We start from the raw sequence: 57,671 nt of genomic DNA, 5'->3' as shown, positions 1-57,671 counted from the left end.
TTTATATTTTCAATGCAATCATTACCTATGATGGCTTATATAACTATGTCATCTTATATTTATATGAATGGTTTCCACTTAAGCGATCAAGTATATAGTTATTTCTATGCATGTACTGCTATATTCTTAGTTTTAGGACCTATGGTTTACATGAGATTAGCTAAAAAATTCCATAGTAATTCTATAATAAAAGCTGATTTTGCAATACTAGTTATAAGTGGTATATTACTTATCTTTATAGGTAAGGAATCACCTTATCTATTTGCCCTATGTATTATACCTGCCATGATGTTTGGTAACATGACTAGACCACCAGGAACAAACCTTATGTTAGCCCAACAAGATGACAATATAGGTTCAGCATCATCTTTAATAAGCTTTGCTAACACAATCATGGGAAGTATCGGTATGGTTCTTATAACCCTTAACTTTGGAAACAAAATTGTAGATATAGGAGTTATGTACTTAATAGTTTCTATATTAGCATTAATACTTTGGGTTATATTCCATAAGAAACCTTTTATAAGACAAGTGGAAGAACATCATTAAAAAATAACTATATTAGAATAGAAAAAATAGGATGTATCTATAATTTGATACGTCCTATTTGCCTTTTAGCTAGCTATATAGGTATCTCGGCAAGTATAAAATAAATCAAGGTGCTGATTTGATTCAGCACCTTTCTTGCATATATATTTTAAAAATCTACTTTCTCTCCATAAAAAGCAGCTTTATATATTTTTTCTATATCAATAGAATTAACATCCCTTGGATTTGTTAACGTACAAGCATCTTCTACAGCATTGTCTGACATATATTTAATATTTGCTAAGAACGCTTCTTCTTCTACACCATATTCTTTAAAGGTTTTAGGTATATTTAATTCATCATTTAAATCTCTTATTAACTTAACTAATGCTTCTACAAGTTCTTTTTCATCATTTCCCTTAAGACCTAGCATCACAGCTATTTTAGCAAATCTAGCTCCTGCTTTTTTAGCATTAAATTCAATTACAGATGGAAGTAAAATAGCATTAGCGCATCCATGAGGTACATGGAATACTCCTCCTATTTTATGTGCCATTGAATGAACTATACCTAAAGAAACATTACTAAAGGCCATTCCAGCTAAACATTGTGCATCATGCATTTCTTTTCTTGCTTCCATATCTCCATCATAGGATTTCTTTACATAATCTCTCACCATTTCTATTGCCTTTAGAGCAAGAGGATCTGAGAAATTATCTGCTGATGTTGACACATAAGCTTCTATAGCATGAGTCATTGCATCCATACCTGTATGAGCTACTAATTTTGGTGGCATTGTTTCAGCTAAGTCTGGATCAACTATGGCTATATCTGGAGTTATTTCAAAATCAGCTAATGGATATTTAATTTTAGCCTTATAGTCTGTTATAACTGAGAAGGCTGTAACTTCTGTAGCTGTTCCACTAGTTGATGCAATAGCAACAAACTTAGCCTTATTTCTTAACTTAGGTAAGCCAAATGGTATTATAGCCTTTTCAAATGTAAATTCTGGATGCTCATAAAAAATCCACATAGCCTTTGCTGCATCAATAGGAGAGCCTCCACCAAGACCAATAATCCAGTCTGGATTAAATTCTTCCATTGCCTTAGCACCTTTCATTACAGTTTCCACTGATGGATCAGATTCAACTCCATCAAAAACAGTAACTTCCATTCCAGCTTCCTTTAAATTGTCCTCTATTTTTTGCAAAAAGCCAAATCTTTTCATTGAGCCTCCGCCCATTACTATCATTGCTTTTTTACCTTCTAAAGTTTTTAAAACATCAATTGATCCCTTTCCATGATAAATGTCCCTTGGTAATGTAAAACGAGCCATAAAACCCCTCCTAAACACTATTTGAAATTATTTACAATATAGTTATATTAAATCATAAAATCATTTTAATGTAAATAAATTAATTTACTTTATTTGGTAACTAATATCTGTAATGCTCCATTCTTCTACAAGTTAAAAATAAACAAACCACGTCCTTATCTAAATTTCACTAAAATTCAGATAAAAATTTAAAACTTCATCTAAATTAAATCTTATCTTATGGCTCTTCTACACTTACATTAAATATCCTTAATCTCTAGGATTTAATCGAGTAATTCTAACAATTCACTACTTGATATTTTATTTAAATTATTTTCTGCCACATAGTCATCATTGATTATATTACTTATTAAAGCTCTCTTTTCTTCTTGAAGTAATATAATTTTTTCCTCAATTGAACCTCTACTTATTAATTTAATTACTTCCACTCTATTCTTCTGTCCAATTCTATAAGCTCTATCTGTTGCTTGATCTTCAATTGCCGGATTCCACCATGGATCTAAATGTATTACCTCACTGGCTGATGTTAAATTAAGTCCTGTTCCACCAGCTTTTAAAGATATTAAGAATACAGTTGATAATTCCGTTGCATTAAAGTCATTAACAAGTTTTATTCTTTCTTTAGCTGGTGTGCCACCATCAAGATAAAAAACATTCATCTCTTCTTCTTCTAACTTTTTAGAAAGTTCTGTTAATAAGGATGTAAATTGAGAAAATACTAAAGTCTTTATTCCTAGCTCCTTATTAGTTTTCAATATATCCATAAGAGCTTTAATTTTTCCACTTCCCCCTTCATAATCATCAATAACTAGAGAAGGGTCCAAGCATAGCTGTCTAAGTCTTGTAATATAAGAAAATAAAGTTATATTATTATTCTTAGCTAACTTTATTTTTTCTTTTACTTCTTTAACATAGGATTTATAAACCCTACTTTGACTTGGAGTCATTTCAACTATAAATTTCTTATCTATTTTTTCAGGTAATTCCTTAAGTACATCCTTTTTCATTCTTCTCAATATAAAAGGACTTATGAGCAACTTTAAATCCTCCATATTGTCTTTATTATTTATAAATCTATCTTTAAATTTCTCTTCTGTAGATAAATACCCTGGCATTATAAAATCAAATATAGACCATAATTCCATTAAATTATTTTCAATAGGTGTCCCTGTTAAAGCAACCTTAAAATCAGCATTTATGCTCTTTATATACTTAGCACTTTGAGATTTATGATTCTTTATATTTTGTCCTTCATCAATAATCATTGCATCAAAATATATTTCCTTATAAAGCTCTATATCATTCTTTATAGTTCCATAGGTAGTAAGAATCACATTATAATCTGAAAGATTTTCAAAGATTTTATGCCTTTTATCTTTACTTCCATGAATAATTCCAACTTTTAAGGATGGTGCAAAGGTCTTTATTTCTTCCTCCCAGTTATAAATAAGAGTAGTTGGTGTTACAATTAAAGCTTTTTTATATTCTTTTTCAAGTAGAAAGCTTATACTTTGGATTGTTTTACCAAGCCCCATATCATCTGCTAATATTCCACCAAGACCTAAATTACTTAATTCAACTAACCAATTATATCCCACTAACTGATAATTTCTTAGTTTCCCATTAAGTTTTTTTGGTTGTTCTTTTTTCTCATTTACGATGTTTTTATTTAAAAGTAATAATTTCTCTCTACCATCAATAAAATCTAAATTATTTTTACTTATTTTCCCTTCTATATATAATGACTTATTTTCTGGAATCTCAACAACCTTTGATATATTATCTCCATCATGCAATAAATCTACTAAGTTTAAAAATCCAATAACCTCTTCATCTTGTAAATCTAAATAGGAATTCTTAGATGTTCTATAAAAACTTTCTCCTCTTTTAAGAGCCTCTATAGCATTTCCTATATCGTTCTCTGATATATTTCCTATGGAATATTCAAGGCTTAAATGCCCTCTATCTTCATATATAGATGAATATATATGATTTTTCCCAAATAACTTTATCTCATTAAATTCATTAGAATAACTTATCTCTCCAAATTCCTTCAGAGAAGTAAGCCCATCCTTTAGTAATGCATAAACATCTTCATCCTCTCCAATAAAAGAAAATACATCATCTTTTTTTACAAATTTAAGCTTCTCTAAAAACATATCTATTTTTTTAGCTTTTAAAGATCCTTTAAACACATCATTTTTAAATTCTTTAAAATCAATATTTTCACCCAATGCACTTATATCATAGGTACAAAATATTTCTCTTCCCTTCCTGTTAAAATTAAACTTAGTTTTACTTTCTTCTAATATAAAATTCCTCATAGAATTACTAAAAGTAATTTTATTAGACAATCTAGATATAACTTTAAAAGCATCTATGAAGTTATCTTTCTTTAAAATTAATTTATTATTTGAACCTAATATATTGAAAAGTTCTACATATATCTTACTCTGTTCCTTGGTTAATAAATATATCTTTCCATCATATAAAATTGTATCTTTTGATAAATTAAGATTAATAGCCTTAGCTTTTCTATGACTTATTATAATTTCTCCATTATTAAATTCTCCATATAAATCTAAAGGTACCTTTTCTTCTAAAATCTCTATGACTCCATTTATATGCTCATAACTTAATTCAACTTTTTTCCCTCTAAAAAGTTCTAAAAATCTTCTAATTGAACTTTTTAAAATTCTTATATCTTTTCCTTTTATTAAAGCATTAATATCATTAGTTATTAACTTGTTTATATCAATATACTCCTTAAAAAAATCAAAGACCCTTTCATCATTATTTGAAAAGTAATGATTATTTTCACTATAGATGAATTTCGAATTAAAACTATAGCCTCTACCCTCTTCCTTCTCTCTAATGAAATCATAAATAGAGTTTATTAATGCTGTATTAATTCCATCCGTAACCTTTAACTGACAATGATAATAGCCATCATCATTAATATTTATATATTTAAGTTTAGGTATAAGAGAAAGCTTAATCTTAGATTCATCTTTAAAATTATTGAAAAAAGCTTCCTTTTTCTTTATAAGCTTTTCTTTCTTATCTGAACCCCCACTCTTTTTTAAAGCTAAGCTATAAAACTTAAGTACAGTACCAACCATATGTTCACATAAATATCTACTATTATATTTTGAATTTTCCTCATAATCTAAACAACTGCAACTACAACTAATTAACTTACTAGTTTTCACATCTATATTTAAATGAGAATTTAATATAGCCGCACCCACAGTGTTAGTTATACTTCCGTATATATGATACCCTTCTCCTATTCTTTTTCCTTTTACCGAATTAACTAAACCTTTATTAAATAATTCTTCTCCCTTATTTCTTGAAAATGTAGAGCTACTATAAATAATATTATCTCTTAAAGTCTTTAAATTCACTTCCTCCACCTCTTTTCTAAATAATATGTATCTTTTCATATTATACTACAAATATATTACTTAGGAACCTAGGTCTGTTCATCTCTAGCTAGAGTATTACAGGCACACCTCTCTAGATAAATAAAAATAATATAAATTAAGGGCTATACCAAACCTTAATTTGATATAAGCCCTTAATTTAAAATTTATCCAAATCTCTACCGATTACTATACCATCAGTACCATCAATATGAACGAAACTTTTATTATTTTTCTTATCTTCTATTTCAGCAACCCAAGCTATTCTACTTTTATAGTTCTCATACTCTTTATTAGCTGGAACTACTCCTAAATATATATTCTCACAATATTCATCTCCATTAACTAGAACAAATTTTCTTACGATTTTTTCTGCTTCCTCTTTAGATATATTTATCTCATTCATATTATTGCTTATGTCATTATTTATAAAATCTATTCCAATAATACTTTTTAATTTTTTATCAATAGTAACTTTCAATGAATTATATGAAGAAATTATACTTTCTTTCAGCTTAAGATTTAATGAGAAAATTATGAAATCTTCCTCTTCTCTTATACTTTCACTCACTTTATAATTACTTTTATTTATTAATATATTATAATACCTATTTATTCTTTCTTTAATATCTTCTTTATTTAAATTACTATTATATTGCTTTTCCAAAAAACTATCCTTTGTTTTAAAAAACCTAACTTCCCCAGTTAAGTAATCCAATCCAATAATAGCATGTTCAAAATTATATTCATATACATTTTCAATTGCCGAAAAACTTTCTCCTTGCAACTTACCTACATTTAGTTTTAAATTTTCATTTAATTCTTTTATTGTATTACTTAAATTCTTATAACTAATTTTAGAATATTCCTTTTTTATTTCCTCTCCCTTCTTTAAATTACTTTTACTCATAGCATACTCTACACATCCTAAAGTTCTAATAACTAAAACACAACTTAAAATAATAAGAATTCTTTTACCCTTCAAGGAAAAGCCCCCTTTTATGACAACTATTACCTTCTATATATATGCCTTAGGCTTTTCCTCTAAGCAAAGTATTTTAACTTTTAAATTTACAATTTTATTACAATATACTATTAACCTGTTTTTTGATTTTATCAAAATCTATTTCTAATATCTTTTTAGATAATTTGTCCTCTATAATCTCTTCTGACCTACTACTTAAATAATAAAATAGTATTCCTAACTTTCTTTTTAATATTAACTTCTCTCCCTCTTTTATGTCTTCATAGCCAACCTCTATGGCATTTATTAAATCAGAAGCTTCTTCAAAACTTACCATTGATGAATTAATTAAATAATCAAAAATTAAAATTAAAACAAGTTCTTCACTACTGTACTTTTCTTTAATTCCCCTTGTCTCCTCAAATTTTTCTAAGACCATCAATGGAACAATGTTTCGCTCTATTATATACTTTCTTAGTATTTCTGCACTTTTTACATTATTAGAAAATATATTAGCAAGTTCATCTAAAGAGCTCTCATCTTTTAAAGATAAAATTTCTCTTATTCGTACAAGTATTTTTTCCATAGGAAAGAAGGTTTCTTGTCCAGTACTAACACTCTTTTTTATAAACCATTCTTCTGGAATGATTTTTTTTCTCTTCCATCTGTATAATTGTCCATAAGATATACCAGTAAGTTCTAACAGATCTTTTTTTGAAATTAATTTTTCCTCCATAGTTTCTCCTCCACTTCACTATTACTATTTATTTGTAAATTATCTCTATATTCAACTCTTCCTATTTTACATCCTGAATTTATTACAATATTATTTCCTCTAACTATTTTACAGGTAGTATTGGTTAATTCTATATTATCACCTTCTATAATATCACTACATAACCTTCCCTTACTTCCTCTAAACATAAAGAAACTTTTTCCCTTTGTAACCTTTATATTTTCTCCACCAATTTCTTTTATATAAGAGCGATTAAAAAGCTTTAGGTCTATATAGTCTGCTGTCATTAATCCCTCTACATTTGCTTCTCCTCTACCTATAATTCTTTCACTTTCACAATCACCAGAAATATCACATTTACCTAGTATTCTCATTTTCCTACTATTTAGTCCATTTTTAAATTCTGCTTCTCCACTAATTTTAATATTTTCTGAAGTAACATTATCATTAAAAGTTGCATTTCCAGAGATCTTTAAGAAATCCTTTATCTTTACAAAACTTTTAGTACGAAAAGTTCCAGATACCTTCAAAGCATTAGTTTCTATTCCTTTTTCTGACCTTCCATTTCCTAAAATAGATATTCCATTGGCATTTACTTTTCCTAATATATCCCCTTCACCCATAATACTTATTTTATTATAATTACCAGCTCCTACAGTTCCTTCACCCATTATTCTTATATTATTCATTTTACTCTTTCCTTTACTTTAATAAATTTAATTTTCCTGTATAAGTTTTTTTAGCTACATTACTTCCTAAATCAACTTCTATAGTTTCCTTATAATTTACTTCATCAATTGTACATCCTCTTCCAATAATTATATTATTACCTGAAACCTTTTTAGCAACAGTGTTCTCTAAGTATATACTATCTCCTTCTATAGTTTCACAAACTAATTGATTACTAAAGAATTTTCCCACTAGAGGAAGTTTAACAATTTTCTCATCTGTTCTAACTCTTATATTTTCTCCACCTATCTCTTTAACATTAGCTGTTTTATAAAGATAAATATCCACATTATCAGCACTTAAAAGCCCATCTATATTTAATGCTCCATTACAAGTAAAATTATTTCCCTCACAATTTCCTTCAACATTAAAAGCACCTGTTATGGTAGCTCTATCATAGGCACATGAGCCTTCTACTTTTAAATTACCAGAAACCTTAATATCACTAGCAAATAAATCCTTTGTAACTCTCATAGTCCCATTTACTATTAAAGATTCCTTAGTAATAACTCGTCCCTCATATTTCATATGTCCATTGACTTTTAATTCTTCACACTCTAACATTCCATCCCCTGAAGAACTTCCTGATATATCTATTGTATTTGCTTTTAAATTTCCCTTTAATTTTCCCATTCCGTTGATGGATACAGCATTATATTCTCCATCAGTTATAGTTCCAACACCATTAATATTCATATTACTTTTCAAATTAATCACTCCTTGTAACATTGTTTCATTGAATTATAAAAAATTTTAATATATATTTTTTTCTTTTGTACTTACCTCTTATAATATTCATAAACCTTTACTAAGATTCTTCTTAAAGATTATTTTATTTTAATCAATTAACCTTTAAAACATAGTGTATTTCTATATCTAAATACTTTCCTAAACACTACATTAATTATTTATAAAAAATTCGACTTAATTTATATAGAGTTTAAACTCTAGAATAACGAAACATTGTTACGCTATTTACTTTAGTATATTATTAAAGATTTAAAATTGCAATAGTTTTTTGTAAAAAAAATGCCATACTCAATGAGCATAGCATTCTTTTGTAATATATTTAAACTAAATTTAAATTCTATTATCTTCTATTTTGTTGTTGTTTTCTAGCTTTTCTACAAGCTGGGCATCTTGTTGGTTCGTTATCGAATCCTTTTTCTTTGTAGAATTGTTGTTCTCCTTCAGTAAATACGAATTCGCTTCCACAATCTCTACAAGTTAAATTTTTATCCATTTTACATTCCTCCAATTTAAAAATTTAATTAGGTAAGCAGTTCCTCAAATTTAATTGGAGAAAAGATATCTAAACTAAATTTTATTTTATATTTATTTATATTATATCATTCTTTATTTATAAAGTCAATGTTTTTTTCTTTTCTTATCTTCCAATTAATATTCTATTCAATTAATATACAGGTATCCTTTGGAACGTTCATCCAAATCCATTTAGCATTAGGAGTGGCTAATCTTATACATCCATCTGAAATTGCCATTCCTAATCTTCCATCCCTTACTGTTCCATTTAAATTATATATAATTGAGTGAAATAAATAATTTCTTTCTATTTGTGTATAATAAAGACACTTATATCCATTTTTAACTCCAAAATATTCTCCCTTTAACTTCACTTTATAGCTTCCTGTAGGTGTTGGTGTTGAAGGTTTTCCAATAGAGCAAAGATATGACTGTACTATGTTCCAGTTATTATTATTTTTTTTATATACATATGTCATAAACTTATCTCGATTTACATAAACAAAATAATCAGTTTCACTTTTTATTTCTCCATTATTTAACAATTTCAATATTTTAATTTTATCTTTACAAAACATATTTTTATACTTTTTGCACGCATTCATTGCTATATTACATTCATTCTTAACCAATCTTTTTAAATCCATCATAAAACCTTTTATAATTATTAATACTTTATTATTATGCAATTATACTTATTTTTGCTATTAAGTTGTGAACCTCTTAACACTTTAGTAACCTGCTTCTTTAATTCTTGCTTTCAATTTTTACTACTAAATAAAGCCTATTATTGTTTTTCTTTTCTTATTAGTTTATACTAACTTTATTGGGAATAAAAGAGAAATTTATTTCAATTTTAATGGAGGATTTTTAGAATGATAAAATTAATTGCAAGTGATATGGATGGAACACTATTAGATGAAAATGGTAAATTACCAAAAAATTTCTTTAAAACTTTAGATATTCTTATAGCTAATAAAATTAAATTTGCAGTTGCTAGTGGAAGACCTTATTATACTCTACAAGAAAACTTTAAACCTTACTCCGATAAAATTTATTACATTTGTGATAATGGTGCTTATATAGCAGATGGGAATAAAGAAATTTCAGTAAGTATTATTGAAAATCACGCAGTCCAAGCTATTGTAAAAAAATCTTTAGGATTAGAAAATACTGAGATTATACTTTGTGGTAAAAAAGGCGCTTACCATAGACCTTGTAGTGCTAACTTCACTAAAGAAATTAATAAATATTATTTAAAAAAGAAAATAGTAACTGATTTTAATAATATTGATGATGAAATCTTTAAAATAACATTCTGCGATTTAAGTGGTTCTAAAGAAAATTCCTTTAAGCATTTATCACCACTTTTTGGAAAAGACTTTAAAGTAGTAGTTTCTGGTGATATTTGGCTTGATATTACAAATAAGAATATAAATAAAGGCTTAGCTCTTGAAAAAATTCAACAATCTCAAAATATATCATATGATGAAACAATGGCCTTTGGAGATTTCTATAATGACATAGAAATGTTTGAAAAAGCTCACTATAGTTTTGTAATGGCAAATGCTAATGAAGATATGAAAAAATACGGTAATTTCACAGCTGAAAGTAATAAAGATAATGGAGTTATTAAAGCCATAGAAACTTATGCTCTGAATGATTTATTAAAAATTTGATAAATTATTAATAAAACTATATGATAAAATAAGATTAAATTAACCTAAGAATTAATTAATTCTTTAAAATAAAATTAAATTAGCTACTGATCAAATAAATATAGAAATATTTAATTGAGGTGATTATGATGCAATACATAATCTTTGATTTAGAATTTAATCAAAGCAAAGAAACAAAAGAAGAAAGAAAAGATAAAGAAATAAAACTAATGTTTGAAATAATTCAAATTGGTGCTGTTAAAGTAGATAAAAATTTTAATATAATTTCTAAATTCAATACCTTAATAAAACCAATTTTACATACCGAATTGCATCCTTATGTTGAAAATTTAACAAATATAAATATATCTGACCTAAATAAAGCTAAGACCTTTCCTGAGGTTTTTAAAGAATTTATAAAGTTTATAGGAGATGATAATCCTATTCTTTGTGTCTGGGGAACATCAGACATAAAAGAACTTATAAAAAATGCTTCTTTTCATAAACTTCCTTTTAATGTAGTGCCAAAAAAATACATAGATATCCAAAGGTATGCATCTAAAGATTTAAGTTGCGAAAAGGGATATAAAATAGGCTTAAAGACTGCTGTTGAAGCCTTAAAGATTAATACAGATTTAAATTTTCATGATGCTTACTTTGATGCTATTTATACCTATGAAGTATTTAAAAGAATATTTACCCATAAAATTGTAGCTGAATCATATAATTTTGAAACCATCAGAAGAGAAAAAAAGAAAAGAGAAATCATTAATTTTCCTGCACTCTTCAAACAATTTGAGAAAAAATACAAAAGAAACTTAAGTAAAAAAGATATGGAAATGATAAAAATTGCCTATATGATGGGAAGAACTAAGCAATTTTTAAAAGAGAAATAGCTTTCTAAAGCCTTTAGTTATATTTCATAATAAACTTTCACTAAAATTTACTCAATCATAGAAAACTCTATATAGAAATGTTTTATCTGAATTAAGTCTCAGTTTATAAAAATCTATATAGAGTCTCAATTTTTACAATCTCTTATTACTTAAAGCTCGTACATAATTTTATGAAATATTTCATAAAACTCAAATCTTCTGTAAGCTCTGGATGGAAGGCTGTTGCTATTATATTTCCTTCCCTTACAGCAACTATTTTATCTTCAACCTTCCCCAAAATCTCCACATCTCCCATAACCTCTTCCACATAGGGTGCTCTTATAAAGACTAGTTCAATACTTTTATCTATATATTTTATAGTACTAAAAGTTCTAAAACTAGCACTTTGTCTACCAAAAGCATTTCTCTTGATCTTTATATTCATAAGTGCTAAATGAGATAATTCACCATCTATGTCCTTAGCTAATAATATCATACCTGCACAGGTTCCAAAGGTAGGTAATCCATTCTTAATTTTATTTTTAAGAGGTTCCATCAATCCTGTAACCTTAAGAAGTTTTGCTATGGTTGTGCTTTCTCCACCAGGCAATATTATTCCACTTAAGTCCTCCAAATCACATTGATTTCTTATAGCTATAGCTTCATGTCCAAGACTTTCAATTTGCCTCATATGCTCAGCAAATCCTCCTTGTAGGGATAAGACTCCAATTTTCATTTTACCAGCCTCTTTCTTCATATCTAGTTTGAAGCTCTGCTGAATTTATACCAGTCATAGGTTCTCCTAAATCAGCTGAAATTTCAGCTAACTTCTTTGAATCATCATAATAAGTAGTTGCTAAAACTATTGCCCTTGCTCTTTTTTCTGGATTTGTAGATTTAAATATTCCAGAGCCAACAAAAACTCCCTCACTTCCTAATTGCATCATAAGTGCAGCATCAGCTGGTGTTGCAATTCCTCCAGCAGCAAAATTAACAACTGGTAACTTCCCTCTTTTATGAACTTTTCTAACTAAATCATAAGGAGCATTTAAATTTTTTGCTATAGTCATTAACTCTTCTTCACTAGCACTTTGAATTTCTCTTATTTCTTTATTCATTGTTCTCATATGTCTTACTGCTTGTACTATATCCCCTGTTCCAGCTTCGCCTTTAGTTCTTATCATAGATGCTCCTTCTCCTATCCTTCTTAAAGCTTCACCTACATTTGTAGCTCCACAAACAAAAGGGACCTTAAATTCACTTTTTTTAATATGAAACTTGTCATCAGCTGGAGTTAATACTTCACTTTCATCTATAAAATCAATATCTAAAGCTTCTAGAATTTGTGCTTCAACAAAATGTCCTATTCTAACTTTAGCCATAACAGGTATTGATACAGCCTCTTGAATTTCTTTTATCATTTTAGCATCTGACATTCTTGCAACTCCACCTTGTTTTCTTATATCTGATGGAACTCTTTCTAATGCCATAACTGCACAAGCTCCTGCTTTTTCTGCAACAATTGCCTCCTCTTTATTAGTTACATCCATTATAACTCCGCCCTTAAGCATTTGTGCCAAATTCTTATTTACTAGTTCTCTTCCCATTTCAACACCCACTTTTTACCATTTTTTTATTATAATATATCATCTTCTAATTGATATTGCAAATGTATGGGTATATTTCTCCTAATTTTGATAAATTTAAAAACATAAGTTGAAACTTAATTTAGAATGTAAATCAATCTTCATTTAAATTCAAAAATAAATTGCCTATAAATATGGGTTTATTTTAAGCTTATAGGAAATTAAGAATTATAGTCATTAATTGTAAAATAAAAAAGAGATATAAAAATTAACCAAAGACTATTTTTACATCTCATAATTCAACTATATGTATATTATAATTTTTTAACAAATTCAGATTTTAAGCACATTGCTCCAAATCCATCTATTTTACAATCTATGTTATGATCGCCATCAACTAAACGTATGTTTTTAACTTTAGTTCCTATTTTTATAGCCGAAGAAAATCCTTTTACTTTTAAATCTTTTATTACAGTTACAGAATCTCCATCTTTCAATATATTTCCATTAGCATCTTTTACAACTAATTCATCTTCATTACTTTCTACTACAGTTTCTAAGCCCCATTCATTACCACACTCTGGACAAATATAAAGATTTCCATCTTCATAAGTATATTCTGAATTACATTTAGGACAATTTGGTAAATTAAACATCTACATCCCTCCACTTTTAATAATTTACGTTTATATATATTATCATAATAATTATATTTTTACAAATTATATGAATATTAATAATTTTTTTCTACATCTTAATACTTATATAAAATTAATTTCTGTTTATTTTCAAATTTTATATACTTTTTTTATAACTCTCTGATTATTTTAGATATTTATATTTTAAAATTATTGATATTATATTTTTTCGCTTATATTTATACAAAAAATAAACCTATTTATTTTTTTATATAGCTACTTTTTATGCAATCTTTAATTATTTTAAATGGTTCTTAATTTATATTTATTCATTGTAAATTTTAGTTCATTTTTAATTAACATTTTATTAAAATTTATGATAAAATAAAAATATACCAATTTTCTATAGATATATTTTTTATAATATTCACTTTTAAATCATAGGGAAACATACAAAAAAGTATTAATTAAAACTTATTCTGCTCTACATAAAAAATATATTTAATCTATAGTTGATTACATCCTCAAAATTTCATGACATATTATATTTTTTCGATTTACCAATTTTATAGTATGTAAATATACCTATCCTCTCCCAATCAAAGCACTATTTATATACTATAAATTATGATAATATTCGAAGCACATATTATAAAGAAGTTCCTTTGAACTTCTTTTTTACTTTAAAGAAAAAAATCAGAGGTAGCTTAAAACTTCCTCTGAATAAACTTTACTATATAATTAGATAAATGAATGACTAAATGCATATCCAGCATATATAAAAACAAAGTTCCATATAGCTATCCCTGGAATGGAATATAATAAAAACTTTATTGGATTATATCTTAAAATCCCTGATGTTAGAGATACAAGAGTTCGTGCCATTGGTATTAACCTTGCAATAAAATTATATTTACTTCCATATTTATCATTTATTCTATTTATTTTTTCAATGGCTTTTCCCATTTTTTTATATTTTGATGAAAGCTTATCTAAAATTGGATTTCCTCCATAATAACCAATTAAATATAACATAAAACTTCCTATAGTTCCTGCAATTACTGAAATTACTAAAGCCAAAAGAAAATTATGCTCCCCTCTTGCTATTATTATTCCTGTAGCTGGCATTATTACCCCAGCAGGAAGTCCTGGCAAATTTAAATATTCTAACATCACCACTATAAACATTATGGTTAAGCCATAACTTTCTAAATAGTTCAAAAATTGATTTATTTCCACCGAAACCTCCTACACTTTTAAAAATATAAATTTTCTCTTAACTTAATTATCTCTAAAAATCCTTTAAATATACATTTATTATTATGTTCTACATATAAAAAGTAGCATTTTCAGATTGTCCTAAAGACATTACTCCATTGCTCTCCTTTTTTACTTCTCCAAAATTTGTATATTGTCCAGTAAGAGTATTATTCATATAAGCCAGACCATACATATATTCTTGAGAATTATTATTAGATTGAACAGCTATGGATATACTAGGTGGTATTTCATTTTCTGAATTTATTGTTATTGCATTTTCACTTTCGCTTAAATATATTTTACTTTTAACCCCATTAATTATTTGAACTCCAGAAAGGTTATTTCCTCCATTATAGTTAGAATTCGAAAAATCAAGTATAGCAGGATTTCCACCTACGGTTCCATGAAGTATTTTAAGCTTATATATCTTTTCTAATAACGGATTTATCTTTCCTGGAGTATTATTTAGTTCATATTGAAGTTCTAAATTCATTCCAGCATAGCCTTCCTTACTATTATTTACTTGTCTTTGACTTTTATAAGTTCTTGATTCTGTATTAGCTACCAAATTACTTACCTCTTCATAATTTTTACTAGCTATTAAATCTTCTTGAATTCCACTTAATTTATCTTTAAACTGTTGTGGTGTTATAGTATAAGTTAATACTCTCTTTAATTCATTATTGTTATATAAACTTGTAATTGTACCTAAAGCTTCACTATTTAATTGTTTTTTAACGTTTTTTTCTAAAGCTAACATATCATTAATACTAACAACATTATTATATTTAAAACCATTGGCTTCACTAAAGATAGATTTTGTATTATTTGCAAGTTCACAATAATAATAACTATATGTAGCAAAATTCTCATATAGCTTTTCTTCAGCTAATAATGATGTATTATTAGCTGTTTTCTTTTCATCATCAATTAAATTTTCTTTTATTAATAATAATTGATTCATATATGTGTTTAAATTATCAGATGAAACCTTAGGAAAACTTACCATATCATTATTTATATTTGTTGATATAGTGTTAAGTTCATAAATTTCCTTATTAACTTCACTAGGAATACTTTCCTTTCTATGACAAAAATCATAATAAGCTATAGAACCTATTATAATTATAGCTACTATAATAGAGCCTATTATTTTATATTGCCCACTTTTTTTCTCTTTTGTTGTTTTGTTCTCTCCCATTGTTTTTCTCCTTTGTCTTAGTTACTAATAAATTATATACCTTAACAACCAAGAAATAACTACGATTACAAAACAATCTAATATTATTTTTGTAACACTTTTTTTAAATACAGGAAAATCTTTCTCACAAGAAAGTCTATAATTTTCTACCAACAGTCCCTATTTCATCACAATTAAATACACTAATTAACCTATTAATTCATACAATAATCAATTTCATCTTTTGTTAAATTCCCCAAATATATATTATCTAACTTTTCACTTAAAACCTTATAAGCATTCCTCATTTCTTGCAGAGAAGTTGCCTTTTTCTCCATCTTATATCTTGGAAAATATCTAGATATATGTAAAGGTATAGTCCTATCAAGTTTATTTAAAAAGTCTCCTATATCAGCTAAAGTAAAGTTATCTGTATTTTCATCTGGTATCAATAATGTTGTTACCTCTACATGTTTTCCCATTTCCACTGCTATTTTTATAGTTCTTTTTACCTCTTCTAAAGAACCAAAACATAATTTTTTATAATACTCATTATTTCCTTTTAAATCTATATTTAAAGCATCCACATAAGGTAATAAAGCTTTTAATGGTTCCTCACTTATATAGCCATTAGTAACTATAACTATTTTATGATTACTATCTATTTCTTTAATTTTTTTTGCTGTATAATAAACATACTCATACCATATAGATGGCTCATTATAAGTAAAGGCTAATCCTATACTTTCTTTCATATCTAAAGATATTTTTGCCATGTCCTCTGGTGAAACAAATTTACTTTCTGGTCTATACTGAGAAATATCATAATTTTGACAAAAAGAACATTTAAAATTACATCCAAAGGAACCTATAGATAAAATCATACTCTCCGGATAAAAATTATATAGTGGCTTTTTAATTATTGGGTCTAGAGATATAGAAGTAACTTCTCCATAATTTAATGAATATAAGTTTAACTCTCCATCATCACACCTTATAGCTTCTCTGACCTTACAAATTCCTCTATGTCCTTCACTTATTAAGCAATTATGTGGACATAAATTACATCTTATTTTATCGTCTTCTTTTTTATAAAATAGAGCTTTTTTATTCATATTCCTCCTCCTTAAATCTTTCAACCTTAAATCTCTCTAAAGTATAACTTTCTGATGGTAATATTCCACCCTTATTCATTGCAATTTTCACTTGTTCTTCTGAACTATCTATCCCCTCTAAATTTGGAAGTAAAAGTCCTCTCTTATGACCAGATGTTACTATAACCCCATAGTTTTTAGGATCTAATCCATCCATGGTAGTAGGCTCAGAAGGATAAAGTAGGTCTACTGATATATCTATATCCACTAACTCTTCTTTATTAACTGGTTGAAATCTAGGATCATTTAAAGCTGCACTTATAGAATTTCTAATAATCTCTTCACCTAAGGAATCTGTAGTTGGTGCTATAGTTCCAATACATCCTCTTAATTCTCCATTTATCTTTAATGACACAAAAACCCCCTTCTTATCATTTAATAATTCCTTATCCTCCACCTCATCAACAGTCATTAAAGTTCCTCCTGTAAAATATCTTTCTAAGTTCTTTCTTGCTAATTTTGTGTAGGGATTTCCTTCTTCCATTCTTCTCTCATGCTCTTTTTCTTTTTTATGCATAATTGACTCATATAAGTTTCCTTCTCCTTCTTTAAATTGAAAAACTCCATACCCTATTCCAAAAGGCCCTTCATAGCTAAATAATTCAGAATGAATTTTAGGTGTATTTATAGTTCCTGCCAATATATATAATGACCTTAAACCACATTCCCCTGCTTCTCTTATTAAATTTCTATCTATATAAAAAAGCTCTTCTAAATTTCCTTCTGATAATATATCTATTAGCTTTTTATCAAACACCTTTCCTAAAGGACTATATTCATAAGGTCCTTCCTTTGTTAACCTGTGAGATAAATCCCCAGAAGCTATTACTACAACATTTTTATCACATTCTTTTACAGCTTCTTTCACTACAACACCAAACTTCAATAACTCAATTGGTGAAAGGAACCCATAATTTATATGAACTAATTTATGTTTTTTTCCTTTATCAGCATAATATAAAGGAACCATAACTCCATGGTCAAGCTCTAAAGGAATTTTATACATTGTGGTACTATCTTCATTTAAGGCTGCTATTGATATATTTTTTTCATTAGATATTTCAATTATTTTATTAGTCAATTCTAAATCTATATCATAATCAAAACTTACTTCCTTTGCCCCAAATCTTCCTAAATCACCACTTATAGTATTAGATGTTACAATAGAAACAGCATTTCTAAATACTGCACCATGTGGAGAAATAATAATTATAGTTTCTGCATCTAAATCTTTTACTCGTTCTCCAACTAAAGTACATCCTTTAATTGTTTCCATAGCTTCCCCTTCACCATCTTTCCCCACTTCAGGAATAATTATAGGTGGATGAGGCATTAAAAAATAATTTAACATAAAATCACCTTCCTTTTATCTATTTTCACCTAAGTTCTATAATATGATACTAAGGATATTTTATTTTCAATAAAAAAATAGCAACTTAGAATTTTAATATCTAAATTACTATTTTCTTAATTCTTTATTGCTTTTGTAAGTTTCTATTGAAACTTATTTTATCTTATAACTCCTCTCTTCTATAAGTAGGAGATAAATAGTCTCACTCTTCTAGATTCTGAACTAAAGTTTTTATTTCTATTAAATTAGAAACTATAACGTCAGCTTCTTTAAGCATTTCTTCATCTGGTTCTTTTAAATCAGGTGTATGGACAGCAAATATTCCTGCATTTTTAGCTGCTTTTATCCCTGCTATTGAATCTTCAATAACTATAGCATTCTTAGGCTCTACATCTAATTTTTCTAAAGCCTTTAAAAATATCTCTGGATTAGGTTTTGCTTTTTCTATATCCTCACCAGTTATAATAACATCAAAATAATCCTTAAACTTTGAATCCTTTAAATGTTTCATAGCTCGTCCCTTTTTAGCTGATGTTGCTAAAGCAATTTTATAACCCTTTTTACTTAAAAATTCTAACAATTCATAAGCTCCTTCCTTAATGGGAACTTCATTTTCCTCAATATACTTACTTAACTCATAATCCTTTTCCTTATACATATCATCAATAGGCAGCTTTTCACCATACATACTTAAAAACTTTTCCTTAACAACTTTTCTTCCCCTTCCCATAACAAGTAAGTAATTTTCCTTTGTCATTTCATAACCATACTTACTAAAAATACTACACCAGTGTTTTAAATAAAGACTTTCTGTATCAAAAATTACTCCATCCATATCAAATATTACTGTATTTATTTCCAAAGCTATTCCCCCAAACTAATAAAAATTATATATACTAACTTTCCTATGTAAAATTTATAATTCCTATAACTTTACTATTTTAAAAAATTAAGAGTCAAAACTTACACCTTTTCTTAATATTATATGTAACATTATTCTCTTTCTTCAACTTTCAATTAATTCAATTATAAATATTAAGGATAAACTTTAGTAAATTCATATAAAAAACTACATAATTACCTTCTTCTAATAAGAATCTAACAATTCTTATACTTATATCATAATAATTAAAAATATGTTAATTATTATTGTGAAAATTTGATGAAAGTTGTAAAATAATAGTAAAAGTCTTTTATATTAAAGGAGTGTTATTATGTTAAGCAAAAACTTACAAGAAAAACTTAATGAACAAGTTAACTTTGAATTTTACTCATCTTATGTTTATTTATCAATGGCAGCTTATGCTGAATCTGTTGATTTAAGTGGATTTGCAAATTTCTTCAGAATTCAAGCTAAAGAAGAATTAGCTCATGCTATGAAGTTTTATGATTACATATTCCAAAAAAACGGTAATGTTCAATTAGAAGCAATTGAAAAACCTTCATATCATTTTGAAAATGCTTCAGATTTATTTGCTGCTGGTTATGAACATGAGCAACTTGTAACTAAAAGAATATATGCTTTAGCTGACGTTGCTTTTGAAGAAAAAGAACATGCTACAATAAGTTTACTTCAATGGTTTATTGATGAACAAGTTGAAGAAGAAAATAACTTTAATTCCCTTCTAAAGAAAATTAGAAGAGCTGAAGGAAATCCAGCTGCTCTATATATGATAGATGAAGAACTTGCTAAAAGAGTTTTCGTTGATCCTACAACAACAGTTTAATAATTAAAATATTGCATATAAAAAACTGTGTAATACTAAAATTAGATATGATAAAGTATACCTAGCTTTAGTAAATACACAGTTCTTTTTATTGAAGTTTATAGTTCTCCTATTACTCTACATGGTAATCCTGTAATATCAATAAAATTTATAGGATATGTACTAGCTTTAAATAATTTGTATTTTTCTCCATTTAGTACTTTTTCTAAATTACATAGATTTTCTACCACGAAAGCATTATTATCTGCACAATATTGATCTGCTAAATCATGTTCTTTTCCCGCTCTAATACCACAACAATCAATAGCTATAATTGCTACTCCCTTTTTCACTAATTCCTTTATTAAATCCTTTGATAAATTTCTATTACCTTCAAAATATTCCTTTGTTCCATATTCTAGCTTATTAATTATATCTGTATAAAAAGCTACAAACATTCCTTCTTTAACTTTGTTTATATCTATATCAGAAATTTCAATATCTCTATTTTCTATATTGCTAACATCAAAAACTATAGCATCTCTAGATGTATATTCTAGAGGAAATTCCTTATCCATAACATCAAAATGTGTTCCTAGATGTCCTAAATGCTCCATTTTTCCATAATCCATAGCCATTTTCATATGAGCTTTTGTTACTTTTAAACTTAAATCTACTAACATGTTATTTATTCTCCTTTATCTCACTTTTTAAATTATTGATAATTTCCCCAAATAATTTTATAAATAATTCTCTATCTTGAGAATCATTCAAAGCAGAAAGAACCTTTTCTGAAACAGTTCTGTCAAATTCATCATGTTCTTTACTAACTTTTATTCCTTCTTCAGTTAGTTCTAACTTATAAGATCTTTTATCTACATCATTAATACTTCTTTTTACGTAATTATTTTTTTCAAGTTTATTAATTAATCCTGTTAAGGTACTTTTAGGAACTTTAATAACATTGATTATATCCTTTAAAGTAACATTATCATTATGTCCTAATATATTTATTATAGATATTTCATTTTCACTAAACTTATCTAGGTTGCTAAAATCTTTTCCTAAACTTAAATTATTTTTTAAAAATAAAATCTCATGAAATAATAAACTTAAATCATTTACTTGCTTTTCACTATGTTTATCCATAATATGTTCCCTCTCCAAATTAGTTCTTAAACAAAATAGTACTAATTTAGTACTATACTAATATAGTACTACTTATAAAACCTAAAATCAATAAGCAATTTAACTTTTAGCTAATATTTATAATTTTTAGTGTTCTATAAACTGGAGATAAGCAATTATACTGTTCCTTCCTCCTAAAAAATTTAATATTACACTTTAAAGTACACATCATTGTTAAAATACTATTATTATGATAAAATTTCCTTAATTACATAATAGGAGGATTTTATTATGGAAAATTTATTTGACGTACTTCCTACAGCTAAGGAAATATTAGAAAAAAGAGATTCTAATAAAGAAGTTGAAATAAAAAAACAAATAGAATTTTTACTTCCAGAACTTGAAAAGTTAGTAGAATCAGAAAGAATAACTGTAAATTTTGCTGTTATTCAAGAACTTAGAGAAAATTTATATAGCAAAGGCTATAACACTATAGTTAATGGAAATGAAACAATCATAAGCATAAGAGATCCTAAAGAAGATCTTTTTGATGAATGGACAACTTATGATTGTGGTAACTAATAAATTACAAAAAGGATTTTCTAATTACAGAAAATCCTTTTTCACATATACTTCCATACTAATTGTCCACCTATAATGTTCAATAAGAAAATATAATATACTATGTCACTATTTCATACTTAATGCTTTGTCAATAACTTTTTGAATATTAGGGCTACAACATTTACCGAAAGGATTGTTAATCTCACACTGTCCATTTTTCATTGCTCCTGTAAACCTTGCAACATCCTTTATATCTTTTGCTTTATCATTAAGAACTGCATTAATGATTTGCTTTTCTGTTACTTGATTACAGTAACATATATATTTAGGATTAGCGTCTTTTTTATACCAAATAGGAACTTTCACTTCTTGTTTTTTTATTATGATATTTTCATTTAAATTATAATAAACAACATCGCAACTTTCATTTAAACAAATATAGTAATTCCCCTCTTTCACCTTGTTTACAAGGCTATCAAGTATAAAATGTCTGACAGTTATTTCTTTTACTTGTTTAGTATCTCCATTACATATAGGACATACAATAACCTGTTCTATTAAATCAATTGAATTATCTTTACTTTCACAATAAGACATCTTTTACACCTCTAAAATCAAAGCAGTAATACATAATAATTTACTTATTATAAAGAATTTCTCTCCTTATACTCTTTAATTGTCATACCAGTCCAATTTTTAAAAGCTCTAATAAATGAATTAGTATCTGAATAACCAATTAAAAATGCAATATCATCATTAGTCATAGTTTTGTCTCTTAAATAACTTTTAGCAAGTAATTCTCTAGTATGATTTAACTGTTTTATAAAAGTAGTTTTTTTCATTTAATAATTTTCTTTGTAAGGTTCTCACACTTAAAGCAAGTTCTTTTGCTACCATTTCAATATTCCCTTCCCCTCTTGGAATAAGTTCAATTAAACTACTTCTAACACTCGCTGCAAAACTTTCATCCATTTCTAATTCCTTTATTCTCTTTGTTAACTCTGGCTCTAGAAAATTCCACATTATATTGTTTTCTGTTATAAAACATCTTTGAACATCTTCTATTGAAAATTCTATTATAGACTTATAAGATTTATATGGCTTTACTCCAAAAAATTCTTCAAACTTACTATCTTTATATTCATAAATAGATGTTACTTTTTTAGGAACTATATTTACGCCTGTAGCTTTTCTTATAATATTTAACATTAAAATTTGTTCACTAAATATAGTAAACCTAGGTAAGTTTTTATCTTCATTATCAAATTTAAATTCCAAAGTTAACTTTTCTTCATCAACATAAACATCAACAATATATGGTCCTATTAATTTTTTATATTTAGATATTATTTTAAAACACTCAATACCATTTCTTGAACACATACTAGCAAATAAGGATGGTATAAACATAATCATATTTTCAATATCACTATAATTTATCAAACTTTCAGTATCTATAATTTCATCTAGTACATTCATTAAATTTATGTATTGTTCCCTATTTATAACAATATCTTTTTTAGATAAGATTTTTATTGGTATATCAGCTTTTTTAAAGGCTAATTCTCCATTGATACCAATAAACTCTAGGTATTCTAAATATTTTTTATCTAATAAATAAAATCTGGACATAATAACCTCCTTTTTATTACTTTATTAACCTTGAACTCTCCTTATAATCTTGTCAAACATTCTATCTGATAATATTCTTCTTAAAAAGACAACTGGCTTTGCTGAATATCCAATTAGATATCTTGTTTTAGGTTTCTTTACAGTTGCTGCCTTTACAATTGTATCTGCAATTACTATTGGGTCTGTTAATTTACTTCCACTATACGTTTGCTTAATATATTCACTAGCTTTATTAGCTTCTTCAGCATATACACCATTTGCAGAAGATTTTTTTAAGTTTTCTGCTGCAATTCCACCCCACTCTGTTTTTATTCCACCTGGTTCAACAACAACTACATCAATTCCAAAAGGCTCAACTTCTAATCTCAAACAATCACTAAATCCTTCAACAGCAAACTTTGTTGCATGATACCATGCTCCAAATTTAGTATAAATTTTACCACCCATTGATGATATATTTATTATTTTACCAAACTTATTTTTCCTCATACTTGGTAAAACTAATTGTGTCATTCTTGCAAGTCCAAATATATTAACTTCCACTTGTTTTCTAGCCTCTTCCATGCTAACATCTTCAACAGCACCATAATATCCATATCCTGCATTATTTACAAGTACATCTATTCTTCCTTCTTTACTCATTACTTTATTAACGCAATTTACCATTGATTCTTCTTTAGTTACGTCAAGTTCTAATATATTTATTCCATGCTCTTTTAGTTTTTCTAATCTATTTAATCGTCTAGCTGTAGCATAAACTGTAAATCCCTTTTTTCTAAATTGCATAGCAGTAGAAAATCCTATTCCACTACTTGCTCCTGTTACAAGAACTACTCTATTCATAAAAATTCCTCCTAATTTCTTAACTCATTGTAGTTCTTATTATAATATCTCTAAATAATAATTATAATAGCATAAAGTGACATTTCAAATTCAAATTACGCCATGTTCTATAAAACCTATGTTACCACTTAATATGTATTATTAAATTAATTTAATAATACATATTCTCTACTTATACTTTTCCTATTAAGAGAAATATTGAACTTATTCTCTATCTTCTGAAATACTAATCTATAGACTAATATCTCTAATTTAATAAGTACTTTCCTGATATAATTGTAGATACCAATATCAAAATCCCAGCTAAAAAAAATCCTATACTTACTGAATATTTATTAAAAACAATTCCAAAAACCATTTGTCCTAAGGGCATCGCTATTAGCAAAATTGTACTAAATACAGAACCTACTCTTCCTAACAAAGAAATTGGAGTTTCTTTTTGAATTATTGTTGTTAAAGCTAAATTTCCAGTAGAAGAAATTAAATTTAATAAAAATGCAATTATTAATAAATTTAAATATGGTATTAAAACTCTATTAAATAGCTTTAATACCAATGAATTATTTAAAATAGATAATAAAATTAAAAGCAATGAAACTATAAAAATATCTATAAAAATAATCTTAGACAATTCAACCCTTTTTAATAAAAACTTACATAAAAACGGTGAAAATACAATTGAAATTAAGCTTATAGAATTTAATATACCTAATTGATAATCGGTTATATGTAAAACTATCTTACCTAAATAATTAAAACCTACAGATATAACTGGTATATATGCAAAATTAATTATCAATCCTAAAATAACAATTACACCTAATATTTTTTTAGATTTTATAAAATCTAATCCCTCTTTAAATTCAACCAAAAAAGTAGATAAATTTAAGAATTTATCATTTTCTATTTTGGGCAATCTTATAAATCCAAAATTTATAGCAGCTATTAAAAAGCTTATACAATCAATGAATAAAATAATATTTAGTCCATAGATACCAAATAAAAATCCAGATAATATTGGCGCAAATAATAAAGCTATATTTTTACATATACTATTAAATCCATTAGCATCAACCAGATGTTCCTCCTCTATTATGGAAGGTATTATCGTACTCACTGCTGGATTAAATATGGATGAAGTAATTGCAAGCAAAATTACTAATACATATATTCCCACCATAGATATCTTTTTATTTTCTAAATATATAAAAATATTTATTGAAAGAACAAAAAAATCTATTAAGTTAAGTAATATAATAAGAATTTTTTTATTTAGTCTATCAACTAATACTCCACTAATTGGACTAATTATAATTGGAGGAATTGCTGAAATTGACAAAAGAAATGCAAATTTAATTGCAGATCCAGTTATAACTAAAACATATAAAGATAAAGCAAAATTTAAAGCTTCAGTACCTATTAATGAAATTAAATTACTTAATATTAAAAGTAAAAAACTTTTATTTTTTAATAAAGCAAAATTCATATTCTTCTCCTAAGTTTATTCTTTTTTAATAAGAATGTTCATACTTAAATTAAACTTTCTATAAACTTCCCTTTTCATTTATTCTTTTTAGTATTTATTTTAATATTACACCCAAGTTCAATGAATTTTAATGACATTTTAGAAACATTCAATAATACAATCCTCGTATTATTTTATCTATAAAATATCTTATATCCACTTAAAATTATTTATTATTAATTATCTTCCTTATCTAAATATTTAGTATGTTATAAAATACTTAATATGTTTTAAAATGATTCAATTGTAGTTAAAATTATATATAAATTTCTTATTGCTCTAATTTATTCTTTTTTTCTATTCCTTGTTAAAATAAATCCAAAGTAAATTTTCGCATAAATATATTTATATAATTATTAGTTTTATAATAATCTAACGCTCTATAAATTAGAAATAAATAAACCTGAACACTAAATAACTTCTACTAAAATACAGATAAACTTTCCTCTAGCTATGAGGTAAAATCTTAGTTTATAAGGAGCATATTATGAATACTTTTACCTTTTCAATAGTACCAATGCTTTGCATCGTTCTTGGATACCTTGAAATATATTATTTTTCTAAAAATATAACCTCCCATATAGGTTATAGAACACAGCTCTCTAAAAAGAATCTTAAAAATTGGAAATATGCACAAATTTACTATGGTAAACTTTTAATTCTTAATGGGTTCTTATTCTTACTAATAAATAATATAATAGGTTTATTAAACTTAAAATTAGGTAATAACTTCAACATAGTTACCCTGTTAAGTGCACTTACTTTAGGATTTTTAGTTGAAAAAAATTTAAATAAATTTGATAAAGAAAATAATAATTAAAATATTCTTTTCACATAATTAATTGATATAAATACGCAAAATTAAAGGAATTAGTAAAAATCAATTTACCAATTCCTTTATTTTAAAGACTTTTTTTATTTATGATTTATAACAATATAAAAATTAAATTATGCTATTTAATTAAGTAAGTGCTATAGATTTCAGAATAATTTTTTCCTCCACCAAAAATATAAATCTTAGAATTATATAATATAATAGTTGGAATTAACCCTTGAGGTTCTAAATTTTCTATCTCTGAGTTACTTAAAGCTTGTTGAGATACAAAAAGAACATTAAGCATATCACTATTTCCTAATATCCCCGTTGCACCATCTTCTCCAAAAAGTACCCTTGAACTTACCTTCTTAATATAATAATGTGGATTAGAAATATTAACTCCATTAAATTCATAAAGATTATTTGAAATTCTTAACTCTTTTCCTGTCATTGATGGATAATCACCTGAAATCCCTTCTATAGAATATCCAATAGAATTTGAAACTTTCCATGTTCCAAAATAACTCTGAACAGTAGAATTATTGCCCAAATTACTTACAGTCTTAACTTCTTGCTTTGTTACTATATTACTTTTATTATGATCTGTAAAACCATTAACCCTAGTTACATTATTACTATGTATATCTTCATTAGTATTATTTATGTTACTATTCTGTGTAGTATAACTACTATCACTATTATCACCACTATTATTATAAGTAATATTATTAGTACTGTTTACATTATTGCTATTACTCACATTATTAGTATGAATATCCTTACCAATCTTATATCCTAAAAAGAATAAAACTCCAATAACACATATAGATATTATCAATATTATGCTTTTCTTCATTTGTAAAGTACTCCTTTATAAACCTTTATTTCTATACATAAAATATATTTTAATGTACTCTTCAACTTGTTAGAAATTATATTGTGCTATTTAAAACCATAAATCCAACTTAGTTATTATAACATCATTTAATATTCTTAAAAATACCTTTTTATACAAATAACTTATATTATTGGTTAATTTACCCTCAAAGTTCATTAATGAAAATTATATAAGTATTCTTATTATTAAATAAATGTTTATCTATATAAAAAAACATAATAAAAAATTTAAGAGCTTTAACTTTGTAAATCTAAAAATTACAAAATCAAAACTCTTTCTAAATTTTTATGATTATTTATTGATTTATATCTAATCTTCTTAATATAAACATAGACTTAATTCAAATGGAGTTTTGACTCCATCTCAATGCTTAGTCAAAAGTATTTATAAACTCTTAAATTAATTCTTTTTCTTTGCTTCCTTTTAATTCTAAATAATAATTAGCGAATGTTGTACTATAATATGGCATTAAGAAAATAAATCCTATAAATACAGTTACTATACACACTATATACCATAATATAAAGCTAAGTGCCAAAACAAAAAATTCCCAACAATGACCTTTCATCATTTCATTACTTTCCTTCAAACATTGAATTACTCCTTTAGAATTATCATCTACTAAAATAAATTCTGCCTGTGATAATCTTAATGATACAATTATTCCTGGTATTATAAATAATATAAATCCTATTATTGTAAATATACTTAATAAAATTTTAATTCCTACTGCTTTCCCATATATCTTTGTAAAATACCCTAAATTTTTTATAGAACATTCTTTATTTTTAGCGATATTATAAACTACATATATTATACTAATGAATACTGGATATGCTAATAAAATTGTATATAATAGATTTATAATTTCTCTAGTTCCTCCATTAAATTCATTACTTAACCAATTACCAAATCCTGCAATTACAAAGCAAATAAATACAATAAACGTAATTTTCCAGTAATTATTATCTTTCTTTAATTGTTCTTTAGCTTTGCTCTTTAGTTCTTTTCTATTCATAGCTTTTCCCCCATGTTACAATTTGAAATTATTAATATATTTTACCTGTACGGGGATTATAACACAATAATATTTTATTTTCTTATGTAAGTTTTATTATATTTTTACATATAACAATAAAATTATATCAATATTTATTAAAACTATTTCAATTAATTTTAATTTAAGTAAAATCTACATGTATTATTTACTTTCTTTTAAAGAAACATCAAAATCTTAATATTAAAATAAACATCAAAAATTACTTATTCTACTTTAAATTATATTTTCAAAAAATAGTACCAACATTAATAATACTGATACTACTTAGTTCACAAATTAAATCTTAATTTTATACTTCTTCTATAATGTATTGTTTTTTCTTCTCTTCCTCTAATTTTCTTGCCTCTTCTAACTTCTTTTCTCCTTCTAATTTTCTTTCTCCTTTTACCTCCCAATGTATTACAAAGGCTAATACCGCCCTAAGTAATATAACAGCACCTAATATGTACATTTCATCTAAATTTTGAACAAGAACTGTTTTTAATATCTCAGCACCAAGCTTAAACTCTAAAGCTAAGGTTAAAGATTCTGCAAAATCAATTTTAATAGAATAATTTTTCTTCATTAATAAATTCATAAGATATTTATAAAAAGCTCTAAGTCCTCCTATAGCTATTATAGTTATTCCAAATAATTCTAATAAATGAATAATTTCTGGTATTATTATTTTTATTAATTCACCCATTTTTCCTCACCTTTTCTTTTTTTATTAATTATCGTAAAATAATCAATAAACTTTAAAAAAATAGATGTATTAAACAAAATATTTTTTATTGCTTAATACATCTCTATTCTTTAATTATTATATTCATTTATTAAAGCCTCTATAGTTTTGAAACTGTTGATTTTGATTCTAATTCTTTTATAGCTGATTTAAATACTTTTATCACTTCGTTATTTATAATTTCATCATCTAAATTATCTAAATCTCTAAGAATTCTTTCAACTTGAATTCTATACTTATTTATTCTCTTAAATTCAATTCTTTCTTGAATATTATTTTCTAAAATGGCTTCTTCCCTTTTCTTATTTTTCATTCCTCTATCTAAAAGATATACTCTAAGCATAATTATACTCCTCCCTCTTAAATAATATAAATAAACTTCTAAATAAATCTTTAAGTTAATTACTTATTAATAATAATTATTGCTTAATTATTATATCACTTTAATAATTCCATTAAAATCAAGTACTTCTATAAAATTTAATTATAAAAATCACTTTAAATTATTTAAATAACAATTTAAAGTGATTTTTTTACTTTTAAATTCAATAAATTCCATTTTTAACTTAAAAAATGATATTTATTTCCATGTATTATTATTTTTTCACTTATATTTTTTTAAAATTTTAACAATATAATTAATCTTTTTATATTCTTAGAGTAAGTAAATAAATTTCTCCCTCTATTTTAGCATCATCAAATATCTTTTCAAATCTGACCATATTTTACCTCCATAAAAATCCTTTTATAAATAATATTATTCTACAGTTTTTTTAAAAACCTTTTTTATCTCATAACTAAAGTCTCTATAAACGCAGAAAGGATGTATCTATAATTTGATACATCCTCTAAACTGTTATTGCTTTTGCAATTCTTTTACTTCATTTTCACTTTTATTTTTATTCTTATCTTTACTTTTTTTCTTTCTCTTTCTGTTTAATACAGCATACATTATTGGTACTACAAATAGAGTTAATATTGTAGCATAAGCAAGTCCACCTACAGTTACTATAGCCATTGGCTGTATCATATCTGCTCCTGTTCCTAAGCCCATTGCTAAAGTTAACAACCCTAATATTGTTGTAAGAGCAGTCATTAATATTGGTCTTACTCTTGTTTTTCCAGCTACTATTAAAGCTTCATTCATTTCCAATCCTTCTTCTCTTAACTGATTTACAGAATCAACAAAAACTATACCATTATTAACTACTATACCAGATAATATTAAGAATCCTAACATTGCAATCATACTAATTTCAAAATTTGTAAGATATAATGCTAAAAATCCTCCTGTAAATGCTAATGGTATTGTAAATAGAACTATAAATGGAGAACGTAATGATTGGAATTGCGCAACCATTATTAAGTATATAAATACTATTGCTAAAGTAATCATTTTTACTAAATCTCCGAAGGCCTGATCCATTGACTCTTTTTCACCCTCTAAATCTATTGTATAACCTGCTGGTACTTTATAATCCTTTAGCTTTTTCTCTATTTCTTTATTTACAAGACCCACATTATGTTCCTTATCTACTGTTGCATTAATAGTTATTGTTCTTAATTGACCTTCATGGTTTATTGCCATTAAGCTATCTGCTTCTGACAAAGTAGCTATACCACTTAAAGGAATTTTTTCTTCTTTTCCATCTTTACTTACTTTAAGTTTATAATCCTTTAAAGTATCTTTAAGAACTTTACTTTCTTCACCATTAACTAATACCATTGGGTATTCCTTGTTTTCTATATTTAAATTAGTAGAAGTTGCTTCATTTTTAATTGCTGTAGCCACTTCTTGATAAACTTGAGCTACAGTTAATCCATGAGCCATAGCCTTTTCTTTATCTACTGTAATTATTACTTCCTTAGCCCCTTCTTCTAATCCATTGGTTACATTGGTTGCTCCTTCAGTCCCCTGTACCATCTTTGTAATATCCTTTGCAATTTCTTTAAGCTTATCTAAGTCACTACCCTTTATTGCAACATTAACTCCTGAACCACCTAAAGCTGACATATCCATTGTTTCTGTTTGAACTTTAATTTCACATTTTAAATCTTTAGTAAGCTTCTTTATTTCAGCTCCAACTTCTTGGCTGCTAAGTTTTTTATCATCCTTTAAAAGAATGTACATTGAAATTTCATTCTTAGAAGTAGGATTCATATTATTTGATTTTTCCATAGCACCAATAGTTTTTATATCTTCAATGGAACTTATTTTTTCAATAATTGTATCACTCATTTTTCTAGCTTCAGCCTTATCAGTACCTCTCGGCATTGTCATCGTTAAAGATATTTGTGTTCCATCAGAAGCTGGCATTAAAATAGTTCCCCTTGAAACACTTAACAAAGCACTACCTATGAATAACACAAGAGATATTACCAATATTAAAACCTTGTGCTTTAAAGCCTTTCTTAAAAGCCCTTCATAGAAGTTAACTCCCTTATCAAATAATTTATGTTCCTTTTCATCAGTAGTACGTAAAACTAAAGATGACATAGCTGGAACTAATGTTAAAGCAACTATTAAACTTGCCACTAAAGAATAGGCTATTGTTAATCCCATATCAGTAAATAACTGACGTGATAAGCCTTGAGTAAATACTATAGGTAAAAATACAGAAACTGTTGTTAGTGTAGAAGCTATTATAGCTCCTGCAACTTGAGCTGCACCCTTTACAGCTGCTTCCTTTGCTGGCATTCCCTCATTTCTAAGCCTATAGGTATTTTCTATAACAACTATACTATTATCAACGAGCATTCCTACCCCTAAGGCTAGTCCTCCTAGTGATATTATGTTCATTGTTACTCCACTAAAATACATCATTACCACTGCAAAAAGTAAACTTATAGGTATACTTACTGCAATTATTATTGTTGGTCTTATACTCTTTAAGAATAAGAATAATATAAGGATAGCTAATGCTCCACCTAATAATAAGTTTTGAAGTACTGAGTTTATAACAAAGTCTATATAAACACCTTGGTCTTGAAGAGCTGTTATATGAACCTTAGAATCCTTCTTAGTAAGCTCTTTTATAGTCTTATTTATTTTATCTGAAACCTCTGAAGTTGATGCATTGCTTTGCTTTTGTATGCTAAACATTATGCCATCATTTCCATTTATCTTTGTATATAGAGAATCTGAATTATCATCCATCTCTACAGTAGCTATATCTGAAAGTTTAACCTCTCCAACTCCAGCTGTTCCCATATTCATTAAAACTACATTTTTTAATTCTTCTAAGTCCTTTATTTTGTCTCCAACTTTAACTGCAAATTTATTTAACCCATCATCTATATACCCAGCAGGCATTGAAAAGTTTTGAGCCATTAAAATCTTTGCTATATTTTCCTTTGTTATTGCAAAACCTATGTTAGCTTTTGCATAAGCCTCATCTCTAGCTTTCTCAAACTCTTTTGTAGCTCTATTTAATTCAGCTTCACTTGCAGCTAAACTAGCATTTACTTTACCTAATTCTTGATTTAAAACTAACTTACCAACTTCTAAATCTTTTTCACCTTTTTTTATTTCTTCTAATTTACTTTCTAAAGTTGGTTTTTGATTATCAATATCTGAAATAGCAGCTTCTAACTTAGTTATAGCCTCATTAAATTGCTTTATAGCTTCCCTTTCTTCATCCTTTACAGAAACATTATTTTCTTCTTGCCATTTTATAACCTTTTCTAAAGCATCTCTTTTAGATATTAAGTCAGCCTTTTGACTTTCTAATTCTTTTTTAAGCTTAGGTAAATCTTTAAGAGCTGATTCTAATTGGTTTTTCCCGTCTCCTAATGCTTGTCCACCAGTAGCAAGATCCTCAGCCTTTTTCTTACCTTCTTCATCTAATTTCTTCTTAGCATCTTTAATTTCAGCTTTTGCCGAATTTAATTTTGCTTCTCCATCAGCTAAATTAGCATCTATTGTTCTTAGTACTTTATTATTTATTTCCTCTATTTTCTTTTCATCTAGTGTTATTTTTATTCTCTCTTCTAAAAGACCTATTGCATCAACTGATGCAACTCCATCTATACGTTCGAAAGAAGGAATAATATTATTCTTTACATATTCAGAAAGTTCCTTCCCTTTTAATCCTTCAACATCCACAGTAGCAACCATAATTGGTAGCATATTTGGATCCATTTTCATTATAGTTGGATTTTGTACATTTTCCCCTAAACTAGATTTTATCAAATCAATTTTTGAATTCAAATCTATAATTGCACTATCCATGTTTATTCCAGCATTAAACTCTACCATAATTAAACTGGAATTTTCTCGCGATATACTATTAATTTTCTCTACTCCTGCAGTAGTAGACAAAACCTTTTCCAAAGGTTTTGTTACTTCTAATTCTACCTTTTCAGGATTAGCCCCAGCATACGTAGTCATAACCACCACAAAAGGTAACTCAATTTTAGGTAATAAGTCTGTTTTCATTCCTAAAAAAGAAACAGCACCTAAAATAATAACTAAAATTACAGCTACAAACACTGTTAGTGGTTTTTTCACACTAAATTTAGAAATCATAATTTTATCCCCCAATAAAAAGCTTATGTTACTAATTCTGTTTTCCATTAATTCTATCATTTACTATTTTTTAATTCAATATAAATTAAATGGATTTAATGTTATTTTTTTATTATAATAATAATTTTTAAAGTTTATTATTAAAATTAACCCAAATTTATAAATATAAAATAATAAAGTATAGAATAAAGAAAATTCATAGAAATTTTATTATTATACAAAATTTATCTAAGAAACTCTTATATATATTTTTCAATTTCATATAACTCTTTATTTGCACAAAAAATTGTATATATATAAAATTAAGTTAAAAATAAACAGATATAAATTCCTAGATAAATTCAACTAGGATTAAAATTATCTGAATTAAACCCCAATTTATGACTTATTACTTAAATTAATCTCTCTAATAAAACTAAAAAATACATTTTACATGGAGGTTATATCTAATGAAAGAAATAGTTGAATTTAAAGAAGAATATTACGAAAATTTACTAAATAACATAAAAACACACGCCTCAGAAATTTTTGAAAAAATTTCAGCAAATAAAGAAATTAATGTAAAAGATGATGAAGAATTTATAAACACATCTTTAGATACTATAGAAATTTTATTAAAGCAATCTACTATGCATAATGAAGATTTTTTACTTGAATTACAATCCTATTTAAAAAGAATTCACTCATTGCTTGGACACTATAATAAAGCTGAAAATCATGAAGAAAAAAAAGGATTACTTCATAAATACAAATATCGAATTTTAAAAGGTCTTTTAGATCTTGAATATGAAATAGGCACAATCTAAATAATACAGCTTCCCTTTTGAGTAAATTATCTCTAAAGGAAAGCTGTATTTTACTTTTAACCTAATATTATTTTATTTTTTTGCAACATATAAAAGTTTGTCTACTATTTTAAGAGTTTTATTTATGTCATCAAAATTAAATTCATAAATTCCACCACTAAAGGATATAGTTACTCTATTCATAAATTCACTTTCCCCGATTTCTTCTCTTACTTGATCCAAAATTATATATATCTATCATCGCTAATTATCAGATAACTCCTTTTTACTTATATAGCCATAAGCAGTTTCTGCATTATTAATTGCATTAACAACTGCTTTTTCCATAGCATAAGTTGATAATTCTGCTACTAAATTAATATCTGCCTCAATTAATCCACTTGATATAGAAAAAATAGTATCTCCATCAAACATGGTATGTGCTGGTTTTATAGTTCTAGCAAAGGCATTATGTGATACTGAAGCAATTCTTTTATTCTCAGCTTTTGTAAATTTAGCATTAGACATTACAACACCTATAGTTGTATTACCTTTAAAAGCTTTTATTGATTTATCATAGTTTTCAAAAAGAAATTTTTGTGTATTATAAAATTTTTTCTCTTCTTTATTAAATGCCCCACCTATTATCTGTCCATTTTCAGGATTAATAACATCACCAACACAATTTACTCCAACTATAGCGCCTACTTTTAAATCTCCAATTTCTACTGCATAACTTCCAAACCCACCTTTCATTGCATATTCTGGTCCTAACATCTTTCCAATGGTTGCTCCTGTTCCACAACCTATGTTTCCATTAATATTTTTCTTATAACTTTCTGCATTTTTAGCTGCTTTATAACCCATTTCTTTGTTTGGTCTCACCTTTGAATCACCACATAGCAAGTCAAATAATACAGCTGAACATACGATTGGAACCTTTCCTACACCAACATCAAATCCAACATTACATTCCTCTAAATACTCCATTACACCAGAAGATGCATCTAAACCAAAAGCTGAACCTCCTGCAAGAACAATAGCATGTACCTTTTCTATCATTTCTGTAGGTTCTAATAAATCTGTTTCTCTTGTTCCTGGTGCCCCTCCTTTTACTGAAACTCCAGCACTTCCTCCTTCTTTACTTAATAAAACTGTACATCCTGTTCCTGCTTTTATATCTTCACTATGTCCTAATAAAAATCCATCAATATCTTGTATATTTATTTCCTTCATAACCACTTCTCCTAACAATACAACCTTTTTCTATTTATAAAAATTAATATTTATTATTTAATTTACAAAATTAAACTATGACAAAGTGAACCTTTATTTTATCTTGTCATAGTTTAACTAACTTTAAAATTTTTAATTAAGTTTTATTATCTTATCTAAATTTGATTTCTCCATTTTCTATAGAATCTATAATAGCTAAAGATTCAACTCTAGCTCCCATAGCCTCTAACACTTCTCTACCTTCTTGGAATCCTTTTTCTATTACAATACCAATTCCCACCAAATTACATTTTGCCATATTCACTAATTCGATTAATCCTTTAGATGCGCAACCTTTTGCTAGGAAATCATCTATTATTAATATATTTTCTCCCTCATTTAAGAATCTTTTTCCTACTCTAACTGTATATTCTTTGTTCTTTGTAAATGACATAACCTTTGTTTCATATAAATCACTATCTAAGTTTAAGCTCTCTACTTTTTTAGCAAAGACAACTGGAACATAATCAAAATATTGTGATACAATTGCAGCAATTCCTATACCTGATGCTTCTATAGTTAAAATCTTGTCTATTTTCTCTTCAGCAAAGATTCTTTTAAATTCTTTACCAATTTCATTTAAAAACTTTATGTCCATTTGGTGATTTAAAAAGTTATCAACCTTTATTATGTTCCCTTCCCTTACTCTTCCTTCTTCTCTTATTTTATCTTCTAAACTTTTCATTTTGCACTCCCCTTTTCAACATATTTCGATTATTTATCTCTTTGTTATAATAATAACATTTTTTTCTTTTAATATAAACGCATTTAAATGTTAAAATAGAAACTATAAGAATAAACTAAGACTTAATTCAAATAGAATTTTAGTTCTAGCTGAGCTTTAGTTCTAATTTAATTTTAGTGGAAGTTATCTATAGACCTGTGGCTGTTTATCTGAAATAATCGATAGAAGTGATAATTTTTCAGTTAAGTGGTCTGAAATGGATATAAACTTCGGTAGCAATGATTTATTACCAATGTGGGTAGCAGACATGGACTTCAAGGTTGCACCTGCAATTTTAGAAAGTTTAAAAAACAGATTAGAACAAGGAATTTATGGTTATACAACACGACCAGAAAGTTACAATGATTCTATTAAAAACTGGTTAGAAAAAAGATTTCAATGGTCTATAAATAAAAATTGGCTTTTATTTAGCCCTGGTGTAATTCCAACAATAAGTTTAGCTATAGACTCCCTTACTAAAGAAGGGGATAAAATTATGATTCAACAGCCTGTTTATAGTCCATTTAGTTCTGTAGTTAGAAATAATAATAGAGAACTTGTTGTAAGTCCTCTAAAAAAAATAGAAAATGGCGACTATGTCATGGACTATGAAAATATCGAAAATAATATAAGAAATGTAAAAATGTTTTTACTTTGCAATCCTCATAACCCTGTAGGAAGAGTTTGGAGAAAAGAAGAACTTGAAAAGCTTGGTGAAATATGTTTAAAACATAATGTTATTGTAATATCTGATGAAATTCATAGTGATATAATTTTTAAAAATCATAAGCATACTCCATTTGCTTCAATAAGTGATGAATTATCTAATATAACAATTACATGTATGTCTCCAAGCAAAAGTTTTAATATTGCAGGACTTCAATGCTCCTATGCTATTACTTCAAATGAAGACTATTTATATGCTTTAGATAAAGCTTTTACGCGAATAGATATAAAAAGAAATAATGCATTTAGCCTTGTAGCAACTGAAGCTGCTTATAAAAATTGTGAAAATTGGCTTGATCAACTTTTAATTTATCTAGAAAGCAATGCAGATTTTGTTGTAGACTATATAAACAAAAATGTTCCTGAAGTATCTGTGAAAAAACCAGAAGGTACTTACTTAATGTGGCTTGATTTTTCAAAACTAAATAAAACTGATTTAGAAGTAAAAAAAGCCTTACTAAATGTAGGAAAAGTAGCCCTTAACTATGGTCCATCCTTTGGAATAGGCGGCGAAGGCTTCCATAGATTAAATATAGCTTGTCCTAAATTAATGTTAAGAGATGCTTTATCAAGAATAGAAAAAGCAGTAAGTTATTTAAAAGAGAATTAAAAGTTCCATTTTTGCATATAATAATCTCTTAACAATACTCATATTTATTTGATATAATTGAAAAATAAACAATATTTTTAAATAGGAGTAACAAATGAAAAGAAATTTTTTAATAATTATTATTGTTATTATAATTGCTGCTGTTTTTGCATTTATAAATTATTCTAACAAAGGTGATAATTATCATGACCACAGAGCAAGCAATGATAAGGGAGTCTATACTACATCTGATGTAAGCCATTTAAAAAATACTAGTAATTTTTTACCTAGCGCTATTAAACATATTTTCTTTGGTACTGTAAAAGATGGCAAAGCAGAAGGTTTCCATTATGCTAATATAAAAAATTCATCTAGTTGTATTATTTCTGGAACAGAATCTGCTCCTAATGCTTTTGGGGTATTTAAGGCTAAAGCCGAAATTGATGGAAAAGTTAAATCTGATGATAATGGATATTCTACATTTTTCCCAAATTCTATGAGCCCTCAAAAGGTTATAGATTCTATTAATGAAGCTTATTCAAATGCTCAAAATATTCATGGTAATATTTATGTAGGTAAGGCTAAAAACGGTATGAAAATAGAAATGTATTTAACTTCTGATGGTAAAATAATTTCTGCTTTCCCTAAATATTAAAATAAAAGAAATAAGAGTGTCACTAAAGAGGAATTATAATTCCACCTTTAGGACACTCTTACTATTTTTTCTTTGATGTGGATACTGTTAAATTAGCTTGTAAAGATGTTATTGGAAGCTTTAATTTACTTTTATAAGCTAAAAATTTAGGTTCCCAACTATTAGCATACTTTCCTTTAAACTTCTTAAGACCTTCAAAAGAATAAAATCTTTGACCATAATAATAAAGTTGATAGGCTAATCTTTCACTTAAAAATGAATATTTAGATGTACCTACATTTGAAAGTGGTGCTACTCCAAAATCAAAGGTTTCATAATTATTTTCTTTTCCCCATTCTAGCAACTGAACAAACATATAATCCATTACTCCCCTTGGAGTATCCCTAGAAAATCTCATTAAATCTGAACAAAATCTCTTATTTTCCCCATAGGTTGGCATTATTGTTACAAAGGCCTTTAATACACCTTCGCTATCTCTAACTATTCCTAAGGGACCATCATTTATATAGTCTTCATCAAAAAATCCCATTGAAAATCCCATTTCTTTTCTTCCATTTAACCACTTATCAGAAATTTCTTTCATTTCATTTAAAAGCCCTGAAGAAAATGGACCATAAATGACCTCAAAGCTATATCCTTCTCTATTAATTTTATTACAACAAGTTCTCACCTTTTGCATTTTTTGACCTGCTATAGTAAAACTTTGAACATCAACCACCGCTGATTCTCCTAGCTTCATAAATTCATATCCAAATTCATGTAATACCTCAAGCATTTGTCCATTAACTTCAAAGAATATTGGAATATATCCAAAGTTATCTGCAAAATCATAAAATTCTTCTATAAATTCTTTCATAGTATCAAGATTTCCTATAGGATTGCCTAGAACCATAAGTTTGTCTGAATAAACTGAATATTGTATCATTCCATCATATTTATCTGATAAATAAACATACTTATCTTTTAAATAAACTAAATGTGTAAGAGAAGTTCCATTGTATTTTTCTAATATTTCTTTTATTCTATCTAAATTATCATCAACAGTACTATGAACTATTTTGTTTCTATATTTACCAATGAAATACATAATTATAATAAATATTAAAGCAGCTATCATTCCCATAGTACTGAAGCTAACTAAATTTCTATATACATGTATAGCTCTAAAAATCCTTTTTAAGCCGTGGGCATTAAAAGGAAAACTTAAATAAGCTACAGCTATATATATTAACCAAAATCCGCCTATCATTACTACATTGTATATTATTGTTTCTATTCCTATTACAAAACTTTCTTTAGAAAATTCTTTTTTACTAAGTGCTAGAGCAAAAGCTACTAATATAAGATAGCTTGCTGCTATATAGTTAAAAGATTTCATTATTGTTAAGATAGTTCCTACTAATAAAAAAGCAACTGTTAAATAGTGGATACTTTTTGCTTTATATTTTAATAAACTAGACATCACTATAAGTAAAAAGCCTACAGTTATTACTAAAGCCTTTGAAAAGTGCATTTCTGTAGCATAACTTAAAAATTTTAATTCTTTAAATCTATATACTAAACCTGGAACTGCATTACTAATTAATAAAGCTATTCCAGATATAAGAACTAAAGCTCTAAGAAATACTACTCCTACTTTCCCTATCACTGTCTCTATGACACTTTTTAATTTTTTATTTGTATTTGCCCAAAAATCTACTAAAAATAATATTCCTGCTATTATAAGTGGATTTATATAATAAGTAATTCTGTATAATACTACTGCTAATACTCCATATTCCTTCGGAATACCTAAAATTATTAGACCTACTAACATGGATAAATCAAAGGCTCCTACTCCACCAGGTAACATACTTATAACACCTAATATCATAGAAAGTAAGTATATAGGAAAGAAATAACCAAAATAAATATTAATCCCTAACACTTTTAATATTAAGAAAAATAATATTACTGGTAAAAGCCAATCTAAAAAAGATACCATACTTACAGATAGTACATATTTATATTCTAAAGCTTCCTTATCGTCATTCTTATTCTTAATTAATTTATATATAATAAGCACTGGAATATATAAGGCTACTATAATCGTAATTACACCAGAAAAGGTAAATAAATTAATACTTTTACAATAAAATATAATATAAATTATAGAAAGTATTGATAAGCCAATTGGATTTAATTTAGTAACCCTAGAAATTTCCTTTACTAGATTATTTGAATCTTTTATTTCATTTTTATAAAATGTTGTTCTAAGATTTATCTCCACTGCATCTCCAATACTAGCTACAGTATTCACAGCATTTGATATCCATCCATATTTTAATATATTTCTATAAGAAATATCTAACTTTAATTTTTTACTTATTAAGTAATCATAAAGACACATAGGTATAAATGCTATAAATCCTATTACTACTATAAATACAAATGATGTAATTGAAAGATGAGCTAATGCCTTTTCTAAAACTCTAACTCTAAAAGTTCCAAAAAACTCCTTAGACCCTAAAGTTAATAATAATAAAATTATAACTCCCACTAACCCTCTAAATAAAGTTAGTATTTTCTTTTGCTTAATAAATTCCATATAGTCACCTTATCCTAAGTTTCATTATCTTATTATTAAAATTTTCATCATATAATTTTAGAAAATAGCTTCTAAAGTTAACTCTTCCTAATTTTAGAAGCTATTTTTAAACTCAACTCAATATTATACAATATAATATAAATTATTTCATCTTCATTTCACTTTCAAGCTTTAAAAGTTCCTTTTTCACATCTATTCCCCCAGCATATCCAACTAAATCACCTTTTATCCCTACCACTCTATGACATGGAACTACTATGTGAACTGGATTTTTATTATTTGCCCCCCCAACAGCCCTAACTGCCTTTTCATTTCCTATTGCTATAGCTATATCTTTATAACTTCTAGTTTCTCCATAGGGAATCTCTCTTAAAGCATTCCATACTTTCTTTTGAAACTCTGTTCCTGAAGGCTCTATTGGAAAGTCAAATACCTTTCTTTTTCCCTCAAAAAACTCTATTATCTCATTATAAGCTTTTTTAGTTAATGTACTTTCTCTCATAATTTGTGGAACACACTTTTCCTTTGTAAATTTCAATTCTATAATAGCTTTACCATTATCACATATTAATATATTTCCTAATTTTGTTTCATAAATAAATTTATTAATCACTCTTGAGTACTCCTAACTTAATCTAGTTAAAATTTTTTTATAACTAGTCACTGTATTATTTTTTTAATATTATATCATTATTTTAAAACTATATCCCTCGCTTTTAAAGTACTCTATAATTTCAGGTAAAGCTCTCACTGTCAAATACTTTTGTTCTGTATCATGCATTAATAACACTACATGATTTTTTCCCGCTGCTGATTTTTTAGCATAATCAACTAATTCATTAACTGAGTAATTTTTTCCCTCTGCATCTCCATTTAAAGCATTCCAATCTATACTTGCTATATTCTCTCTTTTTAATCTATCTTTAAATGAGCTTAAATTGGGGTCGTTATAAAATTCTCTGCTCATTTCCCCACCGGGCATTCTTATTAAATTACTTGAAAATTCATCTCCCAAAATCTTTCTAATTTCATCCTCCGTTTTATTGTATTCTTCCATATAATCTGATATAGACACTGCTTGATTTGGATATATTTTTTTATAACTATGATTATAAGTATGATTCCCAATAGCATTTCCACTTTCAAAAATTTCTTTTAAGTACTCTGGATTATTCTTTACAGCACTACCTAAAACAAAAAAAGTTCCATTAACATTATATTTTTTTAAAACATTTAAAATTTCTATAGTATTCCTACTTGGACCATCATCAAAGGTTAAAAATACTATTTTTTCATCAGCTAAAGGTCCTTCATATTGTCCCTTTAACATCTTTTCAACATCATACTTACTAACTCCACTTGCTCTAGCACTTCCTAAACAATTCCTTGACTCTATATTTTCTATGTTATTTTTAGTTTCTTCTTCCTCTTTTAATTCTTTATCATTATCTTTTACTATCTCTTTTTTCTCTTCCTCTTCTTTTTTATTTTCATCATCTCTTTCCTTATTTATAAATCCAAAATCTTCATTAAGTGACTCATCCTCATCACTAACAAACCTTGTACATCCTACATTAATCATTGAAATACTTGTTACTAATCCTATTAATAATAAAAATTTCCCTATACTTTTCATATTTTTTTGCCCCTTTTATATCTCATAATTAATTCTCCCTATAAGGCTATAATTGATTTTTTAACTTTATTTAAAATAAATGTAGACTTAATGATGGAATTTTGATTCCATCTGAATGCTTAGTGGTCGGTATCTAGAAACGTGAATCTGTTTATCTCCTATTTATAAAAGTAAGAGTATTACAGCCTCTAGCTATCAGATAAAAATTACGTTTTAAATTAACCTTCCATTTCAATATATGTTTTTAAAAAGAATATTTATTATCCTAAAAAAAAATTGTATCTTATTTGTAACTTAATATTAATTTACTGATAGCTATCATTCCTCATTTTCTTTTTACTGCATGTACTTATTACCTTGAAAATTTAAGTTTATCACTATACAAAATAGCCTCTAAAAATTTTACTTATTCCTATACTAATTTAGAAAAAATTTAGTAATATTTTAATTTCTTAAATTTGACTGTTTCTAAATTAAATGCTATTATTAGTGGACAATTTTTTAATTAACTATAAAGGAATTTATTAAAAAAATTCCCTAAATACATACTAAGAAAGGGTTTACTATTATGAATTTTAGTGATTTAAATATAAATAAAAACTTAATTTCTCTATTAAATAAACATGGTATAAAAACTCCAACAGCAATTCAAGAAGAAGCCATTCCCTACATATTATCTGGAAAGGATTTTATAGGTGAAGCTAAAACAGGTACCGGTAAAACTTTGGCCTTTTTAATTCCTCTTATACAAAACATAAACTCAAAAAATAGCAATACTCAGCTTTTGATTATAGCTCCTACTAGAGAACTTGCTATTCAAATAACTGAAGAAGCCAATAAACTTAATTATAATGATGAACTTAATATACTAGCTGCTTACGGTGGAAAAGATATTGGTTCACAACTAAAAAAATTAAAGAACAATATCCACATAATAATTGCCACACCTGGTAGATTAATAGACCATATAAAAAGAGGCTCTATAAATTTAAAAAATCTAAAGGCACTTGTTATAGATGAAGCTGACCAAATGCTTTTAATGGGTTTTAAAAATGAAATAGATGAAATAATGAAAGCAGTTCCTAAGAAACGTCAAACACTTTGTTTCTCTGCAACAATGGACTCACAAGTAAAAAAATTAGCTTATAGATATATGAACGATCCTGTATTTGTTGATATTAAAGATGAAACACCTACAGTTGATAAAATTAAACAAGAAGTAGTATTTTCAAGTGATAGATGGAAACAAGATACCCTTTGCACTGTTTTGAAGGAAGATAATCCTTTCATGGCTATAATCTTCTGTAGGACTAAAAGAAGAGCTGATGTTTTAGAAATTGCTTTACATCAAAAAGGTTTCAACTGTGCAAAAATACATAGTGATGTACCTCAAAATAAGAGAGAAAGAATAATAAAATCTTTTAGAAATGCTGATATTCAATATTTAATTGCTACTGACGTTGCAGCTAGAGGACTTGATGTAACAGGAGTAACTCATATATACAACTATGATATTGCTGAAAGTGCTGAAATATATATTCACCGTATAGGAAGAACTGGTCGTGCTGGTGAAGAAGGATATACTTGTATGTTTGTAGCTCCTAAAGATGAAAAGATTTTAAGAAATATAGAAGAAAAAATTGGATTTACTATAAATGAAAGAAAAGCTAATATTCAATAATTAACCTATGTTTCTTTATCTTAGTCTTATAGGTCATTGAAATATTACAAACACTAGGTTATGAGATAAAAATTTAATGTATATTCTAAATTATTCTTATAATGCAAGGAGTATTAAAAATAGGAATCACATTCCTTTTTTTAATACTCCTTTATCTTATTTATTATAAATTATATTCCTTTGGAGGATTTCCTGAAAAGTCTGCAAGTGTTGCCTTACCATTTCCTATATAAAACACCTCAAATATTGGATTTACTTCTGTTTTATATATACTCTTTACAAGTTCGCTTGAATTTATAACCTTTCTTTTTATATCCATGTCACTTATAAATATAGGCTCTCCACTTAATCTAACCCATTGAAACTTAGGATTTGATATTGTCACTTCAATATAAGGTGTTTTCTTTATTTCTGCATAAACATCCTTTTGATTATTTGTACAAAAATATAATTTCCCCTCTTCTTCCATCATAAATTGAAAAGGTCTTACTTTTGGTTTTCCATCTAACCCTATAGTTGCTAAATATTGAACATCATTGTCATTTAAAAATTTCACTATCTCTTTCATAATTAATTCTCCTTCATACTTTCTTTATTTTTAAGCTTTTATTGAAAACTTTTTTCTCTGCTATTATAATAAATCTTATACATACTATTGTATAGTAAGCACTTAAAAGTGCTATAGTATCCTTTAAGATACTATTAAGAAAGGAAGTTGATTTAAATGGAAAAAACTTTACCTCCATGTCCTGTTGAAGTTACCCTTCAACTTATAGGTGATAGATGGAAGGTTTTAATATTAAGAGATTTAATGGATGGTACTAAAAGATTTGGAGAATTAAAAAAATCTATAGGTTCAATCACTCAAAAGGTTTTAACCTCAAATTTAAGAGCTATGGAAGCTAATGGATTATTAACTAGAAAGGTCTATGCACAGGTTCCTCCAAAAGTAGAATATACACTAACTGAAACTGGATATAGCCTTAAACCAATTCTTGATTCAATGGCAAATTGGGGCGAAAATTACAAAAGTAATAATTCAAAATAAAAATAAGGGGATGCACTAACATTGTAGATACATCCCTGTAATTTTTATAAAAATTCTTAAATTAATTCTTCTCTTATATATGCTCTTATAGCATTTACTATATAACTTAATGTACAAAAATCATGGTCTAATTTTTCTGCTAATAAATTAAGTCCTTTTCTTAATTCATAATCGCTAAACACTTCTAAAAGTCTCATTATACTCATTGGATTTATATTTCCTTCTTTAGTATCTAAAACTCTAGACTTTTTTATTTTTTCATTAGTTAATGCCTTTTCAATTACATCTTTTAAACCATCACTTATTTCTACAGTTGGCATTTCTTCAAATATTCTTATCTCAGAATCATTTAAGTTTAAATTTAATGCTTTTGATAGGTCTGTATCTAAAAAGATTACATTTTTAAATTGAGCTCCTCTAAAATCTACTCCTGATAAATTAGCACCTTCAAATATAACATTACTTAATATAGCATTTTTAAATTTACTTTTCTTAAGGTTTGTTCCTATAAATTCTGTTGATTCAAATATTCCATCAAAAAAATCACAAGATTTAAAGTGCGCTCCTCTAAAACTTGCAAAATTAAAATTTGACCCAGAAAAATCACAGTTATAACAATTACTTCTTCTAAAATCCTTATACATAAAATTTTTATTTGTTTTTTGTGCATTACTATAATTAAATCTTTCGCTTACATTATTCATCTTGATCTCTCCTCTAAATCTATAAAAAAAAGCCCTAGTTAAGACTTAACTCTGACCTTTAACTTAATTACATTTTTAATTTTATAATTGCCCAATTATTGTAACACACTAATCCAACTTTTACAAACTTAAGTGCAATAACTAAAGCCATAAGCTATAATCATTGCACTTATAGAAGCTTGTAATATTATAAACACTAGTCATCAGACAAACTGAGACTTAATTCAGTTAGAATATTTATGATGCTTTACTTTCCTTAAATCTCAACTTATTTATTAATTTAACAACCTCGTACCACATAATTGATACAAAAGATATAAGAACAACTATAATTAGCTGTTTCATTGAAAGTGCTGCAAGTCCTAATATTCCAGCTAATGGACTATATAAAATTATAGCTATTCCAATAATAGTTCCCAAAGATATTAACCACATAATAGGGTCTTTTCTTAATTTCTTAATAGAATGATAAACAAAATCATTTTGTGAGCTATTTACTTGAACTAGCAATAAATTTGATAACATTATTATAGCCAATCCTATTGACCTAGATACTTCTGCAGAATTTGAATTGATTTTCAATGATACATAATATGCTCCAAAGGAAGCTATGAATAAGACAATTCCTTGAATTACGCTTTTAACTAGGAGCTTTCTATTTATTATACCCTCCTTAGGATTTCTAGGTAACCTTTCCATTATATCATCCTCTGCTGGTTGTCTTTCTAAAACCACTGAACAGGTTGGGTCTATTAAAATCTCTAATAAAACCACATGAAGTGGTAATAAGAAAATCATTGCTCCTCCAATACCAAGCAAAGGTGCAAGTAATGAAGCACAAGCTATAGGAATATGAATTGTGAAAATATATCCCATTGCCTTTTTAATATTATCATATATTCTTCTACCGTCGCTTATGGTGTCTACTATAGTTGAAAAGTTATCATCTAATAATATTAAATCAGCAGCTTCTCTACATACATCAGAGCCTCTTTCTCCCATAGCAATTCCTATATCTGCATATTTTAATGCTACTACATCATTAACACCATCACCTGTCATTGCAACAATATCTCCATTATCTCTAAAAGCTTGTACTATACGCATTTTTTGCTTTGGAAGTACTCTAGAAAAAATACTAACATTTTTCACCTTTTCCCTAAGTTCACTGTCTGTCATTTTATCTAAATCATTACCAGTTATTACTTCGCCAGTATTTTTCATACCAATTTTTCTTCCTATTGAACTAGCTGTTACTCCATTATCCCCTGTAATCATAACAACCTTTACTCCTGCCCTTACACAACTTTCAATATCCTCTTTAATTCCTTCTCTTGGAGGATCTAAAAGTCCAACAAGTCCAATAAAATCTAACTTAATTTCTTCTAAAGAATTTGGGAATTCTTTTTCTTTAAGAACTTTTTTCCCTATGGCTATGACTCTTAAACCCTTAGATGACATTTTATAAATTTCTTCTTCTATAACCTTTTTTTCATTATCATCTAAATTACTTATACTAATAATCTTTTCTGGTGAACCTTTTGATACAATTACTTCCTCACCATTTCTTTCCCAAAGATGTCCCATTATTTTACTTTCACTAGTAAAAGGATATTCTTTTAAAAGTTTTCCATTAAAAATTTTTTTCTCAGGAAAACCTTCTTTTTTACAATAACGAAGCATTCCCTGTTCCATAGGGTCATAAGGTTCATACTCACAAGCAAGTCCCATAGTTTCTATAAGTATTTCTTTTTTATTCTTAAATGTCCAAATCTCATTTATGTCCATTTTATTCATGGTTATTGTTCCTGTCTTATCAACACAAAGTACAGATACAGCTCCTAAGGTTTCAATTGATGGTAACTTTCTAACTAAAGAATTTTTCTTAGCTAGTCTAAAGGCTCCCATGGATAAAAATACTGTTAATATAACAGGAAACTCTTCTGGGATCATTGCCATTGCTAATGTTATACCAGATAAAATACTACTTATAATTCTCTCATTAAAATCATAGGTAGGCATATTAATATAAGTTATAACACATACCAAGAAGAAAAGAACTAATGCAATTATTGTACAAACCTTAACTATTTTTCTAGTTTCCCTTTCCATTGGAGTTTTAATTTCTGGTGCTTCAATTATACTAGCTCCTATTTTTCCATATTCAGTTTCACTACCTATTTTATCTACTAATATTGCTCCTGCTCCCTGTGTTACTACACTTCCAGCATAACAACAATTTCTTTTCCAATAGTCCTTACTACCACCTCTGAAATAAGTAGTTTTCCAAACAACCTCTGATTCTCCTGTTAATAATGATTCATTAACAGCTAAATCGCTGCACTTTATTACTTTACCATCAGCAGCTATTCTATCTCCTTCTGAAATTATCATAATATCCCCAGGAACTAAATCTTCACTATTTATTACTTGTTCTCTTTTGTCTCTAATTACCGTAACTTGAGGTTCAGATAAGTTTTTTAAAGCCTTTAATGTTTTGTCAGTTTTCCATTCTTGAATAACATCAATGGCGATAATTCCAACAACAAATATGAGCATTATAAAACCATCTCTAGGTTCCCCAAGAACAAAGTAAATAATAGCTGCACCTATTAGTAATAAAAACATAGGTTCTTTTAAAACATCTATTATTTTCCTAAAAAAACTTTCTTTTCTTTCCTCAATCAACTTATTTTTCCCATAAATCTTTTGTCTTTCTTCTGCTTCTTTTGTTGTTAATCCAAATTTCTCATTTTTTTGTTCTTTAATTGTCATAAAGTATACCTCCAATTTGCTTTCTATATATCATAGAAATAGCTTTTTTTGATCACTCTATGGCAATGCATTCTTCATCTTGTTTCAGCTATTGCTCTAAAAGTATAAAAAAATACCCATAGAACAATATACTGTCCCACAGGTATAATTCCCTGTTGCCCAAAGGCCCGGCTCCATAAATTTCAACAAAATTTACGGCCTGATCAGTTTGTACTGTAGATTTATATGCAGTGCAAAGAGATTATACTTAATTATATTCCAATTAATTACAAAAGTTCCTTTATTAAATTAATTTTTTTATTTTTATTCTATATTTTTACTTATAAACACAGTCATTTAAAAAAGGAGTATATCTGTTATTAAATTCACTTTATCTCACTATAAACGTAGACTTAATTCAGGTGGAGTTTTGACTCCCTCTCAATGCTTAGGCTCCTTATCTAGAAGCGTGAGGCTGTTTATTTCCTACTTATAGGGAATAGGAGTATTACAGCCTCTAGCTATTAGATAAACATATCTTTTTTGTTATATCACCCCATATATTTAATAATAAGTAAACTAAATAAAAGAATAACTGGTAGAAAAGTAAAAGAAAAAGATAGTACTATTTTTAATACCATCCTTCTCCATATTAATTAATTAAATTCTAACATATCATTTAATTCATTTTTATACGCATCTGCTTTAGCTCCAAAAATAACTTGAACTCCATTACCAACTTCAACAACACCAGAAGCTCCTAAATCTTTAAAAACATCTTTATCTACTTTAGATTTATCAACAACCTCAACTCTTAGTCTTGTGATACAAGCATCAACACTTACTATATTAGATCCTCCACCTAATGCAGCTATAACTAAAGGTGCATTTTCAGATATTTCATTAGAACCTTTTTTCTTAGTTTCATTTTCACCTGATTTAGACTCTTTGAAATCAGCTTTTGTGTATAATTTAGTTTCTTCTTCATTTTCATCTCTTCCAGGAGTTTTTAGGTTAAATTTCTTGATTAAGAATAAGAATAAGAAATAGTAACCAACAGCATAAGCAAGACCAACTAAAATAATTACTAACCAGTTAGTTGCAACCCCTGCACCAGCAGGTAATAATCCAAATAAAGTAAAGTCTATTAATCCACCTGAGAATGTCATACCTACAAATACATTAAAGATATCCATTAACATGAAAGATAACCCAGCAAGTATACAGTGTACTCCATAAAGAACAGGGGCAACAAATAAGAATGTAAATTCTAAAGGTTCAGTTATACCTGTTAACATTGAAGTAAATGCAGCAGATATTAATAAAGACCCTACTAATTTCTTTTTACTTGGATGAGCAGCTTTAAGCATTGCTAAGGCTGCTGCTGGAAGTCCAAACATCATAAAAGGAAACTTTCCAGCCATGAATCTAGTTGTTCCGCTAACAATCTCACCCATAACAGCAGGACTAGCATTAACTAATTCAGACATATGAGATAATTGAGCAAAATAAGCTGTATTTGCTCCAGCAACTGTTTGGAAAGTTTGAGTAGTTGCATCAACTAAAACTTGTCCTTCAACAAAGGAACTATACCAGAAAGGTGTATAGAAAATATGATGTAAACCAAAAGGAATAAGTGCTCTTTCTATTAACCCATAGAAAAATGTTCCAATTGATCCAGAAGTTCTAACTAACTCAGCTATTACACTTATACCATCTTGAACAAAAGGATAAACAAAAGCTAAAATACAACCAACAAAGGCCATAACAACTGCTGTTATTATAGGTACAAATCTACTACCAGAGAAGAATCCTATAATAGCTGGTAATTGTATTGTGTGAAATTTGTTGTGTAAAAAAGCTGTTACAATACCTGTGATTATCCCTCCAAATACAGACATATTAAGAGTAAAGATACCTAAAGAAGTAGTAACATAAGTTCCATAATTTCCAACATTATCAGGAGTTAATACACCTAACTTAGTAACCCCTAATCCTAATAATGTAGAAATAACTTGATTCATTACTAAAAAACCAAATACAGAAGCTAAAGCTGCTGTGCCCTTATCTTTCTTAGCTAATCCAACAGCAACTCCTACAGCAAATAATAATGGTAAATTTCCAAAAATTACATCACCTATATTTTTCATTACTGTAAGTAACGCAGTCATAAAAGGTATATTTACGAATGCTATTAATGGTTGATAAATTGCAGGTGGATCTGCTAACCCACTAATTCCTAATAATGCTCCACCAACCCCTAGCATAATACCTGCTATTGGAAGAGCTGCTATTGGAAGCATTACTGCTTTACCAATACGTTGTAAAAATTGCATCATATATAAAGTCCCCCTAAATAAATAAATTTTTATGGTAATTCTTTGTAATATTCCCATAAAAAATAAATCATTTTGTATAATTTATTTTTTATAAGTATATCCTTTATAAATAGCCTATCTCTAAACATAAATTCTTCACCTTATATTTTCTATAAAAAAAGACTTAAATTTACTTATTAAACTAGTCTAAAATATTAAACTAATTTTTTAGTAAACTTAAGTCTTGCCTTATATAAAAGTTACAATCCTAAGATAATTATTTATTTTTAGCTGTTATTACTCTCTCAATATGCATAGTCAAATAAACTACTTCATCATCACTTACTTCATAGTTAAATTTTTCTTTTATAGCTTTTTTTATAACTAATGAACATCTATATGATTTCTTATAACTTACTTTTATTAAAGATATAAAACTACTTTCAGAACTCTCCATCTTACTCTGTGATGTTACCCTTTTAGCAAAAAATTTTAAATGGGTTAATAATCTATTATAATTTATATCATCCTCACAAAATTCAACTTTAAAATAATCTTTTATAATTTCTAAGACTTCGCTAGTTATAGCAATTATATTTTGACCTTCTGAAATATTATATTTATAAGATGCATTAACTAAATGTAAAGCTATAAATCCAGCTTCATCTACAGGTAAATCTATTTTTACTCTCTTATTTATATGCTCTAAAGCCCACTGACCAATTTTAAATTCTTCAGGATGAACCATTCTTATTTCATGTAATAGTGTATTTTTTATTTCAATCCCTGTTTTATATCTTTTAATTGCAAAAGCTATATGGTCTGCTAATGAAATATATATTTGCTTGTCTAATTTTTTATTTAGAACTTTTTCTGAATGTACTATTATTTCCTGAGCTAACTGAAAAATTCCATTTGGGATTTGTCCTATTAAATTTTTAATTTTATCTCCTATTTGTTTATCATCTATTACAAAAGTCTTTTCTGCCTTTTCCTTGTCAGCAACTTCACCAACTTTTTTTCCAAAGGCTATGCCACACCCCATTAATATAACTTCTTTTTTAGTTTTGGGATCTATAGATAAAATAACATTATTATTTAAAATTTTTTCTATTTTCATATTATTAGCTCCTTAATCCTTAATAAAAAATAAATACCTAAAATACACCCTAGGAAACTAGGATAATATTTTAGGTATTGCCTGCTTATCAGTAACAATCCAAAACTGTAATCAAATATTACCATATAAAGAAAATATAATCAATACTTACTTAGTTAAAATAATGTAAAGTATTTCATATTTCTTTTACAAGAAATATATTAACTTACTTATTTTAAATTTATTTATCACTGTTTTATTCTTTTTTTATTAAAATTATCATAATAATTTATTAATTGACATTATCCATAAGTTCCATTAAACTTAAATTAACATGTTACTGTTAAATCAGGCATAAGTTTCCCTTATAGGTTACTTATGCCTTTTTATATTTCATCAATAAAATTTATTTAGAATTTAAAGTTTAATAGATTTAAGGGTAAAATTTAAATTTGAAAGGATGTGAATTTCCTAATTATTATAAATAATTTAGGATAGTATTATGTTTGGATTTTTAAAAAAAGATTTAAAATTAGTTTCCCCAATAGAAGGAAAAACTATAGACTTATCAAAAGTAAATGATCCTGTTTTCGCTGAAAAAATGGCTGGAGATGGGCTTGCAATAGATTCTACTGGTAATATAGTAGTAGCCCCTTGTGATGGAACTTTAACTTTAATATTCAAGACTAATCATGCTTTTTCTATTACAACAGATAATGGTGTTGAATTGCTAATTCATATTGGCCTTGACACAGTTACCCTAAATGGCGAAGGCTTTGAACGCCTTGCAGAGGAAGGTCAAAAAGTAAAAGCTGGTACTCCAATAGTTAAATTAAATAGAGAATTTATTGAAAGTAAAGGTATTTCATTAGTAACTCCTGTTTTAATAACTAATGTTGATTCTGTAAAATCAATATCTCCTATAGTTGGAATTGATGCTAAAGCTGGAGAAACTGATATACTAACTTATAAAAAATAAACATAGACTTAATTCAGTCAGATAAACTAAAAAGGATTATCTTAAAGTGGAGTAAACTCCATTTTAAAGATAATCCTTTTATATTTGAATAGGTAATATGATCTAAAATTCTTCTACTTACCTTTTTTAAAAGTTTAGTAAAAACAATTTTACTCCCCAACAAATACATATTGTATATTTTTTTGGTAACATTTAACTAATTTTTGTAATATAATTTACTATATATAAATTTAAATACTAAGGAGATAAAAAATGAGTACATTCTCAGATAAAGTAGAAGAATTACACTACGATAAATGTAAGGCTAAAATCAAATTTGATGATGAAATTAAAGTAAAGGACCCAAAATGTGATCCTGTGTCTTTTAAGCTTGATATTTCCGTAAGAGGAAAAATTAAGTTATGGTGTAAAAAATGTTTCCATGTAAGTGATGAAAATGATTGCTCAAAAAAATACCACTGTGATCCTAATTGTTGTGAACTAGAAAAAGGCTCAAATCTAGGCATTATCCTTTGCTTCGGTAATGATGGAGTCAGCAAATGTCCTGGTGATAAATCTAAAAAAGTTCATTCTGTATCTGACAGATTATGTATTCCACATAGTCTAAAACTTAAATTAGTAGATTGTTGTATACCAAAAGATTTCGTTATATTGGTATATAAAAAAGATTGTAAGGAGCTTATTAAAACTATAGATTGTAAAGATCCTGACTCTTTCCATGATTTTATTTTCTCTGAAGGAGAATACGAACTTGTTCTTTCCACACGCGACGAATGTAAAGGTGGTAAATTTTTTGATATACCATGCAATTTTATTTGTTGTCTTTCTTTATTATTTGAAGTTGACTTTGAATGTGAGCGTTAATAACATTTTACACCACAATAATGGGGCTATTATAGGCCCCATTATTATATAAATATATTTTAGGAGAAATTTTATGAGTTTAATAAATTTTGATGATAATTTTAATACTGATTCCTCTTCTGAGTTTCCTCTTACCTTCTGCTCTAGCAACTCATCTATTTCTCATAACCCTGAAGAGCATGAAATTCAAGAAAACTTTGAAGAAGATTTTAATATTAGTAAAAGTACCAATATATTTAAAGAAGAAAAAGAAACTATTATCCCAAAACCTATTAAAGGTATTATTTGGTCTCCACATTCCCATAATAAAAATGAATCCTTTAACAATATAACTATAGAATTATATAGCGAAAATAATTTTAATACACCTATAAAAACAACCAAAAGTGATACTAATGGCTTTTTTACTTTTGATCATATAGATTTAGGAAATTATTTTGTAAAACCCAATATATCAAAAAATTATAAATTAATAGAAAAAGGGGCCTACTCTTCTATTAATAGTAACACTCTATTAAGTGATAAAATATTTAATGATAATGAAAACATAACAATTTATATTGGCTTAATTAGGACTTTTAAAGTTTGTGGTATGGCATTGTACAACCCTTATAATTATCCAACCTACTCTAATTTAGATGGAATAAATAATCTTTCCCTAAGTCTATTAAATGAATCCAATGAAATCGTAGATTCTACTTTAACAACCTCTACTCTTTTTATAAATGGCTATTTTGAATTTACTAATCTTACTCCTGGAACATACAAAATAGCTCTTAATAATGCGAAATCTATGAAATTTTCCCCATTCACTTCACTAAAGACTTCTAAACCTAACATAAAAATAAAGGAAAATAATTTATTAGAATTTAAAATTTCTAATGACAATTTAAATAATCTTTTATTTTCTATATATCCTTCAAATAATGTTCTTCAAAGCCATAGTGGTTAACTATAAACAAAATCTACTGTAAGAGACTATCTAAATAGTGAATGATCACAAATGGTGAACCTATATAGCTAGATAAAAGGCAGAGGATATATCTGTAATTCGATACATCCTCTGCTTTTTAATAGACTATATTCACTTGTACAACCACTATAAATCTTTTAAAGCTCTTTTCTTAAAAAACTATTTTCTTCTAATTCTACAGGAACTTTTATTTTAAATATCATTCCTGGATGAGGACAACTTTCTATAGGTTCTCCTTTTTCATTATATAATTCTTCAGCTACAAATTCATTATCAAACTTACTAGGTGATAATATTTCTATTTTATCTCCCTTAACAAATTTATTTCTTTGTCTACATGTTGCTATTCCTGTTTCCTTATCATAAGACTGAACTATTGCCACAACATCATACTCTCTAACGTGATTATTTGTATCATATATCATTGACTCTGCATTTGGTTCATTAAAGAAGAATCCTGTATGATATACTCTATGGCTAACCTTAAACATTTCTTCTCTTAAAACTTCTGGAAGCTTATAGTTTTCTGGGTCTTCAAAGTATAAGTCTATAGCTTTTCTATAAGCATTTACTACTATAGCTACATAGTATTCACTCTTATTACGGCCTTCTATTTTAAGAGATGAAATTCCTGCTGTCATAAGTTCTGGTATATATTCTATCATACATAAGTCCTTTGAATTCATTATGTATGTTCCATTTTCGTCCTCTTCTATTGGATAATATTCTCCATCTCTTTTCTCTTCCACTAATGAATATTTCCATCTACATGATTGAGCACAAGCTCCTCTATTAGAATCTCTTCCAGTCATATAGCTTGAAAGTAAGCACCTTCCTGAATATGAAATGCACATAGCTCCATGTACAAATACTTCAAGTTCTAATTCTGCTGGTATATTGGCTCTTATTCTTTTTATTTCCTCTAAGGAACATTCTCTACCTAAAACAACTCTTTCTGCTCCCATAGAGTGCCACATGTTACAAGCAGCATAATTTACAGTATTCGCTTGTGTACTTATATGTATTGGTAAATTACTATGCTCTTTAACTAAAGAAAAAACACCTAAGTCTGATACTAAAACAGCATCAACCTTTGCCTCTTCAAGTTCATTTAAAAAGCCTTTTAACTTGTCCAACTCATTACTTCTTGGCATTACATTTATTGTACAATATAATTTTTTCCCTAATTTATGAGCAAACTCTGCTCCTTCTTTAATCTCTTCAAAAGAAAAATTTTGAGCTCCAGCTCTTAAAGAAAATGCCTTTCCTCCAAAGTATACTGCATCTGCCCCATATTGAAATGCTATTTTTAATTTTTCTAGACTCCCTGCTGGTGCCAATAATTCTGGCTTCACAACTTTATTATTATCCATTTCCAATTCACTTCCTTAGTAACAATCTAAAAGAACAATGTATTAAAGTTATATAATTTTTATAGCTTTAATACATCATATCTATATAAAATAATATAGGATTATAATAGTAATCTCAACATAAAATTTAAGTGATTCTATTAATCTCTAACTAAAAATAGCTTAAAATTGCACTCTCACATTATTTCTTTCTTCACTATTTGTAATTTCAAAATATTTTTCTGTTTTAAAATTACAAAGAGATGCTACTAAACAACTTGGAATTCTTTCAACTGCAACATTCATTTCTTTTACTACACCATTATAATATCTTCTTGAACGTTCTATTTCTGATTCTATTGTTTTCAACTGCTCTTGTAAGTTTAAAAACTGCCTATCAGCCTTTAAATCTGGGTAATTTTCAGTTAACATTAATAATTTTCCTAAAGCTCTTGTTAGTTCTCCTTCTTTTTCTGCTCTATTCTCCTCTGAACTTTCTAAGGCATTTCCCCTTGCTCTTATTACCTCATTTAAAGTTTCTTTTTCATGTTTTGCATAGCCTTTAACTGTTTCTATTATATTAGGAATTAAATCATACCTTTTCTTTAAGAAAACATCGATAGTGGAATATCCTTCTCTCACCTTATTTCTTAATGCAACAAAGTTATTATAAGTTACTATAAACCAAATAACTATAATTGCTATAACTGCTATTACACCTATTGTAACCATGTCTTTTACCTCCTAAATTTATTTTACTAATCTAATTAAAGTTCCTTTATTTTATAAACTGAGACTTAATTCAGATGAGTTT

General features: G+C 27.0%; 55 protein-coding genes and 1 riboswitch (1 of these 56 running past the window's edge). Of the genes, 14 read left to right on the top strand and 41 right to left on the bottom strand.

Annotation, left to right across the window (positions count from 1 at the left end; translation table 11 throughout):
• Nucleotides 1–549: the final stretch of a multidrug effflux MFS transporter gene (locus ARA19_RS08565; RefSeq protein WP_055070558.1), read on the top strand. 678 nt of this gene lie to the left of the window's left edge; only the last 549 of its 1,227 coding nucleotides appear in the window; the start codon falls outside the window, past its left edge; it ends in the stop codon at nt 547–549.
• Nucleotides 550–697: 148 nt separating this feature from the next.
• Here the strand turns inward: ARA19_RS08565 and ARA19_RS08560 are convergent, their stop codons facing one another.
• From ARA19_RS08560 to ARA19_RS08525, 8 genes are all read right to left on the bottom strand, one after another.
• Nucleotides 698–1,864 (bottom strand): iron-containing alcohol dehydrogenase, encoded by a 1,167-nt coding sequence (locus ARA19_RS08560; RefSeq protein ID WP_055070557.1) that lies wholly within the window; start codon nt 1,862–1,864, stop codon nt 698–700.
• Between the two features lie 263 nt (nt 1,865–2,127).
• A complete protein-coding gene (locus tag ARA19_RS08555) occupies nt 2,128–5,271 on the bottom strand; it encodes a DEAD/DEAH box helicase (protein WP_055070556.1) in 3,144 nt (1,047 codons plus the stop codon).
• A 178-nt stretch (nt 5,272–5,449) separates the two neighbouring features.
• Complete coding sequence (locus tag ARA19_RS08550) at nt 5,450–6,274, bottom strand: hypothetical protein (RefSeq protein WP_055070555.1); 825 nt, start codon at nt 6,272–6,274, stop codon at nt 5,450–5,452.
• Nucleotides 6,275–6,371: 97 nt separating this feature from the next.
• The gene (locus ARA19_RS08545) at nt 6,372–6,989 is read right to left on the bottom strand and encodes a DUF4004 family protein (RefSeq protein WP_055070554.1); all 618 of its coding nucleotides are present in this window, start codon (nt 6,987–6,989) and stop codon (nt 6,372–6,374) included.
• A complete protein-coding gene (locus tag ARA19_RS08540) occupies nt 6,974–7,678 on the bottom strand; it encodes a hypothetical protein (RefSeq protein ID WP_055070553.1) in 705 nt (234 codons plus the stop codon). Before ARA19_RS08540 ends, ARA19_RS08545 begins: the two co-directional genes overlap by 16 nt.
• Nucleotides 7,679–7,691: 13 nt before the next feature.
• A complete protein-coding gene (locus ARA19_RS08535) occupies nt 7,692–8,426 on the bottom strand; it encodes a polymer-forming cytoskeletal protein (RefSeq protein WP_055070552.1) in 735 nt (244 codons plus the stop codon).
• 382 nt (nt 8,427–8,808) lie between these two features.
• Nucleotides 8,809–8,961, bottom strand: a complete 153-nt coding sequence (locus ARA19_RS08530; protein ID WP_055070551.1) for a zinc-ribbon domain-containing protein — start codon at nt 8,959–8,961, stop codon at nt 8,809–8,811.
• 163 nt (nt 8,962–9,124) lie between these two features.
• A complete protein-coding gene (locus ARA19_RS08525) occupies nt 9,125–9,628 on the bottom strand; it encodes a L,D-transpeptidase (RefSeq protein ID WP_242862415.1) in 504 nt (167 codons plus the stop codon).
• A gap of 228 nt (nt 9,629–9,856) precedes the next feature.
• On the opposite strand from ARA19_RS08525, the gene ARA19_RS08520 reads away from it, so the two are divergent.
• Both ARA19_RS08520 and ARA19_RS08515 read left to right on the top strand, forming a co-directional pair.
• On the top strand, nt 9,857–10,660 hold the full coding sequence (locus tag ARA19_RS08520) for an HAD family hydrolase (RefSeq protein WP_055070549.1): 804 nt from the start codon (nt 9,857–9,859) through the stop codon (nt 10,658–10,660).
• Between the two features lie 125 nt (nt 10,661–10,785).
• A complete protein-coding gene (locus ARA19_RS08515) occupies nt 10,786–11,535 on the top strand; it encodes a 3'-5' exonuclease (RefSeq protein ID WP_242862414.1) in 750 nt (249 codons plus the stop codon).
• 145 nt (nt 11,536–11,680) lie between these two features.
• On the opposite strand, the gene pdxT is transcribed toward ARA19_RS08515, so the two are convergent.
• From pdxT to ARA19_RS08475, 8 genes are all read right to left on the bottom strand, one after another.
• Nucleotides 11,681–12,250: a pyridoxal 5'-phosphate synthase glutaminase subunit PdxT gene (pdxT, locus tag ARA19_RS08510; RefSeq protein ID WP_055070547.1), complete on the bottom strand. Its 570-nt coding sequence runs from the start codon at nt 12,248–12,250 to the stop codon at nt 11,681–11,683.
• 1 nt (nt 12,251) lies between these two features.
• The gene (gene pdxS, locus ARA19_RS08505) at nt 12,252–13,121 is read right to left on the bottom strand and encodes a pyridoxal 5'-phosphate synthase lyase subunit PdxS (protein WP_055070546.1); all 870 of its coding nucleotides are present in this window, start codon (nt 13,119–13,121) and stop codon (nt 12,252–12,254) included.
• Between the two features lie 293 nt (nt 13,122–13,414).
• Entirely contained in the window at nt 13,415–13,756 is a 342-nt protein-coding gene (locus tag ARA19_RS08500) for a zinc ribbon domain-containing protein YjdM (RefSeq protein WP_055070545.1), read from the bottom strand.
• Nucleotides 13,757–14,479: 723 nt separating this feature from the next.
• Nucleotides 14,480–14,977, bottom strand: coding sequence for a DedA family protein (locus ARA19_RS08495; RefSeq protein ID WP_055070544.1), 498 nt, complete (start codon nt 14,975–14,977; stop codon nt 14,480–14,482).
• Between the two features lie 88 nt (nt 14,978–15,065).
• A complete protein-coding gene (locus tag ARA19_RS08490; protein WP_055070543.1) occupies nt 15,066–16,199 on the bottom strand; it encodes a hypothetical protein in 1,134 nt (377 codons plus the stop codon).
• Nucleotides 16,200–16,393: 194 nt separating this feature from the next.
• Nucleotides 16,394–17,293, bottom strand: a complete 900-nt coding sequence (gene amrS / locus ARA19_RS08485; RefSeq protein WP_055070542.1) for an AmmeMemoRadiSam system radical SAM enzyme — start codon at nt 17,291–17,293, stop codon at nt 16,394–16,396.
• The gene (amrA, locus tag ARA19_RS08480; protein WP_055070541.1) at nt 17,286–18,683 is read right to left on the bottom strand and encodes an AmmeMemoRadiSam system protein A; all 1,398 of its coding nucleotides are present in this window, start codon (nt 18,681–18,683) and stop codon (nt 17,286–17,288) included. The genes amrS and amrA overlap by 8 nt, the downstream gene beginning before the upstream one ends.
• Nucleotides 18,684–18,885: 202 nt before the next feature.
• Complete coding sequence (locus tag ARA19_RS08475; protein WP_242862413.1) at nt 18,886–19,545, bottom strand: HAD family hydrolase; 660 nt, start codon at nt 19,543–19,545, stop codon at nt 18,886–18,888.
• A gap of 352 nt (nt 19,546–19,897) precedes the next feature.
• Here ARA19_RS08475 and ARA19_RS08470 point away from each other — a divergent pair, with 352 nt between their 5' ends.
• Nucleotides 19,898–20,410, top strand: a complete 513-nt coding sequence (locus ARA19_RS08470; protein ID WP_055070540.1) for a ferritin — start codon at nt 19,898–19,900, stop codon at nt 20,408–20,410.
• A gap of 98 nt (nt 20,411–20,508) precedes the next feature.
• On the opposite strand, the gene ARA19_RS08465 is transcribed toward ARA19_RS08470, so the two are convergent.
• Both ARA19_RS08465 and ARA19_RS08460 read right to left on the bottom strand, forming a co-directional pair.
• Entirely contained in the window at nt 20,509–21,072 is a 564-nt protein-coding gene (locus tag ARA19_RS08465; RefSeq protein ID WP_055070539.1) for a cyclase family protein, read from the bottom strand.
• A gap of 1 nt (nt 21,073) precedes the next feature.
• Nucleotides 21,074–21,538, bottom strand: coding sequence for a MarR family winged helix-turn-helix transcriptional regulator (locus ARA19_RS08460; protein ID WP_055070538.1), 465 nt, complete (start codon nt 21,536–21,538; stop codon nt 21,074–21,076).
• A 270-nt stretch (nt 21,539–21,808) separates the two neighbouring features.
• On the opposite strand from ARA19_RS08460, the gene ARA19_RS08455 reads away from it, so the two are divergent.
• Nucleotides 21,809–22,099, top strand: a complete 291-nt coding sequence (locus tag ARA19_RS08455; protein ID WP_055070537.1) for a hypothetical protein — start codon at nt 21,809–21,811, stop codon at nt 22,097–22,099.
• Between the two features lie 108 nt (nt 22,100–22,207).
• On the opposite strand, the gene ARA19_RS08450 is transcribed toward ARA19_RS08455, so the two are convergent.
• The 5 genes from ARA19_RS08450 to ARA19_RS08430 all read right to left on the bottom strand — a co-directional run bounded on the left by ARA19_RS08450 (nt 22,208) and on the right by ARA19_RS08430 (nt 26,042).
• Nucleotides 22,208–22,678, bottom strand: a complete 471-nt coding sequence (locus ARA19_RS08450; RefSeq protein WP_084764394.1) for a Csac_0668 family 2Fe-2S cluster-binding (seleno)protein — start codon at nt 22,676–22,678, stop codon at nt 22,208–22,210.
• A gap of 47 nt (nt 22,679–22,725) precedes the next feature.
• Nucleotides 22,726–22,923, bottom strand: coding sequence for a helix-turn-helix domain-containing protein (locus tag ARA19_RS08445; protein ID WP_055070536.1), 198 nt, complete (start codon nt 22,921–22,923; stop codon nt 22,726–22,728).
• Nucleotides 22,883–23,713 carry a hypothetical protein gene (locus ARA19_RS08440; RefSeq protein ID WP_055070535.1) on the bottom strand — a complete coding sequence of 277 codons (831 nt, stop codon included), beginning with the start codon at nt 23,711–23,713 and terminating at the stop codon, nt 22,883–22,885. The genes ARA19_RS08445 and ARA19_RS08440 overlap by 41 nt, the downstream gene beginning before the upstream one ends.
• Nucleotides 23,714–23,737: 24 nt before the next feature.
• A complete protein-coding gene (locus tag ARA19_RS08435; RefSeq protein ID WP_055070534.1) occupies nt 23,738–24,556 on the bottom strand; it encodes an oxidoreductase in 819 nt (272 codons plus the stop codon).
• 247 nt (nt 24,557–24,803) lie between these two features.
• The gene (locus ARA19_RS08430) at nt 24,804–26,042 is read right to left on the bottom strand and encodes an MFS transporter (protein ID WP_055070533.1); all 1,239 of its coding nucleotides are present in this window, start codon (nt 26,040–26,042) and stop codon (nt 24,804–24,806) included.
• 526 nt (nt 26,043–26,568) lie between these two features.
• On the opposite strand from ARA19_RS08430, the gene ARA19_RS08425 reads away from it, so the two are divergent.
• Nucleotides 26,569–26,901, top strand: a complete 333-nt coding sequence (locus ARA19_RS08425; RefSeq protein WP_055070532.1) for an SdpI family protein — start codon at nt 26,569–26,571, stop codon at nt 26,899–26,901.
• 133 nt (nt 26,902–27,034) lie between these two features.
• On the opposite strand, the gene ARA19_RS08420 is transcribed toward ARA19_RS08425, so the two are convergent.
• The 5 genes from ARA19_RS08420 to ARA19_RS08400 all read right to left on the bottom strand — a co-directional run bounded on the left by ARA19_RS08420 (nt 27,035) and on the right by ARA19_RS08400 (nt 34,108).
• Nucleotides 27,035–27,754 carry a hypothetical protein gene (locus ARA19_RS08420; protein ID WP_055070531.1) on the bottom strand — a complete coding sequence of 240 codons (720 nt, stop codon included), beginning with the start codon at nt 27,752–27,754 and terminating at the stop codon, nt 27,035–27,037.
• Nucleotides 27,755–28,190: 436 nt separating this feature from the next.
• On the bottom strand, nt 28,191–28,814 hold the full coding sequence (locus ARA19_RS08415; RefSeq protein ID WP_055070530.1) for a DUF975 family protein: 624 nt from the start codon (nt 28,812–28,814) through the stop codon (nt 28,191–28,193).
• 331 nt (nt 28,815–29,145) lie between these two features.
• Nucleotides 29,146–29,541, bottom strand: a complete 396-nt coding sequence (locus tag ARA19_RS08410) for a DUF1622 domain-containing protein (protein WP_084764392.1) — start codon at nt 29,539–29,541, stop codon at nt 29,146–29,148.
• Nucleotides 29,542–29,680: 139 nt separating this feature from the next.
• On the bottom strand, nt 29,681–29,923 hold the full coding sequence (locus ARA19_RS08405) for a hypothetical protein (protein ID WP_055070529.1): 243 nt from the start codon (nt 29,921–29,923) through the stop codon (nt 29,681–29,683).
• A 513-nt stretch (nt 29,924–30,436) separates the two neighbouring features.
• Nucleotides 30,437–34,108: an efflux RND transporter permease subunit gene (locus tag ARA19_RS08400; RefSeq protein WP_055070528.1), complete on the bottom strand. Its 3,672-nt coding sequence runs from the start codon at nt 34,106–34,108 to the stop codon at nt 30,437–30,439.
• Between the two features lie 449 nt (nt 34,109–34,557).
• Between ARA19_RS08400 and ARA19_RS08395 the strand changes: the two genes are divergently transcribed.
• Nucleotides 34,558–34,914 (top strand): hypothetical protein, encoded by a 357-nt coding sequence (locus ARA19_RS08395; RefSeq protein WP_055070527.1) that lies wholly within the window; start codon nt 34,558–34,560, stop codon nt 34,912–34,914.
• 72 nt (nt 34,915–34,986) lie between these two features.
• On the opposite strand, the gene ARA19_RS17885 is transcribed toward ARA19_RS08395, so the two are convergent.
• From ARA19_RS17885 to ARA19_RS08385, 3 genes are all read right to left on the bottom strand, one after another.
• Complete coding sequence (locus tag ARA19_RS17885; RefSeq protein WP_157452240.1) at nt 34,987–35,136, bottom strand: nucleotidyl cyclase domain-containing protein; 150 nt, start codon at nt 35,134–35,136, stop codon at nt 34,987–34,989.
• A gap of 21 nt (nt 35,137–35,157) precedes the next feature.
• A complete protein-coding gene (locus ARA19_RS08390) occupies nt 35,158–36,129 on the bottom strand; it encodes a P1 family peptidase (protein ID WP_055070526.1) in 972 nt (323 codons plus the stop codon).
• A 151-nt stretch (nt 36,130–36,280) separates the two neighbouring features.
• Nucleotides 36,281–36,853: a xanthine phosphoribosyltransferase gene (locus ARA19_RS08385; protein WP_055070525.1), complete on the bottom strand. Its 573-nt coding sequence runs from the start codon at nt 36,851–36,853 to the stop codon at nt 36,281–36,283.
• A 214-nt stretch (nt 36,854–37,067) separates the two neighbouring features.
• Between ARA19_RS08385 and ARA19_RS08380 the strand changes: the two genes are divergently transcribed.
• Together ARA19_RS08380 and ARA19_RS08375 are read left to right on the top strand one after the other, a co-directional pair.
• Nucleotides 37,068–38,228 (top strand): MalY/PatB family protein, encoded by a 1,161-nt coding sequence (locus ARA19_RS08380; RefSeq protein ID WP_055070524.1) that lies wholly within the window; start codon nt 37,068–37,070, stop codon nt 38,226–38,228.
• Nucleotides 38,229–38,322: 94 nt separating this feature from the next.
• Nucleotides 38,323–38,862 (top strand): EndoU domain-containing protein, encoded by a 540-nt coding sequence (locus ARA19_RS08375; protein WP_055070523.1) that lies wholly within the window; start codon nt 38,323–38,325, stop codon nt 38,860–38,862.
• Between the two features lie 61 nt (nt 38,863–38,923).
• On the opposite strand, the gene mprF is transcribed toward ARA19_RS08375, so the two are convergent.
• The 3 genes from mprF to ARA19_RS08360 form a co-directional block, all read right to left on the bottom strand.
• Nucleotides 38,924–41,449: a bifunctional lysylphosphatidylglycerol flippase/synthetase MprF gene (mprF, locus tag ARA19_RS08370; RefSeq protein WP_055070522.1), complete on the bottom strand. Its 2,526-nt coding sequence runs from the start codon at nt 41,447–41,449 to the stop codon at nt 38,924–38,926.
• Between the two features lie 142 nt (nt 41,450–41,591).
• On the bottom strand, nt 41,592–42,062 hold the full coding sequence (locus ARA19_RS08365; RefSeq protein ID WP_055070521.1) for a methylated-DNA--[protein]-cysteine S-methyltransferase: 471 nt from the start codon (nt 42,060–42,062) through the stop codon (nt 41,592–41,594).
• A gap of 69 nt (nt 42,063–42,131) precedes the next feature.
• Nucleotides 42,132–43,085 (bottom strand): polysaccharide deacetylase family protein, encoded by a 954-nt coding sequence (locus tag ARA19_RS08360; protein ID WP_055070520.1) that lies wholly within the window; start codon nt 43,083–43,085, stop codon nt 42,132–42,134.
• 568 nt (nt 43,086–43,653) lie between these two features.
• Between ARA19_RS08360 and ARA19_RS08355 the strand changes: the two genes are divergently transcribed.
• Nucleotides 43,654–44,766: a DEAD/DEAH box helicase gene (locus tag ARA19_RS08355; RefSeq protein ID WP_055070519.1), complete on the top strand. Its 1,113-nt coding sequence runs from the start codon at nt 43,654–43,656 to the stop codon at nt 44,764–44,766.
• 163 nt (nt 44,767–44,929) lie between these two features.
• On the opposite strand, the gene ARA19_RS08350 is transcribed toward ARA19_RS08355, so the two are convergent.
• Nucleotides 44,930–45,334 (bottom strand): pyridoxamine 5'-phosphate oxidase family protein, encoded by a 405-nt coding sequence (locus tag ARA19_RS08350; RefSeq protein WP_055070518.1) that lies wholly within the window; start codon nt 45,332–45,334, stop codon nt 44,930–44,932.
• A 156-nt stretch (nt 45,335–45,490) separates the two neighbouring features.
• Between ARA19_RS08350 and ARA19_RS08345 the strand changes: the two genes are divergently transcribed.
• On the top strand, nt 45,491–45,814 hold the full coding sequence (locus ARA19_RS08345) for a winged helix-turn-helix transcriptional regulator (RefSeq protein WP_055070517.1): 324 nt from the start codon (nt 45,491–45,493) through the stop codon (nt 45,812–45,814).
• Nucleotides 45,815–45,870: 56 nt separating this feature from the next.
• Here ARA19_RS08345 and ARA19_RS08340 read toward each other — a convergent pair whose 3' ends face one another.
• The 4 genes from ARA19_RS08340 to licT all read right to left on the bottom strand — a co-directional run bounded on the left by ARA19_RS08340 (nt 45,871) and on the right by licT (nt 52,710).
• The gene (locus tag ARA19_RS08340; RefSeq protein WP_055070516.1) at nt 45,871–46,518 is read right to left on the bottom strand and encodes a pentapeptide repeat-containing protein; all 648 of its coding nucleotides are present in this window, start codon (nt 46,516–46,518) and stop codon (nt 45,871–45,873) included.
• A gap of 237 nt (nt 46,519–46,755) precedes the next feature.
• On the bottom strand, nt 46,756–49,293 hold the full coding sequence (locus ARA19_RS08335; RefSeq protein ID WP_055070515.1) for a cation-translocating P-type ATPase: 2,538 nt from the start codon (nt 49,291–49,293) through the stop codon (nt 46,756–46,758).
• A gap of 129 nt (nt 49,294–49,422) precedes the next feature.
• A riboswitch (NiCo riboswitch) is annotated at nt 49,423–49,510 on the bottom strand.
• Nucleotides 49,511–49,928: 418 nt separating this feature from the next.
• Nucleotides 49,929–51,611: a PTS transporter subunit EIIC gene (locus ARA19_RS08330; protein ID WP_055070514.1), complete on the bottom strand. Its 1,683-nt coding sequence runs from the start codon at nt 51,609–51,611 to the stop codon at nt 49,929–49,931.
• A 256-nt stretch (nt 51,612–51,867) separates the two neighbouring features.
• Nucleotides 51,868–52,710 (bottom strand): BglG family transcription antiterminator LicT, encoded by an 843-nt coding sequence (gene licT / locus ARA19_RS08325; protein WP_055070513.1) that lies wholly within the window; start codon nt 52,708–52,710, stop codon nt 51,868–51,870.
• Nucleotides 52,711–53,191: 481 nt separating this feature from the next.
• Here licT and ARA19_RS08320 point away from each other — a divergent pair, with 481 nt between their 5' ends.
• From ARA19_RS08320 to ARA19_RS08310, 3 genes are all read left to right on the top strand, one after another.
• Nucleotides 53,192–53,668, top strand: a complete 477-nt coding sequence (locus ARA19_RS08320) for a PTS sugar transporter subunit IIA (protein WP_055070512.1) — start codon at nt 53,192–53,194, stop codon at nt 53,666–53,668.
• Nucleotides 53,669–53,920: 252 nt separating this feature from the next.
• Nucleotides 53,921–54,532, top strand: a complete 612-nt coding sequence (locus tag ARA19_RS08315; protein WP_055070511.1) for a hypothetical protein — start codon at nt 53,921–53,923, stop codon at nt 54,530–54,532.
• Between the two features lie 73 nt (nt 54,533–54,605).
• Entirely contained in the window at nt 54,606–55,484 is an 879-nt protein-coding gene (locus tag ARA19_RS08310; protein WP_055070510.1) for an MSCRAMM family protein, read from the top strand.
• A gap of 158 nt (nt 55,485–55,642) precedes the next feature.
• Here the strand turns inward: ARA19_RS08310 and ARA19_RS08305 are convergent, their stop codons facing one another.
• Nucleotides 55,643–56,878, bottom strand: coding sequence for a peptidase U32 family protein (locus ARA19_RS08305; protein ID WP_055070509.1), 1,236 nt, complete (start codon nt 56,876–56,878; stop codon nt 55,643–55,645).
• 162 nt (nt 56,879–57,040) lie between these two features.
• A complete protein-coding gene (locus tag ARA19_RS08300) occupies nt 57,041–57,589 on the bottom strand; it encodes a LemA family protein (RefSeq protein ID WP_055070508.1) in 549 nt (182 codons plus the stop codon).
• Nucleotides 57,590–57,671 lie beyond the last annotated feature (82 nt).

The sequence above is a fragment of the Clostridium massiliamazoniense genome, assembly GCF_001403635.1.
Classification (GTDB): Bacteria; Bacillota; Clostridia; order Clostridiales; family Clostridiaceae; genus Sarcina; species Sarcina massiliamazoniense.
This window is presented reverse-complemented; position numbering and strand designations above follow the sequence as displayed.

Bases quoted from the DNA above. Each gene is read 5' to 3' on its own strand.
- ARA19_RS08460 (WP_055070538.1), bottom strand. From the start codon at position 21,538: ATGGATAAACATAGTGAAAAGCAAGTAAATGATTTAAGTTTATTATTT.
- ARA19_RS08335 (WP_055070515.1), bottom strand. From the start codon at position 49,293: ATGACAATTAAAGAACAAAAAAATGAGAAATTTGGATTAACAACAAAA.
- ARA19_RS08375 (WP_055070523.1), top strand. From the start codon at position 38,323: ATGAAAAGAAATTTTTTAATAATTATTATTGTTATTATAATTGCTGCT.
- ARA19_RS08410 (WP_084764392.1), bottom strand. From the start codon at position 29,541: ATGGGTGAATTAATAAAAATAATAATACCAGAAATTATTCATTTATTA.
- ARA19_RS08435 (WP_055070534.1), bottom strand. From the start codon at position 24,556: ATGAATAGAGTAGTTCTTGTAACAGGAGCAAGTAGTGGAATAGGATTT.
- ARA19_RS08515 (WP_242862414.1), top strand. From the start codon at position 10,786: ATGATGCAATACATAATCTTTGATTTAGAATTTAATCAAAGCAAAGAA.
- ARA19_RS08450 (WP_084764394.1), bottom strand. From the start codon at position 22,678: ATGTCTTATTGTGAAAGTAAAGATAATTCAATTGATTTAATAGAACAG.
- ARA19_RS08540 (WP_055070553.1), bottom strand. From the start codon at position 7,678: ATGAATAATATAAGAATAATGGGTGAAGGAACTGTAGGAGCTGGTAAT.
- ARA19_RS08390 (WP_055070526.1), bottom strand. From the start codon at position 36,129: ATGAAGGAAATAAATATACAAGATATTGATGGATTTTTATTAGGACAT.
- ARA19_RS08430 (WP_055070533.1), bottom strand. From the start codon at position 26,042: ATGAATTTTGCTTTATTAAAAAATAAAAGTTTTTTACTTTTAATATTA.
- ARA19_RS08560 (WP_055070557.1), bottom strand. From the start codon at position 1,864: ATGGCTCGTTTTACATTACCAAGGGACATTTATCATGGAAAGGGATCA.
- ARA19_RS08345 (WP_055070517.1), top strand. From the start codon at position 45,491: ATGGAAAAAACTTTACCTCCATGTCCTGTTGAAGTTACCCTTCAACTT.
- ARA19_RS08405 (WP_055070529.1), bottom strand. From the start codon at position 29,923: ATGCTTAGAGTATATCTTTTAGATAGAGGAATGAAAAATAAGAAAAGG.
- ARA19_RS08315 (WP_055070511.1), top strand. From the start codon at position 53,921: ATGAGTACATTCTCAGATAAAGTAGAAGAATTACACTACGATAAATGT.
- ARA19_RS08500 (WP_055070545.1), bottom strand. From the start codon at position 13,756: ATGTTTAATTTACCAAATTGTCCTAAATGTAATTCAGAATATACTTAT.
- ARA19_RS08355 (WP_055070519.1), top strand. From the start codon at position 43,654: ATGAATTTTAGTGATTTAAATATAAATAAAAACTTAATTTCTCTATTA.
- ARA19_RS08305 (WP_055070509.1), bottom strand. From the start codon at position 56,878: ATGGATAATAATAAAGTTGTGAAGCCAGAATTATTGGCACCAGCAGGG.
- ARA19_RS08440 (WP_055070535.1), bottom strand. From the start codon at position 23,713: ATGTCCAGATTTTATTTATTAGATAAAAAATATTTAGAATACCTAGAG.
- pdxT (WP_055070547.1), bottom strand. From the start codon at position 12,250: ATGAAAATTGGAGTCTTATCCCTACAAGGAGGATTTGCTGAGCATATG.
- mprF (WP_055070522.1), bottom strand. From the start codon at position 41,449: ATGGAATTTATTAAGCAAAAGAAAATACTAACTTTATTTAGAGGGTTA.
- ARA19_RS08360 (WP_055070520.1), bottom strand. From the start codon at position 43,085: ATGAAAAGTATAGGGAAATTTTTATTATTAATAGGATTAGTAACAAGT.
- ARA19_RS08340 (WP_055070516.1), bottom strand. From the start codon at position 46,518: ATGAATAATGTAAGCGAAAGATTTAATTATAGTAATGCACAAAAAACA.
- ARA19_RS08470 (WP_055070540.1), top strand. From the start codon at position 19,898: ATGTTAAGCAAAAACTTACAAGAAAAACTTAATGAACAAGTTAACTTT.
- ARA19_RS08465 (WP_055070539.1), bottom strand. From the start codon at position 21,072: ATGTTAGTAGATTTAAGTTTAAAAGTAACAAAAGCTCATATGAAAATG.
- ARA19_RS08385 (WP_055070525.1), bottom strand. From the start codon at position 36,853: ATGAAAAGTTTAGAAGATAAAATAAGAGAAGAAGGAAGAGTAAGGGAA.
- ARA19_RS08420 (WP_055070531.1), bottom strand. From the start codon at position 27,754: ATGAAGAAAAGCATAATATTGATAATATCTATATGTGTTATTGGAGTT.
- ARA19_RS08300 (WP_055070508.1), bottom strand. From the start codon at position 57,589: ATGGTTACAATAGGTGTAATAGCAGTTATAGCAATTATAGTTATTTGG.
- ARA19_RS08525 (WP_242862415.1), bottom strand. From the start codon at position 9,628: ATGGATTTAAAAAGATTGGTTAAGAATGAATGTAATATAGCAATGAAT.
- ARA19_RS08330 (WP_055070514.1), bottom strand. From the start codon at position 51,611: ATGATGCAATTTTTACAACGTATTGGTAAAGCAGTAATGCTTCCAATA.
- ARA19_RS08490 (WP_055070543.1), bottom strand. From the start codon at position 16,199: ATGGGAGAGAACAAAACAACAAAAGAGAAAAAAAGTGGGCAATATAAA.
- amrS (WP_055070542.1), bottom strand. From the start codon at position 17,293: ATGAATAAAAAAGCTCTATTTTATAAAAAAGAAGACGATAAAATAAGA.
- ARA19_RS08455 (WP_055070537.1), top strand. From the start codon at position 21,809: ATGGAAAATTTATTTGACGTACTTCCTACAGCTAAGGAAATATTAGAA.
- licT (WP_055070513.1), bottom strand. From the start codon at position 52,710: ATGAAAATAGAAAAAATTTTAAATAATAATGTTATTTTATCTATAGAT.
- ARA19_RS08415 (WP_055070530.1), bottom strand. From the start codon at position 28,814: ATGAATAGAAAAGAACTAAAGAGCAAAGCTAAAGAACAATTAAAGAAA.
- ARA19_RS08350 (WP_055070518.1), bottom strand. From the start codon at position 45,334: ATGAAAGAGATAGTGAAATTTTTAAATGACAATGATGTTCAATATTTA.
- ARA19_RS08425 (WP_055070532.1), top strand. From the start codon at position 26,569: ATGAATACTTTTACCTTTTCAATAGTACCAATGCTTTGCATCGTTCTT.
- ARA19_RS08310 (WP_055070510.1), top strand. From the start codon at position 54,606: ATGAGTTTAATAAATTTTGATGATAATTTTAATACTGATTCCTCTTCT.
- ARA19_RS08320 (WP_055070512.1), top strand. From the start codon at position 53,192: ATGTTTGGATTTTTAAAAAAAGATTTAAAATTAGTTTCCCCAATAGAA.
- ARA19_RS08395 (WP_055070527.1), top strand. From the start codon at position 34,558: ATGAAAGAAATAGTTGAATTTAAAGAAGAATATTACGAAAATTTACTA.
- ARA19_RS08400 (WP_055070528.1), bottom strand. From the start codon at position 34,108: ATGATTTCTAAATTTAGTGTGAAAAAACCACTAACAGTGTTTGTAGCT.
- ARA19_RS08445 (WP_055070536.1), bottom strand. From the start codon at position 22,923: ATGAAAAAAACTACTTTTATAAAACAGTTAAATCATACTAGAGAATTA.
- pdxS (WP_055070546.1), bottom strand. From the start codon at position 13,121: ATGGGAAGAGAACTAGTAAATAAGAATTTGGCACAAATGCTTAAGGGC.
- ARA19_RS08545 (WP_055070554.1), bottom strand. From the start codon at position 6,989: ATGGAGGAAAAATTAATTTCAAAAAAAGATCTGTTAGAACTTACTGGT.
- ARA19_RS08520 (WP_055070549.1), top strand. From the start codon at position 9,857: ATGATAAAATTAATTGCAAGTGATATGGATGGAACACTATTAGATGAA.
- ARA19_RS08530 (WP_055070551.1), bottom strand. From the start codon at position 8,961: ATGGATAAAAATTTAACTTGTAGAGATTGTGGAAGCGAATTCGTATTT.
- amrA (WP_055070541.1), bottom strand. From the start codon at position 18,683: ATGTTAAATTATTTTTTAATGCCTCATCCACCTATAATTATTCCTGAA.